Consider the following 54,817-nt stretch of genomic DNA (forward strand, 5'->3'; position numbering starts at 1 on the left):
ATTCACCGTTAAAAAAGTGGAAACATGTTTGTGAAACGGCTGGAAACTTTGAGTGAAATTTACATTCATATAGACTTGCTAAGATTTTTTCTTCCCAATACTCTCTTCTTATTGGAAGGTCATTTATAATATGTTCTGGTCTTGCTGCTTTACCATCAAAATAGTTATCAAAATTTTCACCATTTGTTTGTTTTTTAAATGATATTTTTGATATATAGTTTTTGTTGATTGCTTCAAGTGTAGAAGTTTTAGAAGCAGAGTCTTTAACGAACTGAATAACTTTCAATAAATCAGTATAAGTAACTTCTTTTCTTTCTTTTGACCAAATTAAAATATGATGTAAAAGAGCAAATAAAAATGTTTCTTCAGAGCCTAAAGTAAGATTGAATTTTTCAAGAATCAATTTTTTTGATTTACTATACAATTCTTTTTCAGTAGTTTTTTCAAAAGATATCCTACTTAAAAAATCTCTGACATCAATGTTGAGATTAGTATCTAATTCATTAATTTTTTCAGCCCAATGTTCTAAAGTATCTTTATCAATTTTTTTATTTTCAAGTTTCTTCAAATAGCCATTGGAAATATTCGAGTTATGTACCAATTTAAAATTTGATGTTTTATCTGATTTGTACAACTCTACAAAATTCTTTAGTATATTGGTTTTAGTAAAAAAGCTAGCATCAATATCTTTTGAAGAAGTTTTTAATTGTACATATTCATTTTTGTGAATAATATCTAAGTCTTCTAATCTTTCTAAGCCAATTTTTTTACTTAAATCTTGTTCATTTAATTCTTGTAAAATAGAATAACATGAATATAAAAATTGAAACTCAAACCCACGAATTGCAATTGAACCACCAAAACGGTTATCAAATAAATTAGATTTTTCTTCTTTTTGCATTATTATGTCTTAATGTTAAATTTCAAAGAATGAGAGTACGAGGGCTTTTACCCAGCCTATTTGATTAGTTAAATTCTATCTAAAAATCCGTCTATAAAGCTTTACATGTAAAGATAAAAAACAGTTTTCACCTTATGCTTTGCTTTCCTAGTTATCTACACAATTTTACTAAATTGTTAAGCGAAGAACAGAATTAAGTTTCCTTTCAAGGATATGATGATTAGAAGAAATTTTTGGGGCAATAAAGACACGCAATAAGCAGTCGAAAAACAGAAAATGTCTCCTTCTTATAGAGATTTAGAAATAGTCAATAAACTTAAAAGATACAAAAGACTGTTAATGAGATTAGGATATGGTTTGAAAGGTGCTTCATTTTCTGAGGGTACACATCGTGGTACATTTGAGAAGATGACTTGAAGAATGGTGGAGCATAGCGGGATCGAACCGCTGACCTCGACGCTGCCAGCGTCGCGCTCTCCCAGCTGAGCTAATGCCCCACATAAAGTGGAAATGAGATTCTAACCAAGCGTAGCTTAAGAAAAGCTCTAAGCGGCGATCTTTTTTGTTTTTTCTGCTTTGATGCTCTCATACGCTTCATGAATCTGTTGAAATTTCGTTGTGGATGCTTTTACCGTTGTTGCGTCTTCATGAGTGATGGTGTCGGGGTGAAACATTTTGGCGAGGGTGAGGTATTTTTTGCGAATGGAGGCTAGGCTCTCAGTCTTTTTAGCGTTGAGCAAGCCATAAGGATCGCTTTGTACCTCCATGCAAGGGCGGATCAACCTTTTTTTGACAAGCCGAATGGGTTTTTGGGAAGCGTGTAGGAGCTTTTCGAGGAACGAAGGATTGTGGGTTTGGGAACTAAGGGCACAGGCGTAGTATAAAGAGGTGAGGAATGCTTGACGTTTTTCACTGTTTTGGGGTGTAACGAAGTTAATCAGGGTCTCATTGACCCAAAAGGATCGACCGAGTATATGCGTCAAAATATGACTTACATGTAAATAGTGTGAAGAGTTCTCTGCAACGTGAATGGTAATGCTGTCTGATTTGAGATGCAGTTTCATGATTCCTCCTTTGCTTAAAGAATCTAAGCAAAACTAATTCCTTATTTAGTGCCCTTTCTTCGCCAGTATTAACACTTTTTTAATATTCTTTAAGTTATATTTTCGGGTAAAGCGAATATGACCGTAATGTGACCGTATCATATTTATGGTAGGATGTATTTGAAATATTAACAAGGAGATGATGTGAGTAAACGAGTCATTTTAGTGGATGATTCCAAAACGATTCTTGCAACGGCACAGATGGCGCTTGAAGAGATGGTTAACCGAGGAATTATTCAGCTTGCTACGTATCTCAATCCTGCTGAATTACGCGATGCCCTTTTGAAGGGAAGCGAAGATTATGATCTTTTAATCAGTGACATCAATATGGCGCAAATGAGTGGACTGGATCTTGCGTCTGAATTAAAAGCCCATGATAAATTTAAAAATCGCCCCATTTTAATTTTAACAACAGAAAGTTCTCCTGAGATGAAAGCTCGCGGTAAGGCTATCGGCGTAACAGGCTGGATGGTCAAACCTTTTAGCGATGACAAATTGGTCAAAGCGATTAGCATGGTATTGGGACTATAGCAATGGAGCAAAAAAAACACAACGATAGAACGAGCAATCGTTTCTTGACGTTTTACTTAGAAGAGGAGGTCTATGGTGTGCACATCTCGGATGTGAAAGAGATCATCGCGATGATGAAAACCACTCCTGTGCCTAAAACCCCCAAGTTTATTCAAGGGGTGATGAATTTAAGAGGCAATATTATCCCCGTGGTGGATATGCGCCTTAAATTCGATATGCCTTCTATCCCTGCGCACATGTATACCGCGATTGTTATCATCAAACTTGGGGAAAAACAGATTGGTTTTATTGTTGACAAGGTGGAAGAGGTTATCAATGTGGAAGAGGAACATTTAAGTATTCCCCCCGAATTTGGCGGTCACATCGATACCAGATTTATCAAAAATATGGCGCAATACAAACAAAAAGTGGTCATGATCTTGGACCTACTCGCTTTGTTTGGTGAAGAGGAACTCACTATGGTGCAAAATTTAAGTAAAACAGCCAGCGAAGCGTAAAGGAGAAGTGTCATGAAAAATGCAACATTAGGATATAGGATTTCACTAGGATTTGGGGTTTTAATCGCCATCGTATTGATTATTGGGCTAACAGGTATTCTCTCAATGCGCAGCGCTTCTTCGGATGCGACACGTCTTTCAGCGGTGTATGTGCCAGAAGTCACATTGGCAAGTCATGTGATGCAAAATTTTAGCAATGCACGCTATAACACTTTGAGTTTTATCTCCATTGATGATGAAGTGGCTTTAAGCAAAGCAAAAACCAATTTTGCAGATCTTCAAGCCGACCTTCTTAAAGTTGAAGAGCTTGGCAAAAAATACAATCTTAAAATATTATTGGAACATCAAAAAGCAGCGGCGAAAGCATTGGCTGAGTATGTCACCACAGTAGAGCAAAATGAGAAAATTTTAGCCAAGAAAAAATCGTTCGATGAAGCAACCGTTTCCAATGCCGCACTGCTTCTTAAAAGCGTTGAGTTGTACCGCCAGACACAAGAAGAGCATCTTTTTAAAGAGATGAATGATCGTATTTCACCTCTTGAATTAAAACAACGTTATGAAAAACTTGCAAAAATGGATGAAATTTTAAGCGTTGGCACCTACTCTAGGGTGTATGGACAACGTGCTCAGGTGAAGAGAGATCCATCGCTGCTTGAAAGTGCTATTAAAAAATTTGATCTCATGTACCAAGAAGTGAATGCTCTTAAATTGCAAACAACGGACAGTGCCGCTTTAGGGCATCTAAATGCCATTGAGTCTGCTGCTAAAGTCTATGAAGAGTCTTTAAAAGGCTTTGTTACGGTTATGCAAGAGACGAATGAAGTGCAAAAGAGACGTTTACAAGTTGTCGGTGAGCTTTCCTTCGCGATTGATGCTATTACGGAAGAGGGTTTTAGCTCCATTATCACGATAGCAGAAGAGACCAGTAGTTCACTTTCAACCGCTTCTTTTGCGATGATTGTGGGTGTGATTGTAGGGTTAATCATTAGTATTATTCTTGCGTTCTTCTTGATTCGAAGCATTGTGAAAGTGGTCGTTGACTCTGTGAAATCGCTCTCTGAGGGAACCGCGCAAGTGGTGAGTGCCAGCGAGCAAATTAGCTCCGCTTCGGTCTCTTTGGCAGAAGGGGCTAGTTCGCAAGCGAGCAGTGTGGAAGAGGTGAGTGCGACCATCGAGGAAGCCACCGCCAGCAACAATCAAAATGCAGACAACAGTCGTGAAGCCAATCTGTTAGCGCAACACTCCAATGATGCCGCACGCATCGGCAATCAGCAAGTGGGTGACCTGATGGCTGCGATGGAGAAGATCACTGATTCGTCTCAAAAAATTGCCAAAATCATTAAAACAATCGATGAAATCGCCTTCCAAACCAACCTTTTAGCGCTCAATGCAGCCGTTGAAGCAGCGCGTGCGGGTGAGCATGGTCTTGGCTTTGCTGTGGTTGCAGAAGAGGTTAAAAACCTTGCAGAACGCAGTGCGGGAGCGGCGAAAGAGATTACAGGCATTATCGAAGCGAGCATCGATCAAGTGAAGATGGGAACGGAAGTGGCAAATCGCACGAAAGAGTCATTTACCGAGATATTAACGAGCATTAAAAAAACTTCTGATTTGATTGGTGAGATCGCCATTTCTGCTAAAGAGCAAGCCGAAGGGATGAATCAAATCGCAACAGCGATGGGCTCAGTCGATCAGATCACCCAACAAAATGCTTCCGCTTCTGAAGAGACCGCAGCAGCAGCAGAAGAGCTCAATGCCCAAGCGCTTTCGATGCTCGAGAGTGTGGCGGAGATCGCAGCGCTGGCAGGGTATGATATGGGGAAAGAGGCTTCCAAAGCGGCGTCTTTGAAACGTGTTTCAACTTCAAGCCTCAGTATGCCTCCAAAGCGTTTAGCGATGGCGCCTAAACGAGCAAAGCCAACCTTTAATGCTGCCGCAAAACGCAGTAATGAAGAGGTTTTCCCTTTGGATGAGGATGATTTAAAAGAGTTTTAGTGTTCCCTTTACATGTAAAGCGTCGTGTAAAAGATCTGTGACAAAGGTGTTCAATGTATATAGATGGCGATGTGCTAGAACTGGATATTGAGATGGATTTAGAAGAGGTGAAAACGCTTCAAGAGTTCATCAAAGATCGTTTGGGGTATATTGAAGAGATTGTCTTATTGCGTTCTCGCGATGGGGTACCTTCGACTTCGGCACTTTTTGCGTTGCTTTTTTGGATCAAACAGACCAAACCTTCTCTTAAGATCGATTTTATCGACTCAATGCGTCTTGACCTTGAGTCGTACGGTATGATGAATTGGATAACGCATGAGTAGAGAAAAACTAAGACAAATTTTCATCGAAGAGGCAAACGAGATCATCGAAAAGATGGATGTCGATATTATCAATTATGAAGAATCTCCGAATGATAAAGCACTGCTCAATGAGATTTTTAGAGGTGTGCATACCCTCAAAGGCAGTGCCAATGCCTTTAATTTTGCGCGACTTGGGGAGTTTGTTCACCATTTTGAAGATGTCCTTGACTACTTTAGAACCAGTGATATAACGCCAAGCAGTGTCGATGTGGATCTTTTTTTAGAGAGTGTCAATGTCATCAAAGAGACGCTGCTGTGCGAAGTGGATGAGAGTGCACAATTGCCTGTGGAGTACACGCCATGCCTCGCAAAGATTCAGCAAATTCTTTTACATGTAAACGACATCAAAGCCCCTGAAGAGAGCTCGAGTAATGACCTTTCACTGGAGTTTGGCAACGATACTTTTTTTCAAGTACCCAGCGCAGACAGTGAAGATTTTTTAGCAGAACTGCGCCCCAATGAAACCCTTTTTAAGATCATTTTGCGCTTTGATGAAGATATTTACCTGCGTGGATTTGACCATTTTTTATACTTCAAAAACCTTTTACATGTAGGCAGAATTTTAGCCTCATTTTGGCGAGTGCCTGAGTACAATTCTGAAGAGCTTTTGGATGTTGAACGCAACGTCATTAAAGAGGTGACGCTCTATCTAGCAAGTGAAAAAGATGCTGAGAGTATTGCGGATATTTTTGCTTTTTTAGAAGAGAATGAGTACGTCGTTGAGGAAATTCACGCCAAAGTCGTTGCCTCCCAGAGTGTTGAAACAGCCAAAAGTGTGGTTGTGCCTGAAGAGAAAGAGGAGATCAAACGAAGTACGGTTGTTGCTAAAAACTTTCTCAAGATCGATGCTCTGAAACTGGACGAACTCTTTGATTCGATTGGCGAGCTTGTGATTGCCCAAAATTATCTGGGTGAAAATACCAAAATTAAAGCGATTGCCGATGCTGAGGTGACCAAAACGATTGAAAACCTCTCCAAGATCACGCGCCTCATTCAAAACCGTGTGATGAGCTTGCGGATGATCCCGATTCGTGATACCTTTGATAAGATGAAACGTGTGGTGCGAGACTCTTCTAAAAAGGTCAATAAACCGATTCATCTCATGCTGGAGGGCGAAGAGACCGAAATCGATAAAACGATGGTGGAAGCGCTTTCGGACCCTTTGGTGCACATCATTCGCAATGCCATTGATCATGGGATTGAAAGCCGTGCTGAAGAGCGCCTCAAAGTGGGTAAAAGCGAAGAAGGTATGGTGAATCTGCGAGCGTATCACCGTGGTGGTAATATCATCATTGAAGTCAAAGACGATGGACGGGGCATTAATAAAGCCAAAGTCTACGCTAAAGCACTCGAGCGTGGGCTTGTTCAAAAAGATGAAGAGCTCAGCGATGCGCAGATTTATGGGCTTATCATGCAACCAGGGTTTTCGACCGCCGATGTGATCAGCGACATTTCGGGGCGTGGTGTTGGACTTGATGTGGTTAAAACAGCCATTGAAGCGGTGCGCGGTAAGATCGATATTAACTCCGAAGAGGGAAAAGGAACGACGTTTTCCATTGTTTTACCTCTCACACTTGCGATTATTGATGGCATGATTGTCCGCTCGAATGAGAAGATTTTTATCATCCCAACGCTCTGCATCACCGAGTCCTTTAGACCCAAAGAGGCAAGTGTTCACAGTGCAGGAGGCAAAGAGGAGTTTGTACAATTACGCTCCGAACTTTTACCCGTCGTGCGCCTTTCTCGTGTGCTCGAATTAGATGATGCCTTGCCAAATCCTTGGGAATGTACGCTGGTTTGCATTGAAAATGCCAGAGGTAAGTTTGCCCTTTTGGTGGATGAATTGGTGGGCAGACAGCAAGTGGTCATTAAAACATTGGGTGGATTTTTGGCCAAAACAGAGGGAGTCAGTGGAGGCGCTGTGATGGGCAATGGCGAAATAGCGCTCATCTTAAACGTTGAAGAGTTGTACTGATGGTTGAACGGCTCGTTTTAAAGCATAAAGAGTTTACGCTTTTTCAAGCATACATTTATCAACACATCGGTATTAGTTTGGGCGATCATAAGATTTATCTGGTGCAAGCAAGGCTTGCAAAAAGGGTCAAGCAATTAGGGCTTGAGAGCTTTGGGGCGTATTATGACTATTTAGTCGCCGATAAAAAAGGAGGCGAGCTAGAATACCTCTCTTCGCTGATTTCAACCAATGTGACCTCCTTTTTCAGAGAAGCCAAACAGTGGGAGTTTTTAAAAAAAGAACTGCCTGCCATTTTAGAGCGCTCAGGTGGCAAACTTCGCATCTGGTCTGCGGCGTGCTCAAGTGGCGAAGAGCCTTACAGTATTGCGATGTTTCTTATGGAACATCTTCCCAATTATACGCAGTATGATATAAAGATCCTTGCAACCGATGTTTCAGCGAAAGTGTTAAAAATAGCGATGAATGGGCTTTACAGCCAAAAAGCAATTTTTTCGTTAAACGAGCGCTATGTACGCAAATACTTTAGCGAAGAGATGGTTGAAGGGGAAGTGTGTTACCGCATTCGTGATGTGGTGAAACAGCGGATTTTATTTCGAGAATTTAACCTTGTTACAGGAGATTATTCGCTTTTTGATGCGAAAGTTCTGAACATTATTTTTTGCCGTAACGTGATGATCTATTTTAACAAACCAACCCAAAGTGCCCTCGTAGATCGATTTTATACGATTTTGCCAAAAAATGGGTATCTGTTTATAGGAAGTTCCGAAGCGCTGACCGATATGAAAAAAGATTTTAGATCTAAGAGTGCTTCAATTTATCAAAAGGCTTAATATGAGTATGCAACGAAATTTCGAGGATGTGAGCGATACGGTTTTACTTGAAGAGGTCAAGCGACGATTCGATCAAAAAAACAGTACGCTCGAAGAGATGGAATTTTTAACGAAAAAGCTTTACGTGCTCAATGAAAAACTCAAAGAGCATGACTCCATCAAAGGGGAGTTTCTCTCTCTAATCAAAAATGTCTTCAATAATCCTTTAAGCTCACTGCTCAATCTCTCTTCGATGATGCGCAAAAATGAGGATTCGCCTAAGACACAGACGATGAAACTGCTTTTGGATATGGAGCTTCGTAAGCTTGATTTTCAGCTCAACAACATTTTCACTGCCGCGGAGATTGAAGCAGGAGAGATCGCCAATTATTGGAGTGAAATCGATTTGCGTTTGATTATCGAAGAGGTCAAAGAGTCGTTTGCGTATTTGATTGAAGAGAAAGAGCTTCACTTTAGCTCAGACATTGAGCTGGATCGTTTGATCGTCAGCGATGCCAAAAAGCTGCACACCATTTTTGCCAACCTCATTTCCAATGCGTGCGAATACTCGTTTGCGACACACAATGTCAGGATAAGTGCGCGGATAGAAGAGGATCAACTGCTGATCAGCATCGCCAATACGGGAGATGTTATTATCAAAGATCCTAATAAAGAGCTCTTTAGTCGGTTTAAAAAAGTAGGTGTGCATGAGAACAAAGCTAGGACATCGATCGATGGGCTGGGTCTGGGGCTTAGCATCGTCAATGCACTGGTGGAATCTTTGGATGGAGAGATCACGTACAGCTCAAATGAGAATTTAACCCAGTTTAATCTTCGCCTTAAACTTCAAGACACCTCCAAGGCTGAGGCGCTGATGAGTGAGAGTGCGAATGAATTTATGTTTGACGATACGCAAGAGATGAAAGAGTTTTGATGTTACCGCGTAAATTTATCCATGTTGGAGAAATTTTTGTGGGCATCAAACCTACCGAGATTGTCACCGTGCTGGGCTCTTGTGTGAGTGTCTGCGTGTACGATAAGGTCGAGCTCATTGGTGGGATGAATCACTACTTGTTACCACTGTGGAATGGCAATGGGCTAGAGAGCCCCAAATACGGTAATGTCGCGATTCCAAAATTGATTGAAAATATGGAAAATATAGGTTGTCTACGGCGCAACATGGAGGCAAAGATCTTTGGAGGAGCGAATATTCACCGTGCTAATTCAGAAGGACAACTCATCGGACAGAAGAATGTTCTGATTGCCAAAGAGATCTTAAGGCAATGCAGCATTCCCCTAAGAGCCGAAGATACGGGTGGCAATAATGGCAGACGCATTATGATGATCAGCGATGCGAACCGCATTATCTTAAAATACGTGCAAAACGAGATCATGGAATGATTCGTGTCTTAATTGTGGATGATAGCGCCACAGCCCGCCACACTTTACGAGAGATCCTAGAGAGTGATGCTAGATTACAGGTGGTAGGATTGGCTGCGGATGCTTACATTGCGCGCGATATGATAGTGGAGTTCAAGCCTGACGTGATTTGTTTGGATGTAGAGATGCCACGCATGGATGGTGTGACGTTTTTGCAAAAGCTGATGTTGCACTATCCAACCCCTGTCGTCATGGTCTCTTCCCTGACGCGCAACAGTGCCAATACGACCTTGGATGCCCTTGAAGCGGGAGCGATCGATTATGTGACAAAACCCCATTCGCATATTTACGATGGTAAAGAGGAAATTAAAGAGGAGTTGATTCAAAAAGTGGTCAATGCTTCGCATGCACGCGTGCAAAAGAAGATCCCCACGATGAAAACGAATCCTCATCATGTGAGCTTGTCGGAGACCACACATAAGGTGATTGCCATCGGAGCCAGTACGGGTGGAACAGAGGCGCTTAAAGTCGTTCTTGGATCGCTTCCTTCTACTATGCCTGCGATTTTAGTGGTACAGCATATGCCGCAGAGCTTTTTGGAATCGTTTGCGATGCGGCTCAATCAACTCTGTGTCCTCGATGTAAAAATTGCCCGTCATGGGGAGTTTTTGCAAACCGGAACGGCATACATCGCCCAAGGTGGAAAACACATGGTACTCAGGCGCTCGGGAGCGAGTTATTTTATTGAAATTGGACTAGGATCGAAGGTCAGTGGGCATTGCCCCAGTGTGGATGTGTTGTTTAACTCTGTTTCCAAGGTGGCAGGAAGTAACGCGATTGGCGTCATTTTGACGGGTATGGGAAGTGATGGTGCACGAGGGCTGTTGCACATGCACGAAGCAGGGGCTAAAACCATCGCGCAAGATGAAGAGAGCTGCGTGGTGTACGGGATGCCCAAAGAGGCGGTTAAGTTTGGTGGTGTGGATGAGAGTTTGCCTCTTGATGAAATTGCACATGCGATGATTAAACTGTTGTCGTAAGGAGAAAAAATGGCTACGCATCCGTTGTATCAACCTCGTCTGATTTCAGCACTATTGATCGGAGAAATTGCATACGATGCAGTGTTTGTCAATGGCGCCAAGAAGCTGTGTGACTCTTTACATGTAAACATCTCTCCATGCGAAATTGACACGATGTTGGAAGAAAAAAAGATCGATCTGATCTTTGGATCACTCTCTTCGCGTAATGAACATCTCTATCTTCCTGTCTTAAAACGTGTGAGAGAACGCAATAAGCGTGTGAAAATAATTCTTTTTTTACAAACCGATCAGCTAAGTAAGATGGATGAGATTTTAGCGCTCCACTGTGAGCGGTATTTGAGTATGAAACATGAAAGTGAGGCGGTGATGGAGCATTTTAAAGAGTGTATTCAAACATTTTTAGATGACAGCTATCTTGCAGAGCGTCACTATTTTCAAACATTGATTGATTTTTCGATTGTTTCCCAAACCGATTTGGAGGGGAATATCACCTATATGAACGATAATTTTTTGAAAGTTACAGGGTATGAACGTGACGAGTTAATGGGGCAAAATCATCGCATCCTCAAACATCCGCAAACGGCACCTGAGGTCTTTAGCGATATGTGGAAAACGATCACCCAAGGCGAAGTCTGGCGTGGGCAACTCATCAATCGCAACAAAGATGGCAGTGACTTTTGGGCGGAAACGATTATTATTCCCTACAAAAAGCAGGCGAGTGGGAAAATTCTTCAGTATCTTGCCATTCGCCATGACATTACCAACTTCTTACAACAAGAACGTGTTGCCAATGAGATCAGTCGTAAGGTACAAGAACAAGCACAGCTTGCCGAAGCCAAAGATGCTTTCTTGGTGCTCTTTACGCATGAGCTCAAAACACCACTCAATGCCATTTTGAACTTTTCACAATACCTCTATAAACACATGCCTCATATTGATGAGGTGCCCCAAGCCAAGCGTGTTTACCTTTTGGAGCAGATTTATAAAAGTGCCTCTTCGATGCTGGAAAATGTCACCAATATCTTAGATCTTGGAAAACTGCGCCATCAGAAATTGCACTACAATTTGACGCTTTTTAACGTCAAAGAGGCTATTTTAGATGTGCTTGAAAAGCATGCTGCTTTGGCGATTGAGCATAAACGCATGCTCTTTTTTCAAAGTGATGAAAGCGGTCCTTTTATCACAAGCGATGAGTACCGATTTAAGCAAATTCTCTCAAACATTCTCTCCAATGCGATCAAATATGGCAATTCGATTGTTGAAGTTTTTTTGTCATCCGATAGTGAACGCATCGAGATTGTGGTACAAGACGATGGCAAAGGGATTAAAGATAAAGAAGAGGTGTTTGAACTCTACACCCAAAGTGCGTCAGGAACGGGGAGTATCGAGAAAAAAGGGACGGGCATTGGGCTTCATTTTGTGAAGCTTTTATGCGAAGGGCTGAAGTTGGAGTATAAAATCGAAGATTCTCCACTGTTGGGGGGCGCAAAATTTAGTTTAACCAAGCGATTAAAGGAGCAAAAAAATGTATAACGTATTGATTGTTGACGATAATGATAACAACAGGCTCACACTCAATCTTTTGCTTGAAGAGGTAGATGGCATCGAAATCTTTGAGGCAGAAGATGGGCAGGTTGCCGTCGAAATGTGTGTTAAAAACCATTTTGACCTAATTTTTATGGACATTATGATGCCCAATCTGGATGGTTTTGAGGCGACACAATTCATTAAACAAGTCAATAAAAAAAGTATGATCATCGCCCTTAGTGCCCTCGATGATGATACCTCCAAAAACAGAATGCTCTCTTTGGGAGCGGAGGATTACCTCACCAAACCGCTGAATGCGGAGCATTTTTTACAACGAATCAGACAGTATTTACGCATTATTGCCCTGCGCAATAAACAGATTCATAAATTCTCAAGTGCGCTGAATCCTTTTAATGCGCATGTTTTTCACCGAAACATTACTTTTCGCATTGATGACGAAGAGGCATTGGCGCAGTTTTGGGACTATTGGCTCAATGGTGAGAAAAGTATCATCAACCTGAGTGACTGTGTCCGCCTTATTTACGGCTTTGGTTTATGGCTGTTAAAACATGAATATGCGTGCAGTATTGTCGTGGAAGAGAGCGAAGAAAAACTCTACATGATGCTTTTACATGTAAAGCCACTGAGTGGCAATATCATCAAAAATATTTTGCTCAAACATTTTGCCAATGCCAAGTATATTCTCTCCAATGACATGCTCACGTTTCAGCTGGATAAAGAGATCACGCGTGAAAGTTCTGCTGGTAGTGTCGCGATGAGTGATGAGACCAAGAAAATCCTCTCCAAAACGCACGATAACGTGCAGAGTGCAGTGGATTATATTAACGCTACGGCGATCTCCTTCCTTTCCAAAATTGATGGCTTAGAGATCATTAATGACGATACGGACAAAGCCATTTTGGCATTTGAAAAAGAGCCCAATAAGCGCAATTTATCGGTTATTTATGAGAATTTCCAAGAGTATGCCGATATTTTAGCGGAATTGATGGAGTTTGAACACTTAGGTTTTGCGGTGCGAACATTGATTGATTTTCTAGGAACGCTTACCGAAGAGCAATTTGATACCGACAAATCCAAACGTCTTTCAGCGATGCTGCTCAATCTTCTGCATGACCTTGCTTCGTGGAGAGAAAATGTGTTTATCACCCAAGTGGCACGCGATATTCACTATCTTGATTCATCCCTTTTAAGTTCGTGTATTCAAATCGAAGCTATCTTTGATGAGAAGAGCCTCGACCCGAGTCATGATGATGATATAGAGTTCTTTTGATGTTAACATTGGGTTTTCCTCGGTGGAAAGTCCGCGCACCCTTAGTGCTTTGAGCGTTTGTAAAATCAGGTTTGTTTATGCCCCAAAGTACAGGGCATAAACAAAGTCTCATTTATTTGATTGGTGATGGATTTTGTAGGTATTTCGACCTTCTGCTTTGGCAACATAAAGGGCAAGGTCGGCATTTTTGATGAGCTGATTAAAATCAACACCATGATTGGGGAAGAGGCTAATACCAATACTGGTCGTTACATGTAAATCAAAGTTTCGAATGCGAATGGGTTGTGTGATGGCTTGAATCAGCTTGGTGGCAATGTGATTGAGATTTTTTTCTTCTTCAATATCATCGACTAAAATAATAAACTCATCCCCTCCAAAACGTGCAACGGTATCGCTTTTCCTTGTTGCCAGCAGCAGTGATTTTGCCACATGAATCAAAATCATATCGCCCACATCGTGTCCAAGGGTGTCGTTAATCTCTTTGAAATTATCCAGATCTAAAAAGAGCACACCAAATTTCTTACCGCTGCTTTGATTGTTTTCGATCAAAAGTTGCATGCGTTGTGTGAGCAGTGTTCGGTTGGCTAAGGAGGTGAGATGATCATAATGTGCTTGTTTGTAGATGATCTCTTTTTGTTTCATCAGTTTGTTTTTAGCCGTTTCGAGTTTTCGAATCGTCGCATTCGCAATCCTGTTTGCGTTGGCAAGCTCTTCGCTCTCTTTATTGCATTTGGCTTTCTCTTCCATCAAACTGGTTTGATCGTAAATAAGCACGGTCACCTGTTTTTCCTCAACGCAGTAAGGAATAATCGTAATGTCTTGCTGCATAAACTCAAAAATGGACTTGGTTGTGGTCGAATTTTTCATCGGAAAAAGGTAGTGATTTGCATCTGCCGTAAAAAAAGAGGGGCCTTTGAGCGTGAGTGCTGCTTTGATGTGGCGCTTCAAAGATTTGAGGCGTTCAGGGGAGAACTCAAACAGATCCAGAATATTTTTTCCGATGACCTGTTCCGCATCGATGTCGTTGTGCACGGTAAACCATTTGTTGGCGTAGTAGATCTTAAGATCAGCATCCATTGTTACGATGCCCACATTGATAGAATCAATAATTTTTTCGCAGTTGATCATGGTTATATCTTATCAATGGTATGTTTGAGATGATCGAGCATTTCGTTGTTCAGAAGAATAAACATATGCCCCAAGATATTCTCTTTTTCGATGTCAAGGGCGGTTTTGATGACAATGACATTGTCATAACCTTCGATTTTGTCGTATTTGTCCATCTCAGAAATTTCGCGTTTTTCGATGGAAGGGACTTTAAAAATGGTCTCGCCATGAATAATTTCACAAAATTTTCCAATACACGCGGAAGTGATAATGTTGGTCAGTTCTAAAATAGACGATTTAATATCCCCTTCATCGCTCATCTCTTGTTTGAGCAAAAGGTCACAAAACGCACGAGCAGAGTAGCTATTAAAGACAAACAGGACTTCGCCGTTAAATGAGCCTAAAAAGCGTTGCTTTGTCAGGTAAAATTCGTATCCTTCTTCCAGAACTTCGATGATTTTATCGTCTAAATTATGGATGGCAATGTTGGAAATATCAGGAATGTGTAGTTTGGCATGGTTGTCGAGCATATCGCCAATTAAAGAGGCGGAGAGTCCAAAAGAGACGTTAATCAACTCTTTTAAAATATCTTCTTGTTGCGGGTTAAAATAGGGCGTTGTCATTTAAAATACCAACTTTAAGAGGGTTGTACGAAATTCTTGTTCATCAACAGGTTTTGAGATCAGCGCCGAAGCACCAAGGCTTAAAACTTTTTCTTTCGTGCTTTTTTGACGATCCGCTGAGATCATCACCACCAGTGCATCTTTGTTGATGGCGCGGATAGCTTCCAGCGCTTCAAACCCATCGATAATAGGCATCGTAATATCTAAAAAAACAACATCAGGGCGGTGTTGGTCGTAAAGGACAATCGCCTCTTCGCCATTGCATCCTTCGATGATTTCCGCACTTTCAAGGATTTTTTTTGGAATCATTTCGATCAGCCATCGCCGTGATATTTTTGAATCATCCACGACTAAAAAAATCATTTTATTTGATAAGCCCATCTCATAATCCTCATAGTGTAATTCTATAGCCCAATATGGTACAAAAAATATCTTTAAAAAACTATATGAGATATTTTTTGCTCTCTTCTTTACTCGCATAAGGTGTCGCATGAAGAGTGCGTTCGCCAAGACTCAGTGCATAGGTTTGCTCTGGAATGGCTTTGGTAAAACTGAGCACCATGCGGCACGCAAGCGCTTCATCCAAAGCCGAAGCATTTTTAGAAAGAAGCGAGCTTGGTGCACTCATCTCTTCGTTTACATGTAAAAGATTAAACTTGGGATTGTGCAAAGAATCTATAAAATCGTTTTCGTGCTCATTGCGCCCAATGACCAGTTTTGCACCATCCGGAAGTCTAAAATGCCTTCCATTTTTGAGCACGTCAATGTCCTCTTTGACAAAGGTGTCGTGCGCGATGAAATCACGCATACGGGCACTAAATTGCACATCGGTCAGCAGACATCCGCCTGCAGGGGTGGGAAAATCTTCCCAGCCGAGCTCTTTGGCAAGGGCAAGTTGTGCATGGCGCCCTCTGCCATTGAGTCCTAAAAGTCTGCTTCGATCAACCCAGCCTTCACGCTCAGGTTTGGTCTCTTCCATCACTTGTGCACACAGAGGGCGCAGGATGATGTCCTCATCGATGTCATTGGCGATCTTTTTGACAAGACGCAAGGCGTCTTTATTTTGACTCATAGGACGTTGTCCGACCACTTCACCGGTTGCGATAAACGAAGCGCCATAGCGCGGAAGCAGGGATTTTGCGACCGTGAACATAAATCCATGACAGTCGATGCACGGATTGAACTGTTTGCCATAGCCGTGTTTGGGGCTAAAGAGAATTTTTTGGATATATTGATCGCGAACATCGATCACTTCGAGGGTTGCGCCTGCAATCGTGGAGCGGCGTTTAAGCGTTTCATAATGGTCTTCTTTGATACCAAATCCAATGTTAATGTGCAGAGCAATGACCTCAATGCCCTGATCACTTAAGAGTTTCATTGCGAGCATGCTATCCAGCCCACCACTATAGAGTACTAATGCTTTCATACGGAACCAATTCACCTTGTTTTAATTTCATCATTTTTTCTTGTATCTTGCGGATCAAAAACTGCTTTTTATCGTAACTGAGTTCACGCGCGGTTTTGATCTCTTGGAATTTTTCATTGTAGTAATGGTACAAAAAAGCGACCATCGAGGCAATGAGTGATTTTTCATCGTAAATTTTAATATCTTCCCAAAGCAAAATGCGTCTGAGTTTGGGGTGCTCAAACTGATTTTCCAACAGAAGCGTAAACTCTTCGTGATGGGTTTTGAACATCGAACTATCGATGGTGTCGAGCACCGTGTCGATCAGATTGGGCTGGCTGAGGATCGTTTTGATGATGGTCAGCTCCAACATGTCTTCAAACACTCGCTCTTTTTTATCGAGACGTTGGGGTTTATGGCTTTGGATTTTGACCAAATTGTGATGCAGTCCTAGTTTTTCGGAGAGCATGCCTGTGTAACTCTCTTGAATCGCTTGAGGCAGTGTTTTAAGGTAACTCATCGCCTCGGTTAGGGCTTGTTGTTTGGCTAACGGGTCTTTGAGATTGTACTTTTTGACCATGCGCTCTAGTGCAAATTCGATGAAGGGCTGAGGGGTTCGAAAGAGATGATTGAGCGCGTCCATCAACCCATTTTGCACCATATCGGCAGGGTCCATACCATTGCCAAAGAGGACAACGCCTCCTTTAATACCATGCGCACTTAAGAGAAATGAAGCTTTGAGTGCGGCATTAATGCCTGCATCATCCCCATCGTATGCCACAATTACTTCCGGATCACCCCTTGTGATGAGGGGAACATGCTCGTTCGTAAGGGCGGTTCCAAGCGTTGCCACGGCATGCGTAAAGCCTGCTTGATGCAGCATAATGACATCAAGATACCCTTCGGTAATGATGATGGATTTTTTCTTATAAATGCTCTCTTTAGCAAGTTGATAGCCATAAAGCAGTTGGGATTTGTTAAAGTGTTTGGTTTGAGGCGAATTGACATATTTGGCTGGGTGATTGGAGAGGGTACGTCCGCCAAACCCAACCAATCGGTTGCTGGGGGAATAGATGGGAAACGTGACACGCTCGATAAAACGCGCATAGGGTTGATTGTTTTCCCCCACACCTGCGACACCGTACTCCATACTTTCACTCATCGCGTAGCCTCGACTGCTTAGAAAATCCAGTGTGGCAAAGGAAGCAGGTGCATAGCCGATCTCAAACTTCTCCATGGAGGCTTCGGAAATGCCTCGTTTTACCAAATACTCTTTGGCAAAAGGTGTTTTGTCTAACTGTTTGACGTAGAAAAGATTGAGCGTTTCCATCAACTTTCGATCCTCTTTTTTCACCCCGTCACTGGTGGTGTAAGAGAGTGAAAAGTTGACCATATTGGCGAGTTTTTCGATGGTTTCAGGGTAGGAGAGCTTTTCATATTCCATCACAAACTTGATGCTATCGCCTCCTGCGCCACAGGCAAAACAGTGGTAAATTTGCTTCGAGGGGCTCACCACAAGGCTTGGACTGGTATCGTTGTGAAATGGGCAGACGCACTTGTAGTTTGCACCATTTTTCTTCAGCTCCAAGTACGAGCCTACGATGTCGACAATATCAAGGCGTTGTTTGAGATTCTCTATGGATGTTTTGTCTATCATGACTAAATTATAGCAAGTTTGGTATAATAGACATCTTTACAAACTTACATGCGAAGGTTTACGTTTTGGATAATTTTTTTATAGCGTACCGTGATCCTCTTTTTGGCGTCATTATCTTGTTTGCGATTGTCTTTGTGATCTCGTTTTCCAACTATTGGTGGGGTGTTTTTAAGAGCAAAGAAGAGAAGCAAAGTATCGATAAATTTGTTAAAAAATTTGAAATTGTCACCGATGAAAATGAGTATAAAAAGCTCCTCGAAGACGCTTCCATTCCTCTCGAATCCTTAGCCCTGCTTGCGCATGCGTATGGCAAAGGGGGCGATTATGAAAAAGCGATCAACATCTATCTGGTCACGCTCAAACGCGTTAAAGGCAAAGATGAGAAGCAGTACCTTCTCTCTACGTTGGGCAAAACCTATTTTAAAGCAGGCTTCCTTCGCCGAAGTTCCGAAGTCTTTTTAGAGTCACTGCACCTGCATCCACGCAACGAGGAGTCTCTGAAGTATTTAACGGTTGCTTACGAGCAACTTCAAGAGTACACCAAAGCCGAAGAGGTGCTAGACTCCTTGGAAGAGTTGGGTGCCAAAGTTGGGGTGCAGCGAGCCTATTTGAAAGCACTGAGTACGATTAAAGACAGTCGTCTTAAAGAGGGTGAAAAAGTTGAAAAACTGCTCGAACTCTCCGCTACAGCACCTTTTTTAAAGCGAAAACTGTTTGAATTCATGTTGGAAAACGGCATCAAAATTGAGCAGAACTTTTTTGAAACCTTGCCGTTTCGGGGCATGATGGATCTGTTGTGGTATGTGGATTTTAGGGTCTACGACATTCTTACATGTAAAGATCCTCTCGTGCAGCAAATCGCGATGGCACGGGGGCTTACACCCTATGTTGAGCCCAAGAGCGAAGCGCTGTTTGCACTGGATGTTTTAGGTAAACTTCACAGTGTGGGGTATACGAACGCAAGCATCAGTTTTGAGTACCTCTGCTTTGAATGCAAACACGTTTTCCCGATTCATTTTTACAGGTGTCCGCACTGCCAAAGCATCGATACCGTAACGATTCAAACCAACCTGATTAAAGCGGATCATGAAGAAAATATCTCTTTTCTGTGATGGTTCCTCCTTAGGCAATCCTGGGGCGGGTGGGTATTGCGCGATTTTACGGTTTGGCACGAGCGAGCGCATCGTCAGTGGCGGAATGGCAAACGCTACGAACAATCAGATGGAACTTTTGGCGGTCATCGAAGGCTTGGCGGCGCTTAAAGAGCCGTGCGATGTGACACTCATTAGCGATTCGAGTTATGTCATTAAAGGGATTAACGAGTGGCTTGAGGGGTGGAGGCGCAAAAACTTTGCGAAGGTGAAAAACCCTGAATTGTGGCAACGTTATCTTGATGTCTCTAAAACGCATAAAGTGCGTGGCATTTGGGTTAGAGGACACGACGGGCACACTGAAAATGAGATGTGCGATAAAATCGCCAAAGAAGAAGCAACCAAAATTAAATTGATGGAGTCATAATTATGCAAAAAAGATTAGAAGCGATACAGAAGCGCTTGGGTTATCAGTTTAGGGATCAAAACCTGATAATCGAGGCACTGACACACAAAAGTTCCAAACAACCCTACAACAACGAGCGCCTTGAATTTTTAGGTGACGCCGTGCTCGATCTCATCGTGGGTGAGTATTTGTACCACGAATTCACTGAAGTGGCGGAGGGCGAACTCTCCAAACTGCGCGCTTCCTTGGTGAATGAAAAAAGTTTTGAGAAGCTTGCACGACTGCTGCATTTGGGCGAATACATCTACATCTCTTTAGCCGAAGAGAACAACAATGGACGTGAAAAACCCTCTTTGCTCTCCAACGCATTTGAAGCGATCATCGGCGCTCTTTACCTTGAAGCAGGGCTTGAAAAAGCGAGGGATTTGGCGGTGGCCCTTTTGGAAGAGGCATACCCCAAAATCGATATGGACGCCATTTTTAGAGACCATAAAACCACGCTTCAAGAGCTTACGCAAGCCCATTTTGGCATGACGCCAGAGTACCGTTTGGTGCGCTCTTTTGGACCGGATCATAAAAAAGAGTTTGAGATCGCCGTGAGTGTGAGAGGTCGTGATCTCTCCATCGCGAGTGGCAAAAGTAAAAAAGAGGCGCAACAAAAAGCGGCGATGTTGGCGTTGGAGATTTTGAAAAAGGAAACGCGATGAACACCTTTGGCAAGCGTTTTTGTTTTACAACCTTTGGTGAGTCGCATGGAAAGGCGATTGGATGTGTGATCGATGGCGTTCCTGCAGGGTTAGCCATCGATGAGGCGTTTATTCAAAGTGAGTTAGATCGTCGCAAACCGGGGCAAAATAAGTTTGCTACCGCCCGTAAAGAGGGCGATCAAATCGAGATCTTAAGCGGTGTTTTTGAAGGGCTTAGTACGGGCACACCCATCGCGATGGTCATTTTCAACGAAAACCAAAAAAGCGGTGATTACGAGAGTGTCAAAGACCTTTTTCGCCCAGGGCATGCTGATTTTACCTATTTTCACAAATACGGCATTCGAGATTACCGTGGTGGTGGACGTAGTAGTGCCAGAGAAACGGCAGCGCGTGTAGCCGCAGGTGCGATTGCCAAATTGCTTTTAAAGGCTTTACATGTAAAGGTTCAAAGCGGCATTTGTGCCATTGGTGGCATTGAAGCCAAAAATTATGATTTTGCACGTGTCAGTCAAAGTGAGATTTATGCGCTTGATGCCAGTGTCGAAGAGGCGCAAAAGGCGGCGATTTTAGAGGCTAAAAATGCGCATGATTCTGTGGGTGGCGTCGCATTGGTGCAGGTCATTGGCGCTCCTGTTGGATTGGGTGAGCCGATTTATTATAAACTTGATGCTCTTTTGGCGGAAGCGATGATGGGTATTAACGGCGTTAAAGGCGTGGAGATCGGTGAAGGGTTTAGCGCTTCAACACTCAGAGGCTCAGCCAACAACGATGCGATCACACAAGAGGGTTTTGCCACCAACCACAGCGGCGGCATTTTGGGCGGTATGAGCAATGGCGATGCCATTACATGTAAAGTCTATTTTAAACCCACACCGTCTATTTTTATCGCCCAAGAGACGATTGATACCAAAGGCAATGCGCTTACATGTAACCTCAAAGGAAGGCACGATCCGTGCATCGCAGTACGTGGGAGTGTCGTGGCAGAATCCATGGCGGCTTTGGTCATCGCTGATCTGCTTTTATTAAATCTTGGATCGAATATCGAACAGATCAAACGCGTTTACATGTAAAGAAGGAGTGGCTACGCAATGTAGCCACATGCTCTTATGTGAAGAGTAATAACGTACGATAAGTAATAAACGCCAATACCCACGCAGTGATAAAGGTAAAGAGCACTAAATAAACCGTGTATTTGAGACTCTCTGCCTCTTTATAAAAGACGGCAGTTGCAGCAAGGCATGGTAGATAGATCATAACAAAGACGATAAATGCCATTGCGGATGCAAAGTTCATATTTGAAGCGATAATCTCGCGAAGGGAATTGTCTTCTTCTGTCACTTCATCGCCCAAGGAGTAGAGCACGCCCAGCGTTGAGACGATGACCTCTTTGGCGGCCAATCCACTAATCGTAGCAACCCCCATCTTCCAGTCAAAACCAAGCGGTGCAAAAAATGGTTCAACCACTTTTCCCATCAATCCAAGGTAGGTATTTTCCATCAATTTTTCATGTTTTTCATTTTCAAGAGCGGCAATCGTATCTTCGAGGGAACCTGAATCTTGAGCACTCAGCTCAGCGGTTGTCTCTTCCGTAGGTTTCGTTTCCTCGGTTGCCTCTTTGTTTGGCGCTACCGTTTCAGCGGAAGCGGCATCATCCAGTTGTGCTTGAAGCGCTTCGATCTTGGTTGTATACTCCTCTTCGATCAGACTATTTTGAGGGTAAGAGCTGATAAACCAGATGAGCATGGACGCCAAAAGAATGAACGTTCCCGCTTTTTTGATGTACATCGCAGACTTCGAGTAGACCACGAACCAGAGCAGTTTGAGGCTTGGAAGACGGTATTTTGGCATCTCCATAACAAACGGCTCATCTTCACCTTTAAACGCAGTGACACGTAAAATTTTAGCCGCGATAAGCCCTAAGAGTGCACCTGTAATGTAAATGCCAAAAAGCACATTGCCTGCCATCTCTTCTTCAAAGAAAGCCCCTGAAAAAAGGACAAACACAGGAAGACGTGCGCCACAACTCATAAAACCGATGATAAACATCGTCAGCAGTCGGTCTTTTTTGTTTTTAAGCGTACGTGCTGCCATATACGCAGGTACAGAACATCCAAAACCGGTGACGAGCGGAACAAAGCTTTTACCGTGAAGTCCAAATTTATGGAAGAAGCCATCGAGTAAGAACGCGGCTCTTGACATATAGCCGGTGGTTTCCAAAAGCGCTATGCCTAAGAAAAGGATCATAATGTTTGGTAAAAACATAATAACACTGCCTACACCTGCGATGATACCATCCACAATCAGTGATTTGAGTGCTTCATTGCTGATCGTCTCTCCCACGGTATCACCCAACCAGCCAAAGCTATCTTCGATCCATCCCATAGGGATTTCACCGAGGCTAAAGGTGAGTTGAAACAGTCCCCACATGAGGAAGATAAAGATAGGAATTCCAAAGAGTTTGTGAATTAAAACGGCATCAATAGCTTGGGTAAAATTTTTACTTTTAGCGTTGGTCACACGGAGCACTTCGGCACATAACCCTGTGGAAAATGCGCTGTGTTGGCGGTTGATGACCTCTTCGATCTCTTCGCATTGGCAGTACATGTAAACATGGCCTAGCGCGTTGTTGAGAATTGGCTGAAGCTCAACGTAGAGCGGATGTTCGTGCATGTACGCATACATCTCTTTTTTCTGCCACAAAAGCCCAACGGCAATTTGGCGGTTTGTCAGTGCATTGGTTGCGTGAAAATGTTTGTCATCTAAAAATTTCACGATGGTTTGTAACTGCTCTTCGACTTCATCGCTGTAGATCATTTTAGGCGCAACGAGGGGATTTTTGTTTACATGTAAAATCTTCTCTACCAAAAGATCAATGTTGGTTTTGGTTTTGGAAGAGACGCGAATACATGGGATAGAGAGGATTTTGCTCATCGCATCGGCGTTGATGTCAATCCCTTCTTTGATCGCTTCATCGTCCATATTAAGAGCAATGATCATCTTCTTTTGAAGTTCCATGAGTTCCGTGGTGAGCATTAAATTGCGCTCTAAATTGGTAGAATCGAGGACATTTAAGATCAGGTCGTATTCGGCTGTGAGCAAAAAGTCTTTGGTCACTTTCTCATCGGCGGAGAAATCTTCAAGTGAATAAAGACCAGGAAGGTCGATAAATTCGATTGAAAAATCCTCGGTACTGAGATGCGCGGTTGCTTTTTCAACGGTCACGCCTGCAAAGTTTCCGATTTTAAGATTGGAGCCACTGATGGCATTGGCAAGGTGACTTTTGCCGACATTGGGTTGTCCGACAAGGGCAATAACAATTTTTTTCATTAGGCGACCTCGACTTCGATGAGTTTTGCTTCATCGAAACGAAGCGCTACTGCGCTAAAGCCAAGAGTAATTTTAATCGTATTTTTTTGAAGGCTTGTCTCGACGACTTCGACCTCTTTACCTACACCAAGACCTAGGGAAAAGAGGCGTTTTTTCAACGAATGTTGTGCGTATATATGGGTGATATGCGCTTTTTGATTTTTAGTGATTTGAGATAAATCCATAAGCATTCCTTTCTAAATCCAATTTCATAAGAGCGCATTATATAGACAGTAACCTTATGTCTAAATAAAAACGATTATTAAAATATAAATAAAATGGAACTGCTTTCTCGATGCAGTTATAACGTGAGGTGTCGTTTAGCCGTAATGTCAATATCATCTTTTAAAAGCGGATAGTGAAATTTGGACTGCGCTTCAAACGCGGCGATTTTACTCGTATCGTCGATGGAATTGATGGCAATAATGGCAAGCGTATCGGGATATTGCTCTTGCATGCGATCCAAAAGTGGCACCGCTTCGGTACACGAAACGCAGCACCACGATTTTACCTGCGTACTGCGCTAAATGAATGTCATCACCATTCAAGGTTTTGGCGGAGAGTTCAGGTGCTTGGGCATTCATCTTCGCTTTTTGAGGCACGGCGTTGCAGCCATGCAAAAGTAGTGCGAAAAAAAGCAAGGCAATCAAAACATTACGCATGAGGTGCCTCTTCCATTTTGCCATGACGAAGGTGGATGATGCGATCCGCATAACGCCCAAGTTCAGGATTATGGGTGATCAGAATGATTGTTTTGCCTTCGATCTCGATACCAAGTGCTCCACCTTTGGGCAAAACAATGATGTTGGAGCCGTAACTGCGAAGCTCAAGTGCGACCTTATCGCCAATACCAAGCGTAATGTTGAGCATTGAAGCAACCAGTATGGAGACTAAAAAGATGGTCAAAAAGGCGAGCATCTTTTGGGTTTTATTGCCCCAGAGGGCACTTTTAAGGAGTGTGTATTCCATCATTTGTTCACGTCTCCTAACGCTTGGTAGCCTTGTGCTCTCCAATGCGATTCACTGGCGGTATCCACGTAGCGCTCAGGGTTTTCTTTAAATTTTTCATACGTGTCACTGTTTTCAAAGTAGTACGTTTTTCCACCAAAGACGTAGGTTTTTAGTGCTTTGAGGTTAATCAGTTTCGCGCCACTCACAGGATCGGTGACCGTTTTTTCGACAACCTCAGAGAAGTAGTTCACCCCTTTGAGAATCGTCTCAAGTTTGAATGTGATCTCTTTGCCATCAAAATGATAGGGGAAAGGAATGGGGTTGCAGCCACCCTCTTTACCGACGGATGGGATAAAAATACGTACATTGCACGCGATACAAATGAGTTCATCGCCTTTTTTAACATAGCCCATATCGCCGCAAATCATACACGCGTCAAACACCGCAACGGGCGCGTCTTTGTCTTTGTAACGGTTGAGTAAAAAGAAGCGAATTTTATTGCCCTCGTCGGTAATGTAGGCAAAACGGTGCAGGTCGTTGTCGCGCAACAGCTCCATCGGGATTTTAAATTCACCGTTTACGGGCTCTAAAATCGTCGGTGTCGAAATGGTTGGCGGACGTGAAGCGACCAAATCGTAATAGAGTAAAAATGTACTCATGGTAAGCACGATAAGCATGTTACATGTAAAGATTTTTTGCAGATGGGATCTTCTTGCACGAATGCGCCTAGAGGCGATGACGCCCACTGCTTCTTTACGCTCTTTAGGCGGTTGTTGGCGCAGAAAAAGAGCGCTTAAGCCAATGACGAGGGCAAGGTAAAGGTAGGTAAAAAATGACGAGTAGTGCAACACTTTAGCCACTGCGGAGAGAAGCCATGTGGAAGTTGGGAGCAGACCCAAACGCATTAAGGCTATACCCAGTTCGCCCAAAACAGTGACCAGCAAAAAAAGTGTGGTCAATGCAATGGCAACATTTCGAACGCTAGGGCTGAGCGTTTCCGTGACCTTTGCCATAAGCCAGTAAAGCAGCAAAAGCAACCCTGCGCTCAAGACCACAATGCCCAAAGAGACGATGGAAAGCGTGTCTAAAAGCGCACCCTTCAGCAGTGGAAAATCGCGACTCAGTGTGCCATACTCGATGCCAAAAGAGATCGCAAGCAGTGCCATGAGCGCCAGTTTGAGGCTCTTAAAAGGAAGCAGACACACTGCCCAGCCCAGAAGCAATAAAACGGCGATAACACCGTTGGCATAAAGCTTGAGTGTGGTATCCCAAAGGTAGAGATTGGCAAATTCAAAGAGGCCAATTCCTATCCAAATACCGATAAAAGAGGCTAAAAAAGTGGCTTTGAGGCTCGGGTGTTTGCTCCATAAAGCGCTCAAAAGCGTCAAGCCCAGTAATGCTTGCATCACGTGGATAAAATAAATTGACATTGCGTCGTGTCCTTCAACAAAAACTTGCGTCTTTTTTTGTTTACATGTAAGAAAAAGAGACGCAAATTTTGGGTCAAAAAGAAGAGCACCAAGGCTCTTCTTAGGGGTTTAGTCTTGAATACCTGTGTATTTAAATTTATAGCTTGTGGTGAACGGTTCAAACCATTTACCAACACCGGTTGCAGCATCGGCATGTCTTCCAAAACCTTGTTTGGAAGGGTTGTCGATGGTAAATTTCACTTCGTAGTTACCGACACCGAGCATTTTGATATTCGCTCCGTAGTGAGGACCATCGGATGCAACCATTGGCATGAAATTACCTTTTTTGCTTTTGCCTGTATCGAGGTTTTTGATCTCATAACTGACGGTTAAGTAAGGAACCCATTCACCAGCTGCAAAACCGTTGGTATTTCCCTCTGTTGCGCTGATGTCTGCTTCAAGATGCACATCGGCTTGTGAAGGTGCGAGGGTCGATGCCTTTTGGTTCCATATCGATTGGTTTAAGGTACACAGCCGCAATCGCCATGTGATTCATCACCACCTCTTCGCCAATAGGTTACTCTTTAAACTCAGCCTCTGCAGCATGGGCTAACATAACGGCTACGCTCAGTGCTAAGACTGATTTTGCCAACATTTTTAACATAGTTCCTCCTTAAAAAATTTAGATCTCAAAATCGTTCTCCTTTTTTTGAGATTCAAGCTTTTTTCGCTTGAATCATGATGTATAACGAGCCAAAAACGAGCCCCAAAACAAGCACGGCTTGGGGAATCAGGCTTTGCATGTACGGATAAAGTCCAAGCCATGTCATCGTTGGAAACCCTTCAATGAGGGTAGGTTGAAACACTTTACCTTCCACGAGTTCCATAATGCCTTTGCCGGTAAAAACAATTGCCATGTAAAAGATGATCGCGCTGGTGATCATGAAAAAAGGCTTAATCGGAATCCTGATCGCTCCTGCTTTGAGAAGGAAAAAGAGAATGACAAGCGCAATGACACCGATGCCAAATCCTGCGGCTAACATGCTGTACCCTAGCGGTGTTTTCGCATCAAAAATAAGTGCTTGGTAAAAAAGCACGGTCTCTGCACCTTCGCGGTAAACCGCTAAAAAGACCGTAAACCAAAGGGCTCTGATCGAACCAGAGCTGAGGGATTCTGAGACTTTCTCCGCAATGTAGTGGCTCCATTTTTTCGCGTGCGCATTGGAGAGAAGCCAAAAGCCCACGTAGTACAGCAGTCCTACGGCGACGAGCATCGTGACACCTTCTAGCATTTCGCGCGATTCTCCTGGATTTTGAAAGATCAAATTCATCACAAAAGCGGTCACAAAACTAAGAATAATCGCGCTCCATAAAGCGCTGTAAACGATGTTAAGACGTGTTGTGTTGCCACTTTTGATCAAATAGGCGATGACAGCGGTGACGACGATGAGTGCTTCAATGCCTTCACGTAAAATGATGATCAACGCGTAGAGAAATTGACTCCATGGTGAATCCGAACCCGAGAGTTTTTCAGCCCCCGAAGCCACTTGCGTATTTAATGAATCCATCTCGCTTAACACACTCTCAGGGCTGCTTTGGTTTTTCATCAACGCTACGATCTTGCTAAAAGAGCCTTCGATGCTTGTTTTAAGCGTGCTATCGCCCGCGCCAATTTTGACTTCCATCCCGCTGGCTTCAAAGATGTCAAAATAGAAATTTTGAACCAATTGCATCGCTTTTTTCGCTTCACCTGTGCGGTAGAGTGTGTGCGCTTCAGCCAATTTTGCTTTGAGGTTTGCCATCACAGGCGCAAAATCTTCTTTAACTTCTTCAATCGCCTCTTCTTTAACGCTCACAACTGCGAGTTTAGCCGCGTCTGTTGGTAGTTCAAGAAGGCTGTGCCAGATGTTGCTTTTGAGACGTTCCAGCTCCTCTTTGGTGTGAATCTCTTCATCCACCGCGCGAATGACACGCCCCATCTCTTGCTGAATCTGGCTATCGCGCCATTTGGAGATGTATTTACGTACCGCCGTTTCGATCATGCCGTTGCGATACTCTTCAAATTTGACCGAAGTGATGATAAATTTTGTCTCTTCTTTATCGCCTTTTTCAAAAGCAACTAAAGCTTTGGCGTATTTGGTTTCGATATGGTTGTAGAGCGTTTTCCACTTAATGTCTAATGTAGGCTCGGGTGTTTGCGTTGCAACTTCAACATGGCTGTCATCGCTTTTTTCACCCACAAGGCGTGTTCCTTTTTCCAGTTTAGGCAGCACTTCTGCCATTTCAGCGGAAAGATTGTCCATCACAGCTTTGACTTCAGTGATAGAAGCGCCATCGTTAATCAGCTTACGAATCGAGACAAATTGTGCTTCCATGGCATAGGATTTTTTACCCGAAACATTGATGCGAATCGGTCCTTCAAGGTTTTCAAAAAGCTCAAAATAGGCACTTTGCGCCACTTGCTTTGCCTCTTCTTGCTCGCCTTTTTCATAGAGCGCTAAACTCTCTTGAAAGGTTTGGTTGATTCGGTTCATAATATCTGCATAATTGGTTGTAGCAGCCGAAAAAAGCAAGGAGGGGAGAAATCCCATCAAAAACAGGCAGAGCATCTTAAACTTTGGAATGACCTTTGATGTATGACGTTACATGTAAATAAAACTAGTTTACAAATTAATAATTATAATAGAATAATAATACTACAATTCTTTGAGAAGTATAAAATGTGTGTTAAATGATTTTTAACACACATAGAAAAAAGAGATGAAAACGAAGTTTTTTGAAGAGTCCAGTGGTTAGTGCAGGCAAAGAGCTTTGTTGTTTTTGATCTGTCGAGAATGTATGAAGCAAGCCTTATTCTGCCAACAAAGTTGGCAAGCTTCAGTGCCCCAGTGGCTAACGTAGGGAAAAGAGCTTTGCTTTTTTCCCGTGTCAAATTAAAATGAAAACAATGAAGGTTGCGAGAGTGATTTGAGTTTGAAGGATTTTCGGTGAATGTCGCAGTAGCCAAAGGCTTTGATTTTTTCGACATGTAAAGCACTGCCATAGCCTTTGTGTTTTTCAAATTCGTACTGTGGATAGGTGGGTGCGATCTCGTACATGTAGCGGTCACGGCTGACTTTGGCTAAGATGCTTGCTGCACTTACTTCTGGAACTTTGGCATCGGCTTTGACCATCGTTGTGATGCCCGAAACACCAAAATTGCAGTTGCCATCCATTAAAATCTCATGCTCCGAAAAGTGCGCTTTGATCGTTTCTATGGCGTATCTGAGGCAAGCACTGAGTCCTTTGGCATCGACCATAGCATGGTCGCAAAAGACAATTTTAAATTCGGCTTTACTTTGAAGGATCTCAAAAAAGGCTTCGCGCTGTTTTTCAGTGAGTTGTTTGGAGTCATTGAGTCCTATGACGGGCTCTTTTAAAATAGTGCCGGCTACGACGAGCGGTCCTGCTAAACATCCCCGTCCAGCTTCATCAATACCACATAACATTGCATTCCTTTTAATCCTTACATGTAAACGAAGTTTAGTGTAGATTTGCTAAAATAGTAGACTTCTTCCCTAGCCCATTGAAAAAAGAGTATCGCTTATAGCACATCACTTTTTAAAACTAAAAACATCGCCATAGCTTCGGCTATGACTCAATTTTGAGTTTCAAAAATTAACGTACTCTAAGCAAACTCTTCATTTTTTCAAGGGTTAGGAAAGAAGTCTATTGAAGGAGTTAAGACATGTTCCATGAAAAAGAAGACCTTGAAAAAGCGTTCAATAAAGAGCTTTTTGTGATCAAAAATGACCTGTACTATCAGCAAATTGATTTGACGAAAAACAAGAAAAAGGAACTTTTGCGTGTCGACATCTCGTACAAACCGCACAGCACGCTCAGTGGCGACACCTATTCCCTTCGTAAAACCAACGATGGAAGGTTGGTGGGGTTTATTGCCGATGCGATGGGAAAAGGGCTCTCTGCGGCGATGAGTGCGATGGCGATCACCCGATTTTTAAACTATTTTTTTGATGAGCTCGAAGAGGAAGAGGGATTTGTTTTTGATGTCTGGATCACCAAGACGCTAAAATTTTTGCAAAAAAATCTCTTTGATGAAGAGATCATGAGCATTTTGTTGGTGGAGTATGATATTCACAAATCCGTTGTCAAATACGCATCTTGTGGCATGCCAGCCTTTTTTATCATCAGTGAAAAAGGTGAGTTTCAATCAATCCGCAGTAACAATCCTCCTTTAAGTATTTTCACACAAAGTGTGCGCAGTAACACCCTTCCTTCCGTTCCGATTGCGAAGATGCTCTGCTACAGCGATGGACTTAGCGAGAGTCTCCTGCGTGATGGAAAACTCTATGCTTCGTGTTTGAAAGAAGACTTTGTTGACTCCATATGCGTTAAAGATTTTCGGGATAAAGTGAAAGAGCGCATTGGCAAGGGAGATGATGATCTGACCTACATTTACATCCAAAAATTGGAGATTTTCAAAACGTTTAAGGTGCTTCGCATTCCCAGTACTTACGAAGCGATCGATGAAGCACTGCTTGGCATTACGCAGTATCTAAAAGCGCATCATATTGATAGTAAAACATCGAGTCAGATTATGCTAACCCTCTCAGAGCTTCTGCTCAATGCTTTGGAACATGGCAGTTTTGGGGTCGATAAAGCACGGAAGAATTATCTGATGGAGCATAATGTATTTGATGAGGAGATGCTGCGGCTTGAGAAAGTGCATCAGCGCAAAAAGATCAAGATCGTCTATGGCATCATTCCGAATGGCAGGCGCGAACTTTTTGAGGCGACGATTAGCGACCAAGGCGAAGGGTTTGATACGATGGTGCTCAAAAACATTGTCCTCAATGCGGAGAAGTTTAGCGGACGGGGGTTTGTCATTATTCGCAAACTTTTGGATCATTTTTATTTCAACAAAAAAGGCAATGCCATTACGATTCAAAAATTCATCACTCCGACGTTAGAGTTGTAGTGCCCACTCCCAAAAAGGGGCGATGGAGAAGCTAAAGCCTCCGATGTCTTTGGCACTTTCACTGCTCAGGGTGACGACTTCAATACGCTTTACATGTAAAGCCCAAAAGGTCGGTAAAAGCTTTTGAAGTTTCATCTCAATCGCTTCAGTGGTCGCAAACCCAACGCAGACAATGGCAAGCGATTCTTCTGGGAGAAAAAAGTCAATTCCCTCTTCGTAAAAGACGGTTTTACCGCGTTTAATGAGCTCCAAAAAGACCATATTTTCAAAACGCTTCAAAAAATCTTTCTTAAACGTCAGGGCGTCTTTGAGCGCAAAATCAATCGGATAGACTTTTTTAGCGTAGCTTGGTTGGTTGAACTTCTCGACAAAGAACAGCAATTTTTGATCGACCAACTCAGAGGTGATGGCATAGAGTTTGTCTTTGGAAATTTTGGTAAAACTCTTTAAATGGTTGTAAATCTGAAAGAGCGAAATTTTGCTTCCTTGCAGTTCACACAACCGTTTGTAGATCAAAAAAGTGGTCGTGTCATTGAAGATAAGATGCAACATCATCTGCATCTGCCGTTGATAATCTTGCTCGACACTTTGCACGATGTGCGGGTAGGTGCCGTGGTTGGTGAAGAGATTGAAGAGATGCTCAATATTCGAGTGTTTTTTATCAAACGAGATAAACTCCTCAAAATCTAAAGGGTAAAGTGTCAGAGAGTCAAAGCCCAAAAGTGTTTTACATGTAAAGGTGGTTGTGAGAAGGATCTCCTCTACACTCGGAAGCTCAAACGAGAAGTCAAAATGCTCGATGACAAGGAGTTTGATGCGGTTTTTTTGCACAAAAAGAGGCAAGTGTTCCGCCACCAAATGAGACTCCACGCGATCATCGGAAAAATCAATGTAGAGGTAGCTTCCTTTGTCATAATGGCTTAAATGATCAATAATCAAATGCGTTTTACCACTCTTCCTCGGCCCATACAAAATGGTTTTTTTGTGCGTGATAGATAGTTTTCGATCCAAAAAGAGACTGTTTTTAAAATTCATTTCGTAAAAAAATTGGAGTGTTTGCATCATTTTCCTTTGGGGAAAGTTTATTATCTTCCTTATTAAAAGGAAATAAAATGAATATTCGTACGCTAAAAAGCCCTATATTTCTTGACTTCTTATATCTATTGTTGTAAAATCACAGTCCTTTAATTAGGTCATCTTCAAGGTGGCAAGTTCTTTACAGGGGTACCAAATGGAAAAAATTAGACTTAAACTCAAGGCGTATGACCATAGAGTTTTAGACAGATCTGTTGCAGCTATCGTCGAAGCTGTCAAACGAACTGGAGCCGAGATCGTCGGACCAATTCCTATGCCTACAAAAATCAAGCGCTATACAGTGCTTAGATCTCCGCACGTAAACAAATCTTCAAGAGAGCAATTTGAGATGAGAATCCATGCACGTATGATCGACATCGTGTCTGCGACGACTGATACAGTTGATTCACTCATGAAACTTGACTTGGCACCTGAAGTCAATGTTGAAGTTAGAGCTATGGGTAAATAAGGGGTAATGATGGAATATATTATTGAAAAAATCGGCATGAGCCGAACAATCGCAGTACCAAGCGTTCCTGTCACGTTACTCAGAGTCTTAGAAGCAAAAGTATGTGAAGTTAACGCTGAAAAACGTGCTTTAGTTTCATATGTGAGTGGCAAAAAAATGAACAAAGCTATTGCGGGTCAGCAAAAGAAATATAACCTTTCTGCTGCATTCAACCGTTTCGTAACACTCGATGTTGCAAACGCTGAAGCTGGGGATTTAGATACAGCACCTTTGGGTGAAGCCAAAACACTGAAAGTCTCTTTGAGTACTAAAGGTAGAGGTTTTACAGGTGTTATGAAACGTCACAATTTTAGTGGTGGACCAGGTGCTCACGGTCACCGTTTCCATAGAACTACGGGCTCAATCGGTAACTGCGAATGGCCAGGTCGTGTTCAAAAAGGCAGAAAAATGCCAGGTCATTATGGTAACACTCAAGTGACTGTAAAAAATGAGATCGTTTCATTTGACGCACAAAATGGTATCTTAGCTGTTAAAGGCTCCGTGCCAGGTGCAAATGGATCATTAGGTAAAGTAAGGATTGTTAAATGAGTAGCGCAATCGTATTAAATGAAAAATTAGAAAATGTTGGTGCATTGGCTCTTCCTTCAAGTTTTGAAGAGATCCATTCACATAACCTATATCTTTATGTCAAATCATACCAAGCTGCGCTTCGTTCCAACACTGCTCACTCTAAAACAAAAGGTGAAGTAAGTGGTGGTGGTAAAAAACCATGGGCTCAAAAAGGTCGTGGTGGTGCACGTGCTGGTAGTAGAAGAAGTCCAGTATGGGTTGGCGGTGGTGCTGCATTTGGCCCAAAAGCTAACAAAAACTATGATTTGAAAGTTAACAAAAAACAGAAAAAATTAGCACTTGAATTCGCATTGAATGAAAAAGCGCTTAATAACGCACTTTTTGTTGTTGATTCTTTAACCGTAGAATCAGGTAAAACTAAAGATGCAGCAAAAATCGTAAAAACACTTGGAACAAGAGACGCATTAATCGTTAAAGAGTTGGTTGATGAGAATACATTGTTAGCGTTTAGAAATCTTCAAAACTGCTACCTTGTCGAAGCGAATGAGCTTAATGCGTATTTAGCAACTGCGTTCTATGCGGTAATCATAGAAAAATCAGTGCTTGAAACAATCACAAAAGAGGGCTAAGAATGGCTGATATTACTGATATTAAGGCAATCCTTTATACTGAAAAGAGCTTGAGCCTTCAAGAGAATGGTACTGTGGTTATCCAAACTTCCGTAAGAATGACAAAAAATGGTTTAAAAGAGGTATTAAAACAATACTTTGGTTTCACTCCATTAAAAATCAATTCTCTTAGAGTTATGGGAAAAGTTAAGAAGTTTAAAGGCATTGAAGGCAAACGTAATGATTTTAAAAAGTTTTATGTTCAGTTGCCAGAGGGCGCTAAACTAGAGAATGTGGAGGCGTAATCATGGCAATAAAATCATTTAAACCCTATACCCCCAGTCGTAGATTTTTAACAGGACTTGATTCAGGTGACATTACGGCAAAAGCCAGTGTTCCTTCACTCCTTGTTAAAATTGCTGCAACGGCAGGTAGAAATAACAATGGTAGAATCACTTCTCGTCATAAAGAAGCGGGTGCTAAAAAACTGTACAGAATTATTGACTTCAAACGAAGAAAATTTGATGTAGAGGGAACAGTAGCTGCTATTGAATATGATCCAAACAGAAACTGTAGAATTGCGCTGATCAATTATGCCGATGGTGACAAAAGATATATTCTTCAACCATCAGGTCTAAAAGTAGGCGATAAAGTTCAATCAGCTGAAGCGGGACTGGATATTAAACCCGGTAATGCAATGAAACTTAAAAGTATCCCTGTGGGTACGATCTTACATAACGTCGAACTCAAACCTGGTAAAGGCGGACAAATGGCACGTAGTGCTGGTGGTTACGCTCAACTTATGGGTAAAGAGACTCAGTATGTTATGGTAAGACTTCCAAGTGGTGAGATGAGACAAATTTTGGCTGAGTGTATGGCTACGGTTGGTGTTGTCGGAAATGAAGATTGGGCTAACGTCGTCATCGGTAAAGCGGGTCGTAACAGACACCGTGGTATTCGTCCTCAAACTCGTGGTTCTGCTATGAACCCAGTCGATCACCCACACGGTGGTGGTGAGGGTAAAACCAACTCAGGACGTCATCCAGTAACGCCATGGGGACAACCAACTAAAGGTAGAAAAACTCGTAAGAAAAAAGCGAGCGACAAACTGATTATTTCTAGAAGAAAAGGAAAATAGATGGCTAGATCGCTAAAAAAAGGTCCTTTTGTTGACGCTCATTTGTTGAAAAAAACGGTTGAAGCAAAAGAGACAAAATCAAACAAGCCGATTAAGACATGGTCTCGTAGAAGTACTATTATTCCTGATATGATCGGTTTGACATTCAATGTCCATAACGGTAGAAACTTTGTTCCAGTTTACGTTACAGAGAACCATATCGGTTATAAAATGGGTGAATTCGCACCAACTCGTACGTTCAAGGGTCATAAAGGCTCTGTTCAGAAAAAAATTGGTAAGTAGGTAGACTATGAGTAAAGCAATATTAAAATTTATCAGATTATCTCCTACAAAAGCAAGGTTAATTGCACGTGAAGTTCAAGGAATGAATGCTGAGCTTGCTATGGCAAGTTTAGAGTTTATGCCAAACAAAGGTGCAAAAATCATCTCTAAAGTGATCGCTTCTGCTGTTTCTAATGGCGGATTTGAACCTCAAGAAGTCGTGGTTGCTTCTTGCCGTGTTGACGCAGGTCCGGTACTTAAACGTTTTCTGCCAAGAGCAAGAGGTAGTGCAAGTGGCATTAGAAAACCAACTTCTCATGTATTTGTTGAAGTAGCAAAAGCTGCAAAGAAGGAAGACTAAGATGGGTCAAAAAGTAAATCCGATTGGTTTAAGACTTGGTATTAATAGAAACTGGGATTCACGTTGGTTCCCAGGTAAACAAACCTTAGCGACAAGCATTGGTGAAGATTACAAAATTAGAACATTTTTGAAAAAAGAGCTTTACTATGCAGGTGTGAGTCAAATCTTGATCGAGCGTACTGCTAAAAAGCTTAGAGTGACTGTTGTTGCAGCACGTCCTGGTATCATTATTGGTAAAAAGGGCTCTGATATTGAAAAATTAAGAGTTAAATTAACCAAATTGATTGATAAAGATGTGAATGTCAACATTAAAGAAGAGAGACGCCCTCAAGCTTCTGCTCAACTGTGTGCAGAAAACGTTGCAATGCAACTTGAGCGCCGTGTCGCCTTTAGAAGAGCAATGAAAAAAGTGATTCAAGGTGCACAAAAATCAGGGGCTAAAGGTATTAAAATTTCTGTCTCTGGACGTCTTGGTGGCGCTGAGATGGCAAGAACGGAATGGTACTTAGAAGGACGCGTTCCTCTTCATACGCTAAGAGCAAAAATCGATTACGGTTTTGCTGAAGCACACACAACATACGGTGTTATTGGTGTTAAAGTATGGATCTTCAAAGGTGAGGTTCTTGTAAAAGGACTTGTTCCTGAAAAAGAAGAAGCACCTGAGAAAGAGAATTCACGCAAGCCAAGAGCGCGTAAAGAGAGAGGTAAAAACTAATGTTAATGCCTAAACGAACGAAATATAAAAAGCAGATGAAAGGCCGCAACCGCGGTGAAGCCAGCAGTGGCGCATCAATCTCTTTTGGTGAAATCGGTCTTAAAGCCGTTGAAGCAGGACGTATTGATTCACGCCAAATTGAGGCTGCGAGGATTGCGTACACACGACATGTGAAGCGTCAAGCAAAGACATGGATTCGTGTATTCCCAGACAAACCATTAACGGCTAAACCTATCGAAACACGTATGGGTAAAGGTAAAGGTTCTGTTGATAAGTGGGTTATGAATATTAAGCCTGGTAGAATTATTTTTGAAATGGCCGGTGTTTCTGAAGAGTTAGCGCGCGAAGCATTAACCCTTGCAATGCACAAATTGCCTTTCAAAACCAAGATTGTAACTCGAGAGAGCGAAAATGAAGTATATTGATTTAAACGGCAAAAGCGCGTCAGAGCTTTTAGAGTTGTTAAAAGAGAAAAAGGTTCTTTTGTTTACATTAAGACAAAAGTTAAAAACAATGCAACTTACTAATCCAAATGAGATTAAAGAAGTTAGAAGAGATATCGCACGTATTAATACGGCAATTTCTGCTCAAAACAAGTAGGGGTAACTAATGGCTTTAAAACGAGAGATTCAAGGCGTAGTTGTTCAGAAAACTGGTGATAAAACCATCACCGTTTTGGTAGAGAGACGTGTAATGCACCCACGATATCGCAAGTTCGTTAAACGTTTCAAAAAATACCTTGTCCATGACGAGAGCAACCAAGTCAAAATCGGCGACACAGTAAGCGCTATTGAGTGCAGACCACTTTCAAAAAGAAAGTCTTTTAGACTGAATGTGATTGTTAAAGTGGGAGTTGAATAATGATACAAAGTTTTACAAGATTAGCTGTTGCTGATAACAGTGGTGCTAAAGAGATTATGTGTATTAAAGTTCTTGGTGGTAGTAAACGTCGTTATGCAACCGTAGGCGATGTTATCATCGCGTCTGTCAAAAAAGCGTTACCAAGTGGTAAAGTTAAAAAAGGACAGGTGGTTAAGGCGGTTATCGTAAGAACAAAAAAAGAGATCCAAAGAGAGAATGGCTCATTGATTCGTTTTGATGAAAATGCTGCTGTTATTCTTGATAACAAAAGAGAGCCAATCGGTACACGTATTTTCGGACCAGTCGGTCGTGAAGTTCGTTATGCTAACTTTATGAAAATCGTATCTTTGGCACCGGAGGTACTATAATGGCGACGAAGATGAAAATTAAAAAAGGCGATACTGTTAAAGTAATCGCAGGCGACGATAAAGGTAAAGAGGCAAAAGTACTTCAAGTAATGCCTAAAACTTCACAAGTCGTTGTTGAAGGTTGCAAGGTAGTAAAAAAAGCCATTAAGCCAAGTGAGAGCAACCCTAAGGGTGGTTTTTCAAATATTGAGAAACCAATTCATGTCTCAAATGTGGCTAAAGTAGAGGGTAAATAATGAACAGATTGCAAGAGAAATTTAATGCTGAAGTTCAACCAGCATTGGTTAAAGAGTTTAATATTGCTAATCCTATGTTGTCACCTAAAATTGAAAAAGTCGTTATCAGCGTTGGTGCTGGTGAAGAAGGTAAAGATACGAAGTTATTACAAAATATCGTCGATACCATCTCTTTAATCGCTGGTCAAAAAGCGGTTGTTGCGAATGCTAAAAAATCAGTTGCTGGTTTTAAAGTACGTGCTGGTTACCCGGTCGGTGTTAAAGTAACACTTCGTAAAGAGAATATGTACGCATTTTTGGACAAACTTATCTCTGTAGCACTTCCAAGAGTAAAAGATTTTAGAGGGCTTCCACGAGTAGGTTTTGACGGACGTGCAAACTACAACTTTGGTCTTAATGAGCAATTAATGTTTCCTGAGGTTGAGTATGATAACATCATGAAAACTCACGGAATGAATATTACGATCGTAACAACTGCTAGCAATGATAAAGAAGCATTTAAACTTCTTGAACTCATTGGTTTGCCGTTCGCAAAAGGTAAATAATATGGCTAAAAAATCGATGATTGCAAAGGCTGCAAGAACGCCTAAGTTTCAAGTAAGAGCATACACACGATGTCAAATTTGCGGACGTCCGCATTCTGTTTACAAAGATTTTGGTATCTGCAGAATTTGTCTTCGTAAAATGGCAAATGAGGGTCTTATTCCAGGCCTCAAAAAAGCAAGCTGGTAAGGAAATAGACTATGATTAATGATCTAGTAGCAGATTCTTTAACAAGAATCAGAAATGCATCAATGCGTAAACTTGATGTGACTAAATTAATGCATTCAAAACTGGTTGAAGCGATTTTAGTTATTTTCCAAAACAAAGGTTATATCGAAAGTTTTAACGTTGTTGAAGAGGGTCCTAAGAAATTTATCAATGTTGTTTTGAAGTATGATGCAAGAGGCACCCAAGTCATTAATGAAGTGAAAAAAATCTCAAAACCTGGACGTAGAGTCTATAAAGGTCGCGATGAAATTAAACGCTTCAAAAATGGTTATGGTACGATTGTGGTTAGTACATCAAAAGGTGTTCTCAGTAATGATGACGCACACAAAGCAGGTCTTGGTGGCGAAGTTATCTGTAGTATTTGGTAATTAGCTGTTCTTTTATGGTATTCGATATCCATTCTAAGATTGTAAGCTTATCGTAGACAAGTAAAAGGAAATAAAATGTCTCGTATTGGTAAAAAGCCTGTTAAGATTCCTGCTGGCGTTGAAGTGTCAGTCAATGGTGATTTAATAGAGTTTAAAAAAGGCAGTGTTCAAAAAGTATTGGACACCAAGGGAAATGTTGACGTAAAAGTTCAAGATGGAGAGCTTGTATTTATTTCAAAAGGTGCTGATCGTCAAAGCAGCGCTTTTTGGGGAACATACAGGGCCCTTGGTCAAAATGTTATCACAGGTTTAACCGAAGGTTTTAAAAAGCAACTTGAAATTAACGGTGTTGGTTACAGAGCTGCCGTTAATGGTAATGTTCTTGAGCTTCAACTTGGATTTTCGCACCCAATCAATTATGAATTTCCAAAAGATATTCAAATTGCTGTTGAGAAAAACGTGGTGACTATTCAAGGTGATGACAAGCAAGTAGTTGGTCAGATTGCTGCCGAAATTAGAAGTTTTAGAGCTCCAGAGCCTTACAAAGGTAAAGGTGTTAAATATTCTGATGAAACTATTATCCGTAAAGCCGGAAAAACTTCCAAGAAGTAGGGGTAAGAGATGAGAGCAAATATTTTAAAACGAAAGCTTGCATTAAGAGTTAAACGTAAAAAAAGAGTAAGAGCAGATATTTCTGGGACTGAACAAAGACCAAGAATCTCTTTCTTTAAATCAAATAGATTTCTTTATGCGCAAGCAATAGATGATATTAGTGGTGTTACGTTGGCAAGTGTCGATGGCAAAAAATTAGGGTTCAATGCTAGCAAAGCAAGTGCAACAGAAGTTGCAAAAGTTTTTGCGGAGACGCTCAAGGCTAAGAACTTAACTCAAGTTGTTTATGATAGAAATGGTTATTTGTATCATGGGGTAGTTGCTGCTTTTGCAGACGGCCTTAGAGCAAACGGCATAGTGCTATAAGAAAAAGAAGAGGATAACGATTCAATGGAAAAATACAACAGAGAAGAGTTTGAAGAAGTCATCGTTAACATTGGCCGCGTAACAAAAGTTGTTAAAGGCGGTAGACGTTTTAGATTTACAGCACTCGTTGTTGTTGGAAATAAAAAAGGTCTTGTTGGCTTTGGTTTTGGTAAGGCTAAAGAGGTTCCTGATGCTATTAGAAAAGCAGTTGATGATGCGTTTAAAAACATTGTCAAAGTAAATATCAAAGGTTCAACCATCGCTCATGATGTTGAAGTTAAATTTAATGCAAGTCGTATTATTCTTAAACCAGCAAGTGATGGTACCGGCGTAATCGCTGGTGGTGCAACGCGCCCCGTCGTTGAACTTGCAGGTATTAAAGATATTTTGACAAAGTCATTGGGTTCAAACAATGCTTCTAACGTGGTAAGAGCAACAATTAAAGCTCTTAGCATGATTAAAAGCTAAGTGAAGAGAAGGATTCAAAATGGCATTAGATAATCTTACACCAGCAGAAAATTCTACTAAAAAGATCAAACGCGTAGGTCGTGGTCAAGGTAGTGGTATGGGTAAAACTGCAAGCCGTGGTAATAACGGTCAAAAATCTCGTACAGGTTACAAGCGTAAAAGAGGTTTTGAGGGTGGTCAACAACCCCTTCAAAGAAGATTACCAAAAGTTGGTTTTACTTCTAAAATCGTGAAACCTTATATCATTAATGTTGATAAAATTAAAGCAGTTGCAGAACTAGCTGAAATTACCGTTGATGCGATTAGAGCTGTACATAAAATTGGAAGTAGTGTTCTTAAAGTGAAATTGATTGGTGCAGGTGCAAAAGAGCTTTCTGCTAAGATCAAAGACGAAAACGTCATTTTTACTGGAATGAGTAAATGAGCCAAGATCTCACGAAGAAGATTTTAGTTACATTAGGCTTTATATTTGCATACAGGATACTGGCATACGTGCCAGTTCCTGGTGTCAATATAGCTGTAATTAAAGAGTTCTTCGACTCCAATAGCTCAAATGCCCTTGGAATGTTTAATATGTTCAGCGGTAATGCTGCACAACGTCTTAGTATTATATCGTTAGGTATTATGCCTTACATCACCGCGTCTATTATTATGGAACTTCTTGCAGCAACTTTCCCAACACTTGGTAAAATGAAAAAAGAACGTGATGGTATGGTGAAATACATGCAGATCATTCGATATGCAACGATTGTTATTACGATTGTACAAGCCATTGGTGTTTCCGTTGGTCTTGGAGGGTTAAGTGGTCGTGCTGGCGAGAGTGCTATTATGATCGATATGACAACCTTTACAGCCATTGCGGCTGCGAGTATGCTTACGGGTACCATGTTACTCATGTGGATTGGTGAGCAGATTACACAGCGTGGTATTGGTAATGGTATCAGTTTGATTATTTTTGCAGGTATCGTTTCAGGAATTCCGAGTGCGATTGGTGGAACCATTAACCTTGTCAATACGGGAGAGCTCAATTTCCTTGTTGTCATTGGTATTTTGGTGGTCATCTTAGCCACGGTTGGTTCTATTATTTATGTGGAGATGGGTGAGCGCCGTATTCCGATTTCCTATTCGCGAAAAGTCGTTCTTCAAAATCAACACAAACGTATTATGAACTATGTGCCTATTAAAATGAATCTGAGTGGTGTTATTCCTCCTATTTTTGCAAGTGCAATTTTGATGTTCCCATCAACGATTATGCAAGCAAGCACCAACCCGATTGTTCAATCTATTCATGATTTCCTCAACCCAAACAGTTATGTCTTTAATGTACTGACATTTTTGTTCGTCATTTTCTTTGCCTATTTTTACGCATCGATTGTTTTTAATGCAAAAGATATTTCTGAAAACCTTAAAAAACAGGGTGGCTTTATTCCCGGTGTTCGACCAGGAGAGAGTACCGCACTCTTTTTAAATGAAGTAGCAGGTAGATTAACTCTTTGGGGATCTATCTATTTAGGGCTTATCTCTACGCTTCCATGGGTTTTGGTAAAAGTGATGGGTGTACCATTCTACTTTGGTGGAACTGCAGTGTTGATTGTTGTTCAAGTGGCACTCGATACCATGCGTAAAATTGAAGCACAAATGTATATGAACAAATATGAAACACTTAGTGCGGTAGGTCTTTAAGGAGATGGCAATTACGATTAAAAAAGCTCAGGAAATTGCAAAACTTTCTGTTGCGAATAAGATTGTTGCCAAAACGTTAGAGTATCTTACATGTAACATTCATCCAGGGCTTAGCTTAAAAGAGCTCAATGCCATGGGTGAGTCTTACATTCATAGCCTTGGTGCACGTCCTGCCTTTAAAGGACTCTATGGTTTTCCAGCCGGTGTGTGTACCTCTGTCAATGAAGTCATTATTCATGGCATCCCTACTGATTATCAACTTAAAGAGGGTGATATTGTAGGACTGGATATTGGTACAGAAGTTGATGGCTGGTATGGCGATTCTGCTGTAACCGTAGGGGTCGGAGCAATATCAAAAAGTGATGAGAGTTTGATTGCATGTGCCAAAGATGCTCTCTATTATGCCATTGATATTATTGAGCCAGAGATGCGCTTTAAAGAGCTAAGCCATGCGATTGAGCAATTTATTCTTCAAAAAGGGTATGTTCCTTTACATGGATTTTGTGGACATGGTATTGGTAGAAAACCGCACGAAGAGCCAGAAATTCCTAACTATTTAGAAGGGATTAACCCTAAAAGTGGTCCTAAAATCAAAAATGGTATGGTGTTTTGTATTGAGCCAATGATCTGCCATAAAGAGGGGACTCCAAAAATTTTGGCGGATAAATGGTCAGTTGTTTCTGCGGATGGGTTAAGAGGAAGCCACTATGAGCACACCGTTGCGGTCGTAGATGGCACAGTAGAAATTTTGTCTCTATCTTGAGATTATAGGAGGTAAAATGGCAAAAGATGACGTGATTGAAATAGATGGTAAAGTGATAGAAGCACTTCCCAACGCAACCTTTAAAGTTGAAGTTCAAAATAGCCATGTGATTTTATGTCACATCGCCGGTAAAATGAGAATGCATTATATTAAAATAATGCCGGGAGATACCGTAAAAGTAGAGTTAACTCCGTATAGTTTGGATAAAGGACGTATAACGTACAGATATAAGTAATTTATTAGCTTAAATTCTGTATAATTTATCCCTTTTGTAAAGCTGTGTGAAGAATAATCGAAAAAGGAACCACTGTTTTTTCGATTGTTGGTTTGAGATACATCATCAAACCTGTGACAGTTTAACTCAAAGTTCCAGTGGAAAAAAAGTTCAGGAGTCACGAATGAAAGTACGACCTTCTGTAAAGAAGATGTGCGATAAGTGCAAAGTGATCAAACGAAAAGGTATCGTTAGAGTCATTTGCGTAAATCCAAAACACAAACAGAGACAAGGATAAGCATGGCAAGGATTGCAGGTGTAGACCTTCCAATGAAAAAGAGAGTAGAGTATGGTTTAACCTACATCTACGGTATAGGTTTGACAAGTTCTAGAGCTATTTTAACAGCAACTGGAATTTCGTTTGATAAAAGAGTTCATGAGCTAAGTGAAGATGAAGTTGCTGCGATTCGTAAAGAGATCCAAGCAGACTTTCAAGTAGAGGGTGATCTTCGTAAAAAAGTGGCTATGGATATTAAAGCTTTGATGGATATGGGAAGCTATAGAGGTCTTAGACATAGACGTGGCTTGCCAGTTCGTGGACAAAAAACAAAAACGAATGCGCGTACCCGAAAAGGTAAAAAACGTACCGTTGGCGCTAAAGCTAAATAACGAAGTCTCAAAGGGAAACAGATGGCAAAAAGAAAAGTAGTACGTAAAAAAGTTGTTAAGAAAAATATTGCTAAAGGTATCATTTATATCTCTGCAACATTTAATAACACTGTCGTAACTGTAACTGATGAGATGGGAAATGTTATTGCGTGGAGCAGTGCAGGAAGTTTGGGCTTTAAAGGTAGTAAAAAATCTACTCCTTATGCAGCACAACAAGCCGTCGAAGATGCACTCACTAAAGCAAAAGAGCATGGTCTCAAAGAAATCGGTATCAAAGTTCAAGGCCCGGGCAGTGGTCGCGAGACAGCGGTAAAAAGTGCTGGTACAACAGAAGGTATTAAAGTGTCTTTCCTAAAAGATATTACACCTCTTCCACACAATGGCTGTAGACCTCCAAAAAGAAGAAGAGTTTAATTCTAATCTTTAGAATAGAATGTCTTTAAGAGAAACAAAATAATTTTTTCGTTTATGCAATAGATTAGGAGAAAAAATGGCAAGATATAGAGGACCAGTCGAGAAGCTCGAGAGAAGACTTGGTGTCAGCTTAGCCCTTAAAGGTGAGCGCAGACTTGCTGGTAAAAGTGCGTTAGATAAGCGACCATATGCACCAGGTCAACACGGACAAAGAAGATCAAAAATTAGCGAGTATGGACTCCAATTAAGAGAGAAACAAAAAGCTAAATTTATGTATGGAGTTTCTGAAAAACAATTCAGACGTATATTTGACGAAGCAGCTCGTAAAGAGGGAAACACAGGTATTAACCTTGTTCTCCTTATCGAAAGAAGACTTGATAATGTTGTTTACCGTATGGGATTTGCAACAACAAGACGCTTTGCACGTCAATTAGTTACCCATGGACACATTTTAGTGAATGGCAGCAGAGTTGACATTCCTTCGTATGTTGTACGTGCAGGTGATAAAGTAGAGGTTTGTGAAAAATCTAAAAATAACCCACAAGTTAAAAGAGCGCTTGAATTAACACAACAAACGGGCATTGCCCCATGGGTTGATGTTGAGAGAGAAAAAGCAATGGGTATTTTTACACGCATCCCTGAGAGAGAAGAAGTAGTGATTCCGGTTGAAGAAAGATTAATCGTTGAGCTATACTCTAAATAATAAAGTAGGTAGTATATGAAAAAAATCAATACATCAGCTTACATGCCAACTGAAATTGAGGTAGAAAATATTGCGGCAAACAAGGTTCAAATTAGTGCATACCCATTTGAATCTGGTTTTGCAGTAACCTTGGCACATCCTTTACGTAGATTGCTTTTAAGCAGTACTGTAGGATCTGCCCCAACGGCTGTAAAGATTGAAGGCGTAACCCATGAATTTGATAGCATGCGCGGTATGCTTGAAGATGTTGCTCTTTTCATCATTAACCTTAAAAATATTCGTTTTAAAATCAAAGGTGATGAAAAACGTGTAGAGGTTAACTACTCATTTACTGGACCAAAAGAGATTAAGGGAAGCGATTTAGCGAATGCTCACATTGAGATTGTTACACCAGATGCTTATTTGGCAACGATCAATGAAGATGCAGAGTTTAACTTCTCTTTAATCCTTGAAAAAGGAATCGGCTATGTTCCAAGTGAGAACATTAGAGGATTGGTTGGAGAAGATTATATTGCACTCGATGCTTTCTTTACACCTGTAAAAAGAGCTGTGTACGATATTGAGAATGTTTTGGTTGAGGACAATCCTAACTATGAGAAAATTGTTTTCACAATTGAAACAGATGGACTTGTTTCTCCAATCGAAGCTTTTAAAAATTCACTGGAAGCAATGTATTCACAAATGTCCGTTTTTAATGGCATTTTGGATATTGCAGTGGCTCCAAAAAGTGAGAGCTCTAATGAGAACGTGGAGCTTGGTAAGCTATTACAGAGTATTGAAGAGTTAAATCTAAGTGCTCGTAGCTTCAACTGTTTAGACAGAGCTGAGGTTAAATTTATTGGCGAGCTTGCTTTGATGAGCGAGTTAGAACTCAAAAACCTCAAAAATCTAGGCAAGAAATCGTTAGAAGAGATCAGACAAGTTATGGAAGAGAGTGGTTATCCGGTTGGATATAATTTCTCTGACGAGACGGCAAGTTTGCTCAAGAAAAAAATTGAAGATTTAAAATCTGAAGCCAACGAGGGTTAATTTATGAGACATAAGCACGGATACAGAAAGCTTGGTCGTACTTCATCACACAGAGCGGCGTTGTTGAAGAACTTGGCTATAGCTGTCATTAAATATGAGAAAATCGAGACAACAGTTCCTAAAGCAAAAGAGCTTAGAGGATTTGTTGAAAAATTGATTACGCAAGCTGGAGTTGGTGGCGATCATGCTCACAAAACTGTTTTTGCTGCACTTCAAGATAAAGAGTGTACTAAAAAATTGGTTAATGAGATCGCACCTAAATATGTTGAGAGAAATGGTGGTTACACCCGTATTATAAAAACACGTATCAGAAAAGGCGATGCAGCGCCTATGGCGTTTTTAGAGCTCGTCTAAATCTCACTTTTTTGCCTTGGGAGCGGCTTGCTCCCAAGCAATACTTCGTTAAATTTTTTTACCCTAAACACTTCTTCCCCCACTAAAAATTAAGTCACTTTTAACTCAAACTATTGTTAAATTAGATACTTTTGCTATAGGAGAATCTATGATACCATTTAGTGACGAAGAGTTGCTTCCCGTTGTCGAAAAATCACTTGAAAAAATTAAGCCGATGCTTGCATTAGACGGCGGTGGACTGACATTATTAGGTATTAAAAGCGGACGTGTTTTTGTTCAACTTCAAGGTGCCTGCCAAGGGTGTGCATCCAGTGGACAAACACTCAAATACGGCGTAGAGCGCCAATTAAGAATTGATATTCATCCCGAACTTGAAGTTGTCAATATTTTACCTGGGATGGAACATGAGTTTGAAGCAATTGGAGAGTAATGAACGCTTATATTACCAAAGGGATTGAAAAATTTTACGCCAAAAATTTCCAAGAGGCAATGCTTCAGTTTGCATTAGCGCTGAGTGTTGATCCCAAATCAAAAGAAGCTCGTATTGGGGCTATTTTATGCGATATGGCAATGCACAATGAAGAGCAAGCCATGGCGCTTTTTGAGTATTATATCTTAACCAAAGAAAATGGTGCGGAAGATTGTGAAGAGGTGATGGAAGAGATCATTAACTCCGTGGAAGAACACAGTGAAAAAATAGCGCATTTGTTTAAAGAGAGTGATTTTGAAGCGCGTATTAATGCCGAAAACGGCATCAAATATGAAGATTTTATGACACTGATTGAAGCGCGTGGTAGCTTTAAAGAGGCATTTGAGGACATTATGTTCTCCACCAAAGTTATTATCTCAAAAAAAGAAGATTTTGTTGATTTTTTAGCCAGATTGATTGAAAATGGTTTTATCGAGATGTCCTTGAATTATCTTGAGAGTGCCGTCACACTTTTCCCAAACGATGAGCAGCTTTTATCGCTGATTAAAAAAGCACAAAAATAGAGAATCATCTTGAAAATAGAACTTCCAAATCATAATACATTTTTACATGTAACCGACAATTCAAACGAATGTGATGCCTCAAGCATCTTTGTTTTAACCAAACTGAACGCGATGTATGAGCAAAGTGCGCGTGATCATGGCTGCACTCACATCATCTCGCCCAAAGCGTGCTTGGATCTGCTTGGTATCCGTGATGCGATTAAAATCATTGGCATTACGGGTACGAATGGTAAAACAACCACAGCGGCTGCTATCTACTCGATCTTGCTGGATCTTGGCAAAAAAGTGGGTTTGCAAGGAACACGAGGGTGTTTTATCAACGATCATCGCATCGAAGAGAAAAGCCTTACCACACCGCCCATTTTACAGACGATTCATAACCTCAAACTCGCCGTAGACGCAGGCTGTGAGTATTTTGTGATGGAAGTGAGCTCGCATGCCATTGTGCAAAACCGCATCGATGGGCTTCCTTTTGCTTTGAAAATTTTGACCAATGTGACGCAAGATCATCTCGATTTTCATAAAACGATTGATGAATATATCGCCGTTAAGAGTCGTTTTTTTGACGATGAGAGTGTCAAGTTGATCAACAAAGATGAGAGTAAAATCCGTTTTAACCGTACCAATGCAATGACTTATGGCATTGAACATCCTGCAACCTATAAAATTTTGGCGTATTCGCTCAAAGAGGGCATCAGCGCGGCGGTTGCCAAGATTGATAAAGTGTATGAGTTTGAATCCCCTTTGCATGGCTTTTTTAATCTCTACAATATTCTTGCTGCGATCAGTGCGGTGGATATGCTAGGGGTTGCTTCTATGGAGGCGATTTGTGAAGCGGTAGAACACTTTGGTGGCGTGGAAGGTCGTATGGAGGTGGTGAGTCACGATCCTTTAGTGATCGTTGATTTTGCCCATACTCCCGATGGCATGGAGAAGGTGCTTGATAGTATGAAAGAGCGCGACCTTGTCGTGGTTTTTGGAGCAGGAGGCGATAGAGATCGCACGAAACGCCCAAAAATGGGAGCCATGGCACAGCGTTATGCTAAAAAAATTGTCGTGACCAGCGATAACCCACGCTCCGAAGATCCCCACAGTATTATCGCTGAAATTTTGACGGGAATGAGTCCTAGTGAATCTTTACATGTAGAAGTCGATCGCCACAAAGCGATTGAAAAAGCATTGAGGATGCAAGCTTCTGATGAAGTGCTTCTGATCCTTGGAAAAGGGGATGAAACCTACCAAGAGATCCAAGGTAAAAAATATCCTTTTGATGATCGCAGCGTTGTTCGAGAGCTCATCGCTCAATGGGCTAAGCAAAAATAGGGTAAAATAAACAAATTTCTTAATCCAGAAGAGGTACAAAAGCGATGACGCTTGAGATGCTATACAGCAAAATTCACAGAGCCACGGTTACAGATGCAAATTTGAACTATGTCGGCTCGATTACAATTGATAAAGAGTTAATAGAGGCTTCCAACCTTCATGTAGGGCAAAAAGTTGAAGTCGTAAACATTAATAATGGTGAGCGCTTTACCACCTATGTGATTGAGGGAAAAGCAGGCGGAAAAGATATTTGCCTCAATGGGGCAGCGGCTCGCAAAGCCCATATTGGTGATAAAATCATCATCATCGCCTACGCGCATATGAGTGAAGAGGAGCTTAAAACTTTTAAGCCGACGGTTGCTTTGGTGGATGAATATAATACGTTAGTCGAAGTAAGAGATTACATCTGATGTTTGAAAATTTTGATCTTTCCAAAGTAGGCGCGATGCTTGAAGAGGCGCAAAAGCAAGCTCAAAAAATGCACGAAGATGCAAGCAATAAGCAATTTACCGCTAAAAGTGGCGGTGGCATGGTGAGTGTGAGCATGAATGGTAACGGTGAAGTCATTGATATAACGCTCGATGATTCACTGCTTGGGGATAAAGAGTCATTGCAGATTTTACTGATCAGTGCGATGAACGATGTCTCCAAAATGGTAGAAGAGAATAAAAAACTAGCGACGACTCAGATGCTCTCTGGCATTGGGGGATTTGGCGCGAACACTTAAGGAGTAGTATGTGAAACGTCTAGGACTCTTTCTTCTCTTAATAACCGGGGCTCTTTGTGCAGCCGATGTGCCAGCATCTACACCAACTCCTGCTTCTAAAGCAGAGTTTGTTTATCCCGATTTTTCACAATGTTATGAAAAAAACAGACACTCCATTGTCTCTTTTGGCACAACGCGTGCTATTGCTATTAGTGAAAAACAAGCCGTTGCGTATTCGAAAGAGAAACCGAGTGTTCCGTATGTTCGGTTTGATTACTACTCCAATCTCTATCTGTTCGATTCTCCAAAACCTTTGGTGCCTGTAAAACTAAAGTCCACCAGTGAACTCAAGCTGGGGGAATGGCTTGTCAGTATGACCGATAACTCCCTCATCGCTGTTAATGCGTCTAAAATTGGAAACAGTGCGAATGAGTTGTTTGAATTTGGTGGCGTGGGTGAAGTGAGTACCCTCGTGGGTGGGCTTTGCTGTGAAATGTATGGACTTGGTATTGGCGATAAATTTTTTATTGGCTCCGAAGCATTGAAGCTTTTTATCGATGGTAAGACCGCTTCATTCCAAGAGTTAGGTGTACGCATTGTGGATGGGAATGAGAGCGTCATTGTCGATTTTGTGGATTCCAATATGAAAGAAGCGAAACTCAAAATGGGCGATGTGATTACACGCTTGAATGGAAAATCTGTGAAAAACGTTGCCGAGTTTGCAGATGCCCTCAGAGGTCTTAAAGATTTGAGCAAAGTCAGTGCGCAACTTCAGCGCAATAATGCTTGGATGGAAGAGAATTTACTAGCACCTAAACCGCTTCCTAAAAAAGAAGAAGCCAAGAAAAAAATGCCGACTCCTCAGGTTAAAAAAGTGAGCTATTTGCAGAGCAAGGGATTTACGTTTGATACAAATCTTCGCATTAAAGAGATCACTCGGGGCTCTTTTGCTGAACAAAGTGGTCTTAAAGTGGGAGATCGTTTAATGCAAGTAGAGCAGCAGCCCGTTGAACGTCTTACCGAAGCGGATGCGTATCTCTCCAAGACACGTAACCGCGATGTAAGTCTTTTATTTGAGCGTGATGATTTCCAATTTTTTGTAACATTGAATCGATGAAAGGGATCTTTTGAGTTCTAAAACATTAGTCGAAAAATTTGAACGATTTTTAAAAGCAAAACTTCCTGTGGTGGAGAGTTTTCATCCCCATTTTAACCATGCTTTTGGCGAAATGCTTGATGTGGGTGGAAAGCGATTTCGCCCCTTATTACTGCTCAGTGTGGTTGAAAGCTCCCAACCTCTTTTGGTGGAAAATGCTTTACATGTAGCCCTTGGTTTGGAGATGATGCACACCTATTCGCTGATTCATGATGATCTGCCGTGTATGGACAATGCGCCTCTTAGACGCGGACATCCAACCTTACATGTAAGCTATGATGAGACCACCGCGGTGCTTATCGGAGATGCCCTCAACACCCATGCGTTTTATCTTTTAGCCAACGCTCCTCTGAGTGCTGAGATCAAGGTAAAGCTGGTCTCCATTTTGTCGAATAATGCGGGAATTCATGGTATGGTTTTAGGTCAAGCCATTGACTGTTTTTTTGAAGATAAACGTTTGAATGTCGAAGAGTTGACATTTTTACACCTTCATAAAACAGCCAAACTCATTGCGGCCTCCCTAATAATGGGAGCGGTGATCTGTGAATTGGACAAAACGACTCAAGAAGCACTCTATCAGTTTGGTCTTAAACTGGGACTTTTGTTCCAAGTACAAGATGACATCATCGATGCAACGCTCTCAAGCGAAGAGGCTGGCAAACCAACGCACAATGACGAACATAAAAACTCATTTGTCAATCTGCTAGGATTGGAATCGGCTCAAGAGATAAAACAAAAACTTCTTGTGGAATTGGATGGTGAATTAGAAAAGCTTGATGCAGCTTTGTCTCACAGACTCAAAAGCATTGTCGAAGCATATTTTAAAGGATAGAGATACGATGGAAAATAAAAAAATATTGAAAAAACAAGCCGATACGATCCGTTTTTTGGCAGCCGATATGGTACAACGTGCGAACAGTGGACATCCAGGTGCGCCTATGGGATTGGCGGACATCGTTACCATATTAGCACGACATATCACGCACAATCCCAAAAATCCAAAGTGGTTGAACCGTGATCGTTTGGTTTTTAGTGGTGGACACGCTTCGGCATTGGTGTACTCTTTTTTACATTTAAGTGGTTATGACATTAGTTTAGAAGACCTTCAAAACTTTAGACAACTCGGCAGTAAAACACCCGGTCACCCCGAATACGGCGATGTGCCTGGCGTTGAAGTGACCACAGGCCCTTTAGGTCAAGGAATTTCCAATGCTGTGGGGTTTGCTATGGCGGCTAAATATGCCGCAACCGTTCTCAATCAACCTAAAGTAGAAGTGATTACGCATAAAGTCTACTGTTTGTGTGGCGATGGCGACCTTCAAGAAGGTATCAGTTATGAAACGTGTTCTTTAGCTGGACATCTTGCTTTGGATAATTTAGTCGTGATTTACGATAGCAATGCAATTACGATTGAAGGCGATACTTCTATCGCGTGGAGCGAAGATGTGAAACACCGTTTTGAAGCGCAAGGGTGGGAAGTCTCTCGCATTGATGGGCATGATTTTGATGAGATTAATGCGGTTTTAGAGCAAGCAAAAGAGCAAACAAAGCCTTACCTCATTATCGCAGATACGACCATTGCTAAAGGTGCATGCCAGATGGAAGGAAGTCATCATGCGCATGGTGCCCCTTTGGGGTGTGAAGAGATCAAAAACTCTAAAATCAAAGCAGGGTTTGATCCTGAAAAAAGTTTTAATGTCGATGAAGATGTGTATGCGCGCTTTAGTTGTGCCCTTGAAAAAGGTGATCTGGCAGAAGCAAACTGGAATGCACGCATTAAAAACGATTTAAGCAGCGAGCAAAAAGCTCTTTTAGATGCACTTTTAAACCCTGATTTTTCAAAGATTGAATGGCCTAATTTTGATGTGGATGTCGCAACACGCGATAGCAATGGAAAAATTCTTAACGCGATTGCGCAAGCGATTCCAGGTTTTATTGGCGGCAGTGCCGATCTTGGCCCTTCCAATAAAAGTGAGCTGACAGGACTAGGTGATTATCCTCTGGGACGAAATATTCACTTTGGTATTCGCGAACATGCGATGGGGGCGATTATCAACGCGTTTGCTTTGTATGGCTTGTTTATTCCTTTTGGCGCGACCTTTTTTATCTTTAGCGATTATATGAAGCCCTCTGTCCGTTTAGCAGCCCTTATGAAACTGAAGAATTTTTACATCTGGACGCACGATAGTATCGGTGTAGGCGAAGATGGACCAACGCATCAGCCGATTGAACAACTCAGTCAATTTAGAGCACTTCCAAACTTCTACGTTTACCGACCATGCGATGGTAGAGAAAACGTGAAAGCATGGAAAAAGGCTCTGAGTATGCAAGCGCCTGCGGCATTTGTCTGCTCGCGCCAAAAGCTTCGAGCACTTAAAGACGATCGTGCATATGGCGATGTGGAGAATGGTGGTTACCTTTTAAAACGACGCGAAAATGCACAAGTGACTTTGATGGCGAGCGGAAGCGAAGTCTATCTTGCATTGGAAGTGGCATGCTACCTTTCGATGTTTGGCATCCCAAGCAATATGGTCAGTGTGCCGTGTTTTGATCTTTTAAATGAGCAAGATGAGGCGTATATTCAAACGATCATTGAGCCACAAACCAAAGTCATCGCCATTGAAGCGGGGGCTGGGATTGAGTGGTACCGCTATGCGGATAAAGTCATCTGTATGGAGCGTTTTGGCGCGAGTGGTCCGGCGGAGCTCTTATTTGAGAAATTTGGCTTTACAGCACAAAAAGCAACTAAGAGTGCATGTGAATTTTTAGGGCTTGACTATGAAGCGCTTAAAGCTGAATTAGAACGCGATCATGAAAAAAAACATTGTATTTGACCTAGATGGCACGCTTCTAGATACTTTAGAAGACATTGCCATCAGTGCTAATTTTTCGCTCGTTTCGCTTGGATTTGAAGCACAAGAGTGTGAAAAATACCGTTATTTCGTGGGCGAGGGTGTTTCCAAATTGTTTGAAAACATCTTTGCCTCCAATCCTCAAAGCCCTGAGTTGATTCAAGACGCTGTCTCGTTGTTTGAAAGCCATTATGCCAAGCAATTTAACCAAAATACCACGCTTTACGAAGGTATTAGTAAAATGCTGACTTTCTTGCAAAAACGTGGTTTTAAGATGTCAATCCTCTCTAATAAACCCGACTCCTTTACCAAAATGTGTGCGATGAAATATCTGCGCGAATGGAAGTTTGATCTTGTGTTGGGCGCACGTGATGGAATTCCACGAAAGCCCGATCCAACGGCTGCTTTCGAGATCTGTGAGCATTTACATGTAACGCCTGAAGCGTGCTATTATTTAGGCGATACGATGATTGATATGCAAACGGCAAATCGTGCAGGGATGATCGCGGTGGGTGCTTTATGGGGATTTAGGGAAGAGGCGGAACTAAGAGAGCATGGGGCAAAATACCTTGTCAAAAACCCCAGCGAGGTGATTAAGCTTCTCGCTGAGGTGTAACGCTTAAGATTTAAATTTCCCCAGTTCATTATTCAGGTTCTCTGTCATTGTGTGAAGATGCTCGGAGGCTTGAGAGACATTGTCGATGCTCGTGACGTTCTCTTTTGAGATCACATTGATCTTCTCGATCTCTTCGACCATTCCTTTAATTTGCGTTGCGGTATGGATAAAATTATCCACCGTTGCGTGGGCATCTTCAATCGTCTTTTGAACCGTAGTATCAATCGTGTTCATACCATTTTGAAGTTCCATGGAGATAGCAGCAAGCGCATTGACCTCGGTTGCATTGTGGGCGATGTCGGTGTTTGCGTCCATGATGGATTGTACCACGACGTTGATCGTTGCATCGATTTCCACCAGACTTTTTTGGGTACGTTCGGCGAGTTTTCGCACTTCATCGGCAACGACGGCAAAACCACGTCCATGCTCCCCTGCACGTGCCGCTTCAATCGCCGCATTAAGGGCTAAAAGATTGGTTTGATCGGCAATATCACGGATGATGCTGAGCACCTCTTTGACCTCATTGGCATTGTGACTGACGGTATTAAGACGATCCGCCAAGCTTTGCTCTTTAACAGCGGTCTCTTGCATCGTTTTTTCTAAATGTTCGGCTTGATTTTTAACGGTATTGATGTCTTGTTGTGTTTTGCGCAGTGTCTCTTGCGAAGTGGTTGCTTTTTGAACCGATGCCTCAATCGCATTGGTGAGGGCAATACCGCTCTCTTTGGTTTTGCTTACGATTTTGGCTTCTGCATCCACATTTTTGACAACCTCTGAAGCCGTACGTGAGAGCTCTTCGGAGATGGAAGCGTTTTCATTACTAATCTCTTTCGATTTTTTAACAATATCATGGAGCTTCTCAATAAATTTGTTGATATTACCTGAGACTTGACCAAACTCATCACGACTGGCTGCTTGAAGCCTTTGTCTCAGATCACCTTCACTGCTTGAGAGATCTTTGACCACATTGTTGAGGCGATCCAAGGGT

General features: G+C 41.7%; 69 protein-coding genes, 1 tRNA gene and 2 pseudogenes (1 of these 72 cut by a window edge). 54 read left to right on the forward strand and 18 right to left on the reverse strand.

What is annotated here, in order from left to right; translation table 11 throughout:
• From JU57_RS10355 to JU57_RS10365, 3 genes are all read right to left on the reverse strand, one after another.
• On the reverse strand, positions 1-901 hold a 901-nt coding region (locus tag JU57_RS10355; RefSeq protein WP_037960630.1), incomplete at its 3' end, for a dsDNA nuclease domain-containing protein.
• A gap of 421 nt (positions 902-1,322) precedes the next feature.
• A tRNA-Ala gene (locus JU57_RS10360) sits at positions 1,323-1,398 on the reverse strand.
• Positions 1,399-1,446: 48 nt separating this feature from the next.
• On the reverse strand, positions 1,447-1,965 hold the full coding sequence (locus JU57_RS10365; RefSeq protein WP_037960635.1) for a J domain-containing protein: 519 nt from the start codon (positions 1,963-1,965) through the stop codon (positions 1,447-1,449).
• A 183-nt stretch (positions 1,966-2,148) separates the two neighbouring features.
• Here JU57_RS10365 and JU57_RS10370 point away from each other — a divergent pair, with 183 nt between their 5' ends.
• The 11 genes from JU57_RS10370 to JU57_RS10420 are packed head-to-tail and all read left to right on the forward strand — an operon-like array spanning position 2,149 to position 13,408.
• Positions 2,149-2,535: a response regulator gene (locus tag JU57_RS10370; protein WP_037960638.1), complete on the forward strand. Its 387-nt coding sequence runs from the start codon at positions 2,149-2,151 to the stop codon at positions 2,533-2,535.
• 2 nt (positions 2,536-2,537) lie between these two features.
• Entirely contained in the window at positions 2,538-3,032 is a 495-nt protein-coding gene (locus tag JU57_RS10375) for a chemotaxis protein CheW (protein ID WP_037960641.1), read from the forward strand.
• Positions 3,033-3,044: 12 nt separating this feature from the next.
• Positions 3,045-5,024 (forward strand): methyl-accepting chemotaxis protein, encoded by a 1,980-nt coding sequence (locus JU57_RS10380; protein ID WP_037960646.1) that lies wholly within the window; start codon positions 3,045-3,047, stop codon positions 5,022-5,024.
• 53 nt (positions 5,025-5,077) lie between these two features.
• Positions 5,078-5,347, forward strand: a complete 270-nt coding sequence (locus JU57_RS10385; RefSeq protein ID WP_037960649.1) for a hypothetical protein — start codon at positions 5,078-5,080, stop codon at positions 5,345-5,347.
• On the forward strand, positions 5,340-7,361 hold the full coding sequence (locus JU57_RS10390) for a chemotaxis protein CheA (RefSeq protein ID WP_037960652.1): 2,022 nt from the start codon (positions 5,340-5,342) through the stop codon (positions 7,359-7,361). Before JU57_RS10385 ends, JU57_RS10390 begins: the two co-directional genes overlap by 8 nt.
• Positions 7,361-8,191, forward strand: coding sequence for a protein-glutamate O-methyltransferase CheR (locus JU57_RS10395; protein ID WP_037960655.1), 831 nt, complete (start codon positions 7,361-7,363; stop codon positions 8,189-8,191). Before JU57_RS10390 ends, JU57_RS10395 begins: the two co-directional genes overlap by 1 nt.
• Before the next feature lie 7 nt (positions 8,192-8,198).
• On the forward strand, positions 8,199-9,104 hold the full coding sequence (locus JU57_RS10400) for a HAMP domain-containing sensor histidine kinase (protein WP_037960841.1): 906 nt from the start codon (positions 8,199-8,201) through the stop codon (positions 9,102-9,104).
• Positions 9,104-9,571: a chemotaxis protein CheD gene (locus tag JU57_RS10405; protein WP_037960657.1), complete on the forward strand. Its 468-nt coding sequence runs from the start codon at positions 9,104-9,106 to the stop codon at positions 9,569-9,571. Before JU57_RS10400 ends, JU57_RS10405 begins: the two co-directional genes overlap by 1 nt.
• Positions 9,568-10,590, forward strand: coding sequence for a chemotaxis response regulator protein-glutamate methylesterase (locus JU57_RS10410; protein WP_037960665.1), 1,023 nt, complete (start codon positions 9,568-9,570; stop codon positions 10,588-10,590). Before JU57_RS10405 ends, JU57_RS10410 begins: the two co-directional genes overlap by 4 nt.
• A 9-nt stretch (positions 10,591-10,599) precedes the next feature.
• Complete coding sequence (locus tag JU57_RS10415) at positions 10,600-12,123, forward strand: PAS domain-containing sensor histidine kinase (RefSeq protein ID WP_051906815.1); 1,524 nt, start codon at positions 10,600-10,602, stop codon at positions 12,121-12,123.
• Positions 12,116-13,408: a response regulator gene (locus JU57_RS10420; RefSeq protein WP_037960666.1), complete on the forward strand. Its 1,293-nt coding sequence runs from the start codon at positions 12,116-12,118 to the stop codon at positions 13,406-13,408. Before JU57_RS10415 ends, JU57_RS10420 begins: the two co-directional genes overlap by 8 nt.
• A 108-nt stretch (positions 13,409-13,516) precedes the next feature.
• On the opposite strand, the gene JU57_RS10425 is transcribed toward JU57_RS10420, so the two are convergent.
• From JU57_RS10425 to dnaG, 5 genes are all read right to left on the reverse strand, one after another.
• Positions 13,517-14,536 (reverse strand): diguanylate cyclase, encoded by a 1,020-nt coding sequence (locus JU57_RS10425; RefSeq protein WP_037960668.1) that lies wholly within the window; start codon positions 14,534-14,536, stop codon positions 13,517-13,519.
• A gap of 2 nt (positions 14,537-14,538) precedes the next feature.
• Positions 14,539-15,138 (reverse strand): chemotaxis protein CheC, encoded by a 600-nt coding sequence (locus JU57_RS10430; RefSeq protein ID WP_037960670.1) that lies wholly within the window; start codon positions 15,136-15,138, stop codon positions 14,539-14,541.
• Positions 15,139-15,519 (reverse strand): response regulator, encoded by a 381-nt coding sequence (locus tag JU57_RS10435; protein WP_037960672.1) that lies wholly within the window; start codon positions 15,517-15,519, stop codon positions 15,139-15,141.
• 61 nt (positions 15,520-15,580) lie between these two features.
• Entirely contained in the window at positions 15,581-16,564 is a 984-nt protein-coding gene (locus JU57_RS10440; RefSeq protein ID WP_037960674.1) for an argininosuccinate synthase domain-containing protein, read from the reverse strand.
• A complete protein-coding gene (gene dnaG, locus JU57_RS10445) occupies positions 16,542-18,200 on the reverse strand; it encodes a DNA primase (RefSeq protein WP_037960676.1) in 1,659 nt (552 codons plus the stop codon). The genes JU57_RS10440 and dnaG overlap by 23 nt, the downstream gene beginning before the upstream one ends.
• A gap of 65 nt (positions 18,201-18,265) precedes the next feature.
• On the opposite strand from dnaG, the gene JU57_RS10450 reads away from it, so the two are divergent.
• From JU57_RS10450 to aroC, 4 genes are read left to right on the forward strand one after another with little or no spacing between them, the layout of a single operon-like run.
• Positions 18,266-19,312 carry a tetratricopeptide repeat protein gene (locus JU57_RS10450; protein WP_037960678.1) on the forward strand — a complete coding sequence of 349 codons (1,047 nt, stop codon included), beginning with the start codon at positions 18,266-18,268 and terminating at the stop codon, positions 19,310-19,312.
• Positions 19,287-19,718: a ribonuclease HI gene (rnhA, locus tag JU57_RS10455; RefSeq protein WP_037960681.1), complete on the forward strand. Its 432-nt coding sequence runs from the start codon at positions 19,287-19,289 to the stop codon at positions 19,716-19,718. Before JU57_RS10450 ends, rnhA begins: the two co-directional genes overlap by 26 nt.
• A gap of 2 nt (positions 19,719-19,720) precedes the next feature.
• Positions 19,721-20,404: a ribonuclease III gene (rnc, locus tag JU57_RS10460; RefSeq protein WP_037960683.1), complete on the forward strand. Its 684-nt coding sequence runs from the start codon at positions 19,721-19,723 to the stop codon at positions 20,402-20,404.
• Complete coding sequence (aroC, locus tag JU57_RS10465; RefSeq protein ID WP_037960685.1) at positions 20,401-21,474, forward strand: chorismate synthase; 1,074 nt, start codon at positions 20,401-20,403, stop codon at positions 21,472-21,474. The genes rnc and aroC overlap by 4 nt, the downstream gene beginning before the upstream one ends.
• A 34-nt stretch (positions 21,475-21,508) precedes the next feature.
• On the opposite strand, the gene feoB is transcribed toward aroC, so the two are convergent.
• The 8 genes and pseudogenes from feoB to JU57_RS10500 form a co-directional block, all read right to left on the reverse strand.
• Positions 21,509-23,731, reverse strand: a complete 2,223-nt coding sequence (gene feoB, locus JU57_RS10470; protein WP_037960687.1) for a ferrous iron transport protein B — start codon at positions 23,729-23,731, stop codon at positions 21,509-21,511.
• Positions 23,731-23,955 carry a FeoA family protein gene (locus JU57_RS10475; protein ID WP_037960689.1) on the reverse strand — a complete coding sequence of 75 codons (225 nt, stop codon included), beginning with the start codon at positions 23,953-23,955 and terminating at the stop codon, positions 23,731-23,733. Before JU57_RS10475 ends, feoB begins: the two co-directional genes overlap by 1 nt.
• 116 nt (positions 23,956-24,071) lie before the next feature.
• Entirely contained in the window at positions 24,072-24,227 is a 156-nt protein-coding gene (locus tag JU57_RS14130; protein ID WP_294877126.1) for a hypothetical protein, read from the reverse strand.
• Positions 24,228-24,424: 197 nt separating this feature from the next.
• The gene (locus JU57_RS10480; protein ID WP_294877128.1) at positions 24,425-24,739 is read right to left on the reverse strand and encodes a hypothetical protein; all 315 of its coding nucleotides are present in this window, start codon (positions 24,737-24,739) and stop codon (positions 24,425-24,427) included.
• Positions 24,739-26,151: a Fe-S-containing protein gene (locus tag JU57_RS10485; protein ID WP_051906816.1), complete on the reverse strand. Its 1,413-nt coding sequence runs from the start codon at positions 26,149-26,151 to the stop codon at positions 24,739-24,741. Before JU57_RS10485 ends, JU57_RS10480 begins: the two co-directional genes overlap by 1 nt.
• Positions 26,152-26,259: 108 nt before the next feature.
• Positions 26,260-26,746 (reverse strand): annotated as a pseudogene (locus tag JU57_RS10490) (iron transporter).
• Between the two features lie 100 nt (positions 26,747-26,846).
• Complete coding sequence (locus tag JU57_RS10495) at positions 26,847-28,739, reverse strand: FTR1 family protein (protein WP_037960693.1); 1,893 nt, start codon at positions 28,737-28,739, stop codon at positions 26,847-26,849.
• 324 nt (positions 28,740-29,063) lie between these two features.
• Positions 29,064-29,618, reverse strand: coding sequence for a ribonuclease HII (locus tag JU57_RS10500; protein ID WP_037960695.1), 555 nt, complete (start codon positions 29,616-29,618; stop codon positions 29,064-29,066).
• Positions 29,619-29,857: 239 nt separating this feature from the next.
• On the opposite strand from JU57_RS10500, the gene JU57_RS10505 reads away from it, so the two are divergent.
• Entirely contained in the window at positions 29,858-31,108 is a 1,251-nt protein-coding gene (locus JU57_RS10505; RefSeq protein ID WP_037960697.1) for a SpoIIE family protein phosphatase, read from the forward strand.
• Here the strand turns inward: JU57_RS10505 and JU57_RS10510 are convergent.
• Complete coding sequence (locus JU57_RS10510; RefSeq protein ID WP_037960699.1) at positions 31,097-32,170, reverse strand: ATP-binding protein; 1,074 nt, start codon at positions 32,168-32,170, stop codon at positions 31,097-31,099. The genes JU57_RS10505 and JU57_RS10510 overlap by 12 nt on opposite strands.
• A gap of 169 nt (positions 32,171-32,339) precedes the next feature.
• Here JU57_RS10510 and rpsJ point away from each other — a divergent pair, with 169 nt between their 5' ends.
• From rpsJ to JU57_RS10695, 38 genes and pseudogenes are all read left to right on the forward strand, one after another.
• On the forward strand, positions 32,340-32,651 hold the full coding sequence (gene rpsJ / locus JU57_RS10515; RefSeq protein WP_025345780.1) for a 30S ribosomal protein S10: 312 nt from the start codon (positions 32,340-32,342) through the stop codon (positions 32,649-32,651).
• A 9-nt stretch (positions 32,652-32,660) separates the two neighbouring features.
• The gene (rplC, locus tag JU57_RS10520; protein ID WP_037960703.1) at positions 32,661-33,239 is read left to right on the forward strand and encodes a 50S ribosomal protein L3; all 579 of its coding nucleotides are present in this window, start codon (positions 32,661-32,663) and stop codon (positions 33,237-33,239) included.
• Complete coding sequence (gene rplD / locus JU57_RS10525; protein WP_037960706.1) at positions 33,236-33,850, forward strand: 50S ribosomal protein L4; 615 nt, start codon at positions 33,236-33,238, stop codon at positions 33,848-33,850. Before rplC ends, rplD begins: the two co-directional genes overlap by 4 nt.
• Positions 33,851-33,852: 2 nt before the next feature.
• Positions 33,853-34,134: a 50S ribosomal protein L23 gene (locus JU57_RS10530; protein ID WP_025345777.1), complete on the forward strand. Its 282-nt coding sequence runs from the start codon at positions 33,853-33,855 to the stop codon at positions 34,132-34,134.
• A gap of 2 nt (positions 34,135-34,136) precedes the next feature.
• Complete coding sequence (gene rplB / locus JU57_RS10535) at positions 34,137-34,967, forward strand: 50S ribosomal protein L2 (protein WP_037960707.1); 831 nt, start codon at positions 34,137-34,139, stop codon at positions 34,965-34,967.
• The gene (gene rpsS / locus JU57_RS10540; protein WP_025345775.1) at positions 34,968-35,249 is read left to right on the forward strand and encodes a 30S ribosomal protein S19; all 282 of its coding nucleotides are present in this window, start codon (positions 34,968-34,970) and stop codon (positions 35,247-35,249) included.
• A 7-nt stretch (positions 35,250-35,256) separates the two neighbouring features.
• Positions 35,257-35,571 (forward strand): annotated as a pseudogene (rplV, locus tag JU57_RS10545) (50S ribosomal protein L22); the annotation flags it as partial.
• A 19-nt stretch (positions 35,572-35,590) separates the two neighbouring features.
• Positions 35,591-36,304, forward strand: coding sequence for a 30S ribosomal protein S3 (gene rpsC / locus JU57_RS10550; protein ID WP_037960711.1), 714 nt, complete (start codon positions 35,591-35,593; stop codon positions 36,302-36,304).
• The gene (gene rplP, locus JU57_RS10555) at positions 36,304-36,729 is read left to right on the forward strand and encodes a 50S ribosomal protein L16 (RefSeq protein WP_037960713.1); all 426 of its coding nucleotides are present in this window, start codon (positions 36,304-36,306) and stop codon (positions 36,727-36,729) included. Before rpsC ends, rplP begins: the two co-directional genes overlap by 1 nt.
• Positions 36,716-36,904, forward strand: a complete 189-nt coding sequence (gene rpmC / locus JU57_RS10560) for a 50S ribosomal protein L29 (protein WP_037960715.1) — start codon at positions 36,716-36,718, stop codon at positions 36,902-36,904. The genes rplP and rpmC overlap by 14 nt, the downstream gene beginning before the upstream one ends.
• A gap of 9 nt (positions 36,905-36,913) precedes the next feature.
• Complete coding sequence (rpsQ, locus tag JU57_RS10565; RefSeq protein WP_037960718.1) at positions 36,914-37,165, forward strand: 30S ribosomal protein S17; 252 nt, start codon at positions 36,914-36,916, stop codon at positions 37,163-37,165.
• Entirely contained in the window at positions 37,165-37,533 is a 369-nt protein-coding gene (rplN, locus tag JU57_RS10570) for a 50S ribosomal protein L14 (RefSeq protein ID WP_012857721.1), read from the forward strand. The genes rpsQ and rplN overlap by 1 nt, the downstream gene beginning before the upstream one ends.
• Positions 37,533-37,769: a 50S ribosomal protein L24 gene (gene rplX / locus JU57_RS10575; protein WP_037960727.1), complete on the forward strand. Its 237-nt coding sequence runs from the start codon at positions 37,533-37,535 to the stop codon at positions 37,767-37,769. The genes rplN and rplX overlap by 1 nt, the downstream gene beginning before the upstream one ends.
• Positions 37,769-38,314 (forward strand): 50S ribosomal protein L5, encoded by a 546-nt coding sequence (gene rplE / locus JU57_RS10580; RefSeq protein WP_037960730.1) that lies wholly within the window; start codon positions 37,769-37,771, stop codon positions 38,312-38,314. The genes rplX and rplE overlap by 1 nt, the downstream gene beginning before the upstream one ends.
• A 1-nt stretch (position 38,315) precedes the next feature.
• The gene (locus JU57_RS10585; RefSeq protein ID WP_025345768.1) at positions 38,316-38,501 is read left to right on the forward strand and encodes a type Z 30S ribosomal protein S14; all 186 of its coding nucleotides are present in this window, start codon (positions 38,316-38,318) and stop codon (positions 38,499-38,501) included.
• Positions 38,502-38,512: 11 nt separating this feature from the next.
• The gene (gene rpsH, locus JU57_RS10590; protein WP_025345767.1) at positions 38,513-38,908 is read left to right on the forward strand and encodes a 30S ribosomal protein S8; all 396 of its coding nucleotides are present in this window, start codon (positions 38,513-38,515) and stop codon (positions 38,906-38,908) included.
• A gap of 75 nt (positions 38,909-38,983) precedes the next feature.
• A complete protein-coding gene (gene rplF, locus JU57_RS10595; RefSeq protein WP_037960732.1) occupies positions 38,984-39,520 on the forward strand; it encodes a 50S ribosomal protein L6 in 537 nt (178 codons plus the stop codon).
• Positions 39,521-39,529: 9 nt separating this feature from the next.
• The gene (gene rplR / locus JU57_RS10600) at positions 39,530-39,886 is read left to right on the forward strand and encodes a 50S ribosomal protein L18 (protein WP_037960738.1); all 357 of its coding nucleotides are present in this window, start codon (positions 39,530-39,532) and stop codon (positions 39,884-39,886) included.
• A gap of 24 nt (positions 39,887-39,910) precedes the next feature.
• Complete coding sequence (gene rpsE, locus JU57_RS10605) at positions 39,911-40,354, forward strand: 30S ribosomal protein S5 (protein WP_012857714.1); 444 nt, start codon at positions 39,911-39,913, stop codon at positions 40,352-40,354.
• A gap of 19 nt (positions 40,355-40,373) precedes the next feature.
• Positions 40,374-40,778: a 50S ribosomal protein L15 gene (gene rplO, locus JU57_RS10610; protein ID WP_037960740.1), complete on the forward strand. Its 405-nt coding sequence runs from the start codon at positions 40,374-40,376 to the stop codon at positions 40,776-40,778.
• Entirely contained in the window at positions 40,775-42,037 is a 1,263-nt protein-coding gene (gene secY / locus JU57_RS10615) for a preprotein translocase subunit SecY (protein WP_025345763.1), read from the forward strand. The genes rplO and secY overlap by 4 nt, the downstream gene beginning before the upstream one ends.
• A 4-nt stretch (positions 42,038-42,041) precedes the next feature.
• A complete protein-coding gene (gene map, locus JU57_RS10620; RefSeq protein WP_037960743.1) occupies positions 42,042-42,800 on the forward strand; it encodes a type I methionyl aminopeptidase in 759 nt (252 codons plus the stop codon).
• Between the two features lie 16 nt (positions 42,801-42,816).
• Entirely contained in the window at positions 42,817-43,035 is a 219-nt protein-coding gene (gene infA, locus JU57_RS10625; protein WP_012857710.1) for a translation initiation factor IF-1, read from the forward strand.
• A gap of 163 nt (positions 43,036-43,198) precedes the next feature.
• Positions 43,199-43,312, forward strand: coding sequence for a 50S ribosomal protein L36 (rpmJ, locus tag JU57_RS14135; protein WP_038533455.1), 114 nt, complete (start codon positions 43,199-43,201; stop codon positions 43,310-43,312).
• Between the two features lie 2 nt (positions 43,313-43,314).
• Positions 43,315-43,683 carry a 30S ribosomal protein S13 gene (gene rpsM, locus JU57_RS10630; RefSeq protein WP_037960747.1) on the forward strand — a complete coding sequence of 123 codons (369 nt, stop codon included), beginning with the start codon at positions 43,315-43,317 and terminating at the stop codon, positions 43,681-43,683.
• 21 nt (positions 43,684-43,704) lie between these two features.
• On the forward strand, positions 43,705-44,097 hold the full coding sequence (rpsK, locus tag JU57_RS10635) for a 30S ribosomal protein S11 (protein ID WP_014770213.1): 393 nt from the start codon (positions 43,705-43,707) through the stop codon (positions 44,095-44,097).
• A gap of 76 nt (positions 44,098-44,173) precedes the next feature.
• Entirely contained in the window at positions 44,174-44,800 is a 627-nt protein-coding gene (gene rpsD, locus JU57_RS10640; RefSeq protein ID WP_037960752.1) for a 30S ribosomal protein S4, read from the forward strand.
• Between the two features lie 15 nt (positions 44,801-44,815).
• Positions 44,816-45,829, forward strand: coding sequence for a DNA-directed RNA polymerase subunit alpha (locus JU57_RS10645; protein WP_037960755.1), 1,014 nt, complete (start codon positions 44,816-44,818; stop codon positions 45,827-45,829).
• A 3-nt stretch (positions 45,830-45,832) separates the two neighbouring features.
• Positions 45,833-46,183 (forward strand): 50S ribosomal protein L17, encoded by a 351-nt coding sequence (rplQ, locus tag JU57_RS10650; RefSeq protein ID WP_025345758.1) that lies wholly within the window; start codon positions 45,833-45,835, stop codon positions 46,181-46,183.
• A gap of 148 nt (positions 46,184-46,331) precedes the next feature.
• Positions 46,332-46,613, forward strand: coding sequence for a NifU family protein (locus JU57_RS10655; RefSeq protein WP_025345757.1), 282 nt, complete (start codon positions 46,332-46,334; stop codon positions 46,611-46,613).
• Positions 46,613-47,176 carry a tetratricopeptide repeat protein gene (locus JU57_RS10660; protein ID WP_037960758.1) on the forward strand — a complete coding sequence of 188 codons (564 nt, stop codon included), beginning with the start codon at positions 46,613-46,615 and terminating at the stop codon, positions 47,174-47,176. The genes JU57_RS10655 and JU57_RS10660 overlap by 1 nt, the downstream gene beginning before the upstream one ends.
• A gap of 9 nt (positions 47,177-47,185) precedes the next feature.
• A complete protein-coding gene (locus tag JU57_RS10665) occupies positions 47,186-48,499 on the forward strand; it encodes a UDP-N-acetylmuramoyl-L-alanyl-D-glutamate--2,6-diaminopimelate ligase (RefSeq protein ID WP_037960761.1) in 1,314 nt (437 codons plus the stop codon).
• A 44-nt stretch (positions 48,500-48,543) separates the two neighbouring features.
• Positions 48,544-48,909, forward strand: a complete 366-nt coding sequence (gene panD, locus JU57_RS10670) for an aspartate 1-decarboxylase (RefSeq protein WP_037960764.1) — start codon at positions 48,544-48,546, stop codon at positions 48,907-48,909.
• Positions 48,909-49,226, forward strand: coding sequence for a YbaB/EbfC family nucleoid-associated protein (locus JU57_RS10675; protein ID WP_037960767.1), 318 nt, complete (start codon positions 48,909-48,911; stop codon positions 49,224-49,226). The genes panD and JU57_RS10675 overlap by 1 nt, the downstream gene beginning before the upstream one ends.
• A gap of 10 nt (positions 49,227-49,236) precedes the next feature.
• On the forward strand, positions 49,237-50,322 hold the full coding sequence (locus tag JU57_RS10680; protein WP_037960770.1) for a PDZ domain-containing protein: 1,086 nt from the start codon (positions 49,237-49,239) through the stop codon (positions 50,320-50,322).
• Positions 50,323-50,332: 10 nt separating this feature from the next.
• Positions 50,333-51,193, forward strand: coding sequence for a polyprenyl synthetase family protein (locus JU57_RS10685; RefSeq protein ID WP_037960772.1), 861 nt, complete (start codon positions 50,333-50,335; stop codon positions 51,191-51,193).
• A 7-nt stretch (positions 51,194-51,200) separates the two neighbouring features.
• A complete protein-coding gene (gene tkt / locus JU57_RS10690; protein WP_051906817.1) occupies positions 51,201-53,195 on the forward strand; it encodes a transketolase in 1,995 nt (664 codons plus the stop codon).
• Positions 53,173-53,829 (forward strand): HAD family hydrolase, encoded by a 657-nt coding sequence (locus tag JU57_RS10695; protein WP_037960776.1) that lies wholly within the window; start codon positions 53,173-53,175, stop codon positions 53,827-53,829. The genes tkt and JU57_RS10695 overlap by 23 nt, the downstream gene beginning before the upstream one ends.
• 3 nt (positions 53,830-53,832) lie before the next feature.
• On the opposite strand, the gene JU57_RS10700 is transcribed toward JU57_RS10695, so the two are convergent.
• A protein-coding gene (locus JU57_RS10700) for a methyl-accepting chemotaxis protein (protein WP_037960779.1) crosses the window boundary here: on the reverse strand, positions 53,833-54,817 show its 3' portion. Its footprint extends 878 nt past the window's final position; only the last 985 of its 1,863 coding nucleotides appear in the window; its start codon lies off the right edge, out of view; it ends in the stop codon at positions 53,833-53,835.

The organism is Sulfurospirillum sp. SCADC (assembly GCF_000743525.1).
Lineage (GTDB): Bacteria > Campylobacterota > Campylobacteria > Campylobacterales > Sulfurospirillaceae > Sulfurospirillum.

Excerpts from the sequence above, each read along its gene's own strand:
- JU57_RS10425 (WP_037960668.1), bottom strand. The coding sequence starts at position 14,536 with ATGATCAACTGCGAAAAAATTATTGATTCTATCAATGTGGGCATCGTA.
- JU57_RS10440 (WP_037960674.1), bottom strand. The coding sequence starts at position 16,564 with ATGAAAGCATTAGTACTCTATAGTGGTGGGCTGGATAGCATGCTCGCA.
- JU57_RS10475 (WP_037960689.1), bottom strand. The coding sequence starts at position 23,955 with ATGGATTTATCTCAAATCACTAAAAATCAAAAAGCGCATATCACCCAT.
- rplP (WP_037960713.1), top strand. The coding sequence starts at position 36,304 with ATGTTAATGCCTAAACGAACGAAATATAAAAAGCAGATGAAAGGCCGC.
- map (WP_037960743.1), top strand. The coding sequence starts at position 42,042 with ATGGCAATTACGATTAAAAAAGCTCAGGAAATTGCAAAACTTTCTGTT.
- JU57_RS10420 (WP_037960666.1), top strand. The coding sequence starts at position 12,116 with ATGTATAACGTATTGATTGTTGACGATAATGATAACAACAGGCTCACA.
- rpmJ (WP_038533455.1), top strand. The coding sequence starts at position 43,199 with ATGAAAGTACGACCTTCTGTAAAGAAGATGTGCGATAAGTGCAAAGTG.
- JU57_RS10510 (WP_037960699.1), bottom strand. The coding sequence starts at position 32,170 with ATGCAAACACTCCAATTTTTTTACGAAATGAATTTTAAAAACAGTCTC.
- secY (WP_025345763.1), top strand. The coding sequence starts at position 40,775 with ATGAGCCAAGATCTCACGAAGAAGATTTTAGTTACATTAGGCTTTATA.
- JU57_RS10395 (WP_037960655.1), top strand. The coding sequence starts at position 7,361 with ATGGTTGAACGGCTCGTTTTAAAGCATAAAGAGTTTACGCTTTTTCAA.
- rpsJ (WP_025345780.1), top strand. The coding sequence starts at position 32,340 with ATGGAAAAAATTAGACTTAAACTCAAGGCGTATGACCATAGAGTTTTA.
- rpmC (WP_037960715.1), top strand. The coding sequence starts at position 36,716 with ATGAAGTATATTGATTTAAACGGCAAAAGCGCGTCAGAGCTTTTAGAG.
- JU57_RS10380 (WP_037960646.1), top strand. The coding sequence starts at position 3,045 with ATGAAAAATGCAACATTAGGATATAGGATTTCACTAGGATTTGGGGTT.
- rpsD (WP_037960752.1), top strand. The coding sequence starts at position 44,174 with ATGGCAAGATATAGAGGACCAGTCGAGAAGCTCGAGAGAAGACTTGGT.
- JU57_RS10435 (WP_037960672.1), bottom strand. The coding sequence starts at position 15,519 with ATGGGCTTATCAAATAAAATGATTTTTTTAGTCGTGGATGATTCAAAA.
- JU57_RS10655 (WP_025345757.1), top strand. The coding sequence starts at position 46,332 with ATGATACCATTTAGTGACGAAGAGTTGCTTCCCGTTGTCGAAAAATCA.
- rplF (WP_037960732.1), top strand. The coding sequence starts at position 38,984 with ATGTCTCGTATTGGTAAAAAGCCTGTTAAGATTCCTGCTGGCGTTGAA.
- rpsM (WP_037960747.1), top strand. The coding sequence starts at position 43,315 with ATGGCAAGGATTGCAGGTGTAGACCTTCCAATGAAAAAGAGAGTAGAG.
- JU57_RS10365 (WP_037960635.1), bottom strand. The coding sequence starts at position 1,965 with ATGAAACTGCATCTCAAATCAGACAGCATTACCATTCACGTTGCAGAG.
- panD (WP_037960764.1), top strand. The coding sequence starts at position 48,544 with ATGACGCTTGAGATGCTATACAGCAAAATTCACAGAGCCACGGTTACA.
- dnaG (WP_037960676.1), bottom strand. The coding sequence starts at position 18,200 with ATGATAGACAAAACATCCATAGAGAATCTCAAACAACGCCTTGATATT.
- rnhA (WP_037960681.1), top strand. The coding sequence starts at position 19,287 with ATGAAGAAAATATCTCTTTTCTGTGATGGTTCCTCCTTAGGCAATCCT.
- JU57_RS10390 (WP_037960652.1), top strand. The coding sequence starts at position 5,340 with ATGAGTAGAGAAAAACTAAGACAAATTTTCATCGAAGAGGCAAACGAG.
- JU57_RS10500 (WP_037960695.1), bottom strand. The coding sequence starts at position 29,618 with ATGTTATGTGGTATTGATGAAGCTGGACGGGGATGTTTAGCAGGACCG.
- rpsK (WP_014770213.1), top strand. The coding sequence starts at position 43,705 with ATGGCAAAAAGAAAAGTAGTACGTAAAAAAGTTGTTAAGAAAAATATT.
- JU57_RS10405 (WP_037960657.1), top strand. The coding sequence starts at position 9,104 with ATGTTACCGCGTAAATTTATCCATGTTGGAGAAATTTTTGTGGGCATC.
- rplQ (WP_025345758.1), top strand. The coding sequence starts at position 45,833 with ATGAGACATAAGCACGGATACAGAAAGCTTGGTCGTACTTCATCACAC.
- JU57_RS10505 (WP_037960697.1), top strand. The coding sequence starts at position 29,858 with ATGTTCCATGAAAAAGAAGACCTTGAAAAAGCGTTCAATAAAGAGCTT.
- JU57_RS10645 (WP_037960755.1), top strand. The coding sequence starts at position 44,816 with ATGAAAAAAATCAATACATCAGCTTACATGCCAACTGAAATTGAGGTA.
- JU57_RS10480 (WP_294877128.1), bottom strand. The coding sequence starts at position 24,739 with ATGGAATACACACTCCTTAAAAGTGCCCTCTGGGGCAATAAAACCCAA.
- rpsQ (WP_037960718.1), top strand. The coding sequence starts at position 36,914 with ATGGCTTTAAAACGAGAGATTCAAGGCGTAGTTGTTCAGAAAACTGGT.
- rplR (WP_037960738.1), top strand. The coding sequence starts at position 39,530 with ATGAGAGCAAATATTTTAAAACGAAAGCTTGCATTAAGAGTTAAACGT.
- JU57_RS10430 (WP_037960670.1), bottom strand. The coding sequence starts at position 15,138 with ATGACAACGCCCTATTTTAACCCGCAACAAGAAGATATTTTAAAAGAG.
- JU57_RS10585 (WP_025345768.1), top strand. The coding sequence starts at position 38,316 with ATGGCTAAAAAATCGATGATTGCAAAGGCTGCAAGAACGCCTAAGTTT.
- JU57_RS10415 (WP_051906815.1), top strand. The coding sequence starts at position 10,600 with ATGGCTACGCATCCGTTGTATCAACCTCGTCTGATTTCAGCACTATTG.
- feoB (WP_037960687.1), bottom strand. The coding sequence starts at position 23,731 with ATGAAAAAAATTGTTATTGCCCTTGTCGGACAACCCAATGTCGGCAAA.
- JU57_RS10375 (WP_037960641.1), top strand. The coding sequence starts at position 2,538 with ATGGAGCAAAAAAAACACAACGATAGAACGAGCAATCGTTTCTTGACG.
- rplC (WP_037960703.1), top strand. The coding sequence starts at position 32,661 with ATGGAATATATTATTGAAAAAATCGGCATGAGCCGAACAATCGCAGTA.
- rplX (WP_037960727.1), top strand. The coding sequence starts at position 37,533 with ATGGCGACGAAGATGAAAATTAAAAAAGGCGATACTGTTAAAGTAATC.
- rplB (WP_037960707.1), top strand. The coding sequence starts at position 34,137 with ATGGCAATAAAATCATTTAAACCCTATACCCCCAGTCGTAGATTTTTA.
- JU57_RS14130 (WP_294877126.1), bottom strand. The coding sequence starts at position 24,227 with ATGCAAGAGCAATATCCCGATACGCTTGCCATTATTGCCATCAATTCC.
- JU57_RS10530 (WP_025345777.1), top strand. The coding sequence starts at position 33,853 with ATGGCTGATATTACTGATATTAAGGCAATCCTTTATACTGAAAAGAGC.
- JU57_RS10660 (WP_037960758.1), top strand. The coding sequence starts at position 46,613 with ATGAACGCTTATATTACCAAAGGGATTGAAAAATTTTACGCCAAAAAT.
- rpsE (WP_012857714.1), top strand. The coding sequence starts at position 39,911 with ATGGAAAAATACAACAGAGAAGAGTTTGAAGAAGTCATCGTTAACATT.
- rpsS (WP_025345775.1), top strand. The coding sequence starts at position 34,968 with ATGGCTAGATCGCTAAAAAAAGGTCCTTTTGTTGACGCTCATTTGTTG.
- rnc (WP_037960683.1), top strand. The coding sequence starts at position 19,721 with ATGCAAAAAAGATTAGAAGCGATACAGAAGCGCTTGGGTTATCAGTTT.
- JU57_RS10695 (WP_037960776.1), top strand. The coding sequence starts at position 53,173 with ATGAAAAAAAACATTGTATTTGACCTAGATGGCACGCTTCTAGATACT.
- rplN (WP_012857721.1), top strand. The coding sequence starts at position 37,165 with ATGATACAAAGTTTTACAAGATTAGCTGTTGCTGATAACAGTGGTGCT.
- tkt (WP_051906817.1), top strand. The coding sequence starts at position 51,201 with ATGGAAAATAAAAAAATATTGAAAAAACAAGCCGATACGATCCGTTTT.
- JU57_RS10675 (WP_037960767.1), top strand. The coding sequence starts at position 48,909 with ATGTTTGAAAATTTTGATCTTTCCAAAGTAGGCGCGATGCTTGAAGAG.
- infA (WP_012857710.1), top strand. The coding sequence starts at position 42,817 with ATGGCAAAAGATGACGTGATTGAAATAGATGGTAAAGTGATAGAAGCA.
- rplO (WP_037960740.1), top strand. The coding sequence starts at position 40,374 with ATGGCATTAGATAATCTTACACCAGCAGAAAATTCTACTAAAAAGATC.
- JU57_RS10485 (WP_051906816.1), bottom strand. The coding sequence starts at position 26,151 with ATGTCAATTTATTTTATCCACGTGATGCAAGCATTACTGGGCTTGACG.
- JU57_RS10400 (WP_037960841.1), top strand. The coding sequence starts at position 8,199 with ATGCAACGAAATTTCGAGGATGTGAGCGATACGGTTTTACTTGAAGAG.
- rpsH (WP_025345767.1), top strand. The coding sequence starts at position 38,513 with ATGATTAATGATCTAGTAGCAGATTCTTTAACAAGAATCAGAAATGCA.
- JU57_RS10385 (WP_037960649.1), top strand. The coding sequence starts at position 5,078 with ATGTATATAGATGGCGATGTGCTAGAACTGGATATTGAGATGGATTTA.
- JU57_RS10495 (WP_037960693.1), bottom strand. The coding sequence starts at position 28,739 with ATGCTCTGCCTGTTTTTGATGGGATTTCTCCCCTCCTTGCTTTTTTCG.
- aroC (WP_037960685.1), top strand. The coding sequence starts at position 20,401 with ATGAACACCTTTGGCAAGCGTTTTTGTTTTACAACCTTTGGTGAGTCG.
- rpsC (WP_037960711.1), top strand. The coding sequence starts at position 35,591 with ATGGGTCAAAAAGTAAATCCGATTGGTTTAAGACTTGGTATTAATAGA.
- rplE (WP_037960730.1), top strand. The coding sequence starts at position 37,769 with ATGAACAGATTGCAAGAGAAATTTAATGCTGAAGTTCAACCAGCATTG.
- rplD (WP_037960706.1), top strand. The coding sequence starts at position 33,236 with ATGAGTAGCGCAATCGTATTAAATGAAAAATTAGAAAATGTTGGTGCA.
- JU57_RS10410 (WP_037960665.1), top strand. The coding sequence starts at position 9,568 with ATGATTCGTGTCTTAATTGTGGATGATAGCGCCACAGCCCGCCACACT.